Source organism: Streptomyces sp. NPDC043996, assembly GCF_056435225.1.
The window spans coordinates 747,048-804,718 of sequence record NZ_JBWKEY010000002.1 but is presented as its reverse complement, the minus strand read 5'-3'; the positions used below and the strand labels follow the sequence as shown (position 1 = coordinate 804,718).

The following is a 57,671-nucleotide window of genomic DNA, read 5'->3' as shown; positions in this document are numbered from 1 at the left end:
GCGCCGTCCGCGGCGGTGGTGAGGCGGTAGCCGCCGCCCGGGGCGGCGACGACGTCGATCCGGGCGCCCCGGGGGTGGCCGCAGCGGCGCTCGCAGCCCGACCAGTACAGGGGCAGGCCGTGGTGGGGCAGTGCGGTGAGGGCGTCCGTGGCGTCCGCCCGCACGTCCGCGAGGGACTTGGCGCAGCCGGGGCGGCCGACGCAGGCGCCCACGCGCAGCCAGGGCGAATCGGGTTCGGTGACCAGGCCGGTGGCGGCGAGCAGGGCGAGGCGCTCCGCCGCCCGCACGGCGCTCACGCCCGGCGCGGGCACGACGACACCGCGCCACGGGGTCAGACGCAGCTCACCGGCGGCGGCGACCTGGGTCACCGCACGCCACTGGGCGGCGGTCAGGCGCCCGAGGGGCACGTGCGCGGACAGCGCGCCGCCGACCACGCCCGGCAGTGGTCCCGCCGTACGCGAGGCGTCCCGTGCCCGCGCCCGGTGGCCGATGCCCGCCGCCGTCAGCGCGCGGCCGACAAGAGCGGTCAACTCCTCGTCGGTGAGCGCGAGTTCGTCCACGCGCCAGGCCCGCGCCCCGCTCGCCCGCGCCGCGTCGAGGAACGCCTCGGCGGCCGCGAGCGCGGCCCGGGGCGCGTCCTCGCCGGACACGTGCAGCGCCGCTCCCGACGTGCCGAGGCCGAGCTCCGCGCCGCCGTCGGCGACCGCCCGCAGCGTCACGTCGGCGTCGAGCCCGGCGACATCGCCCCGGCCGTCGTCGAGCGCGAACAGGAACCGGCCCGAGAGGGCCCGCGCCGACGCCCGCGCGCACAGCAGCGCGTCCAGCGCCGACAGCCAGGGCCGCACGTCGAGCAGCCCCCGCCCGTCGAGGCCCGACAGGGGCGATGCCACGACGTTGCGCACCCGCTCGTGCCCGCGCGAGGGCAGCAGCCCGGCCGCGTCGAGCGACGCGGCGAGCTCCGCGCCGCAGCCGCCGTTCCCGTCTCCGCCGCCGTTCCCGGCGTTTACGTCGTTTCCGCTGTTTCCGGTGCTTGTGTCGTTTCCGGTGTTTCCGTCGCGAAGTCCCCGCAGCTGCACATTGCCGCGCGAGGTCAGATGCAGTTCCCCGTCGCCCAGGCGCAGCGCCGCGTCCGCGAGCGCCTCCGCCTGCCGCACGGTCAGGACACCGCCGGGAATCCGGACGCGGGCCAGCGCCCCGTCGTCCGCCGCGTGCAGCCGCAGCGACCCCGGGCACGCGTCACCGCGATCCCGCACGGCCGCTGTGGCCTGGGGCGATGAGCGAGGGGAAGCCGAGGACATGGCGGCGAGCATACCTATGATCACACCGCGACCACGCTCCCCCTGGGCACGCGACCCTTACTATGCTCCCCAGTGGATCATCCCGATCCGCCATCGCCACGACGGCGACAGGGGAGGAAGCCCGGTGCGATTCCGGCGCGGTCCCGCCACTGTGAACCCGACCCCAGGGGCCGGGTGAGTCAGGAACTCCCTTCCCCACGCCCGGCCCTGCCCGGACGGGGGGAGAACTCACTCCGACCACCGCCCGGGGCGCGGACCCCGAGGAAGGCCTGACGCCGCATGATCCTCCTGCTGTCGACGTCCGACACCGACCTGCTCAGCGCGCGCGCTGCCACCGGTCCGGTGCCCTACCGCTTCGCCAACCCCGCCCGGCTCGCCCTCGACGAGCTGCCCGCGCTCCTCGACGGCGCCGACCTCGTCGTCGTACGCCTCCTCGGCGGCCTGCGCGCCTGGCAGGACGGCCTCGACCTGCTCCTCGCCGACGGCCGCCCCGTGGTCGTCCTCACCGGCGAACAGGCCCCCGACGCCCAGCTGATGGCCGCCTCCACCGTCCCCGTCGGCATCGCCGCCGAGGCCCACGCCTATCTCGCCCACGGCGGCCCTGGCAACCTGGAGCAGCTCGCCCGCTTCCTCTCCGACACCGTCCTGCTCACCGGCCACGGCTTCGACGCCCCCGCCGCCGCCCCGACCTGGGGCCCGCTGGAGCGCACCCCCCGCGACGGCGTCGAGGGACCGACCGTCGCCGTGCTCTACTACCGAGCCCACCACATGAGCGGCAACACCGCCTTCGTCGGGGCCCTGTGCGACGCCGTGGAGGACGCGGGCGGCCGCCCCCTGCCCCTGTACGTCGCGTCCCTGCGCGCCCCCGAGCCCGAGCTGATCGACGAGTTGCGCGCCGCCGACGCCATCGTCACCACCGTCCTCGCGGCGGGCGGCACCAAGCCCGCCGAGGCGTCCGCGGGCGGCGACGACGAGTCCTGGGACGCGGGCGCGCTCACCTCCCTGGACGTGCCGATCCTCCAGGCGCTGTGCCTGACCGGATCGCGCGCCGCGTGGGAGGAGAACGACGAGGGCGTGTCCCCGCTGGACGCCGCGAGCCAGATCGCCGTGCCCGAGTTCGACGGCCGCCTGATCACCGTGCCCTTCTCCTTCAAGGAGATCGACGCCGACGGCCTGCCCGCCTACGTCGCCGACCCCGAGCGCGCCGCCCGCGTCGCCGGGATCGCCGTGCGCCACGCCCGCCTCAAGCACATCCCGGCCGCCGACAAGCGCCTCGCGCTCGTCCTGTCCGCCTACCCCACCAAGCACTCCCGCATCGGCAACGCGGTCGGCCTGGACACGCCCGCCAGCGCCGTGGCCCTGCTGCGCCGCCTGCGCGAGGAGGGCTACGACTTCGGCGACGGCGCCGAGGTGCCGGGGCTCGCCTCCGGCGACGGCGACGAACTGATCCGCGCGCTGATCGAGGCGGGCGGCCACGACCAGGACTGGCTCACCGAGGAGCAGCTGGCCCGCAACCCGGTGCGCATCCCCGCCGCCGACTACCGCCGCTGGTACGCCACGCTCCCCGAGGAGCTGCGCGAGGGCGTCGAGCAGCACTGGGGCCCGCCGCCCGGCGAGATGTTCGTCGACCGCAGCCGCAACCCCGAGGGCGACATCGTCCTCGCCGCCCTGCGCTTCGGCAATCTCCTCATCGTCATCCAGCCGCCGCGCGGCTTCGGCGAGAACCCGATCGCGATCTACCACGACCCGGACCTGCCGCCCTCGCACCACTACCTGGCCGCCTACCGCTGGATCGCCGCCCGCGCCGAGGACGGCGGCTTCGGCGCCGACGCCATGATCCACCTCGGCAAGCACGGCAACCTGGAGTGGCTGCCCGGCAAGAACGCGGGCCTCTCGGCCGCCTGCGGCCCCGACGCCGCCCTCGGCGACCTGCCCCTCATCTACCCCTTCCTGGTCAACGACCCGGGCGAGGGCACCCAGGCCAAGCGCCGCGTCCACGCCACGCTCATCGACCACCTGGTCCCGCCGATGGCCCGCGCCGACTCCTACGGCGACATCGCGCGCCTGGAGCAGCTTCTGGACGAATACGCCCAGATCTCCTCGATGGACCCGGCGAAGCTCCCGGCGATCCGCGCCCAGATCTGGACCCTCATCCAGGCCGCCAAGCTCGACCACGACCTCGGCCTCGCCGACCGGCCCGACGACGACGGCTTCGACGACTTCCTGCTGCACGTCGACGGCTGGCTCTGCGAGGTCAAGGACGCCCAGATCCGCGACGGCCTGCACGTCCTCGGCAACCCGCCCACCGGCGGCGACCACGTCAACCTGGTCCTCGCCATCCTGCGCGCCCGCCAGATCTGGGGCGGCGCCGCGGCGCTGCCAGGGCTGCGCGAGGCGCTCGGCCTGGACGAGTCCGCCGCGACCCGCACCAGCGCCGACGCGGCCGAGGAACAGGCCCGCGCCCTGGTCCAGGCCATGGAGGACGCGGGCTGGGACCCGGCCGCCGTGCCCACCGAGCACGGCGAACAGGTCGCCGCCATCCTGGAGTTCGCCGCCCGCGAGGTCGTGCCCCGGCTCGCCGCGACCACCGCCGAACTCGACCACACCGTGCACGCCCTCGCCGGCGGCTTCGTGCCCGCAGGACCCTCGGGGTCCCCGCTCCGCGGCCTGGTCAACGTCCTGCCGACCGGCCGGAACTTCTACTCCGTCGACCCCAAGGCCGTCCCCTCGCGCCTGGCGTGGGAGACAGGGCAGGCCCTCGCGGACTCCCTCCTGGAGCGCTACCGCGCGGACAACGGCGAGTGGCCCACCTCGGTCGGCCTCTCCCTGTGGGGCACCAGCGCCATGCGCACCGCGGGCGACGACGTCGCCGAGGCCCTCGCCCTGCTCGGCGTCCGCCCCGTCTGGGACGACGCGTCGCGCCGCGTGACCGGCCTGGAGGCCATCCCGCACGACGAGCTCGGCCGCCCCCGCATCGACGTGACCCTGCGCATCTCGGGCTTCTTCCGCGACGCGTTCCCGCACACCATCGGCCTGCTCGACGACGCGGTGCGGCTCGCGGCCGCGCTCGACGAACCGGCCGACGTCAACCACGTGCGCGCCCACGTCCAGGCGGACCTCGCGGACCACGGCGACGAGCGCCGCGCCACCACCCGCATCTTCGGCTCGCGCCCCGGCACCTACGGCGCGGGTCTGCTCCAGCTCATCGACTCCCGCGACTGGCGCACCGACGCCGACCTCGCCGAGGTCTACACGGTCTGGGGCGGCTACGCCTACGGCCGCGAACTCGAGGGGCGACCGGCCCGCGAGGACATGGAGACGGCGTACAAGCGCATCGCGGTCGCGGCGAAGAACACCGACACCCGCGAGCACGACATCGCCGACTCCGACGACTACTTCCAGTACCACGGCGGCATGGTCGCCACCGTGCGCGCCCTGCGCGGCACCGCCCCCGAGGCGTACATCGGCGACTCGACGCGCCCCGAGACGGTCCGCACCCGCACCCTCGTCGAGGAGACCTCCCGCGTCTTCCGCGCCCGCGTGGTCAACCCCAAGTGGATCGAGGCGATGCGCCGCCACGGCTACAAGGGCGCCTTCGAACTCGCCGCGACCGTGGACTACCTGTTCGGCTACGACGCCACCACCGGCGTGGTCGCCGACTGGATGTACGACAAGCTCACCGAGACCTACGTCCTGGACCCGGCCAACCGCGAGTTCCTCCAGGAGGCCAACCCCTGGGCCCTGCACGGCATCGCCGAGCGGCTCCTGGAGGCGGAGTCGCGCGGCATGTGGGAGAAGCCCGACCCGGCCGTCCTGGAACAGCTGCGGCAGGTCTACCTGGAGACGGAGGGCAACCTCGAGGGCGACGGCTGACCGCCCCGCCCCGGCGGGCGCTCGCCGTGCCCCGGCGAGCGCCCCCCGGCCAGGGCCGCCGCGTCAGACGGCGCGCGGCCGCGACTCGTACAGCCGCGTGTAATAGCGCCCCGCCGCCTCCAGGCCCGCCGGGTCGTCGCCCGCGGCGGTCACCCGCTCGATGGCGTCGCGCTGCTCTTCGGGGCCCGTGAACAGGCGCTGCGGGTAGAGGTGCGCGGGGTCCGTCGTCGTGTCCAGACCGTGGGCGGCGAGGCTCTCGGCGATGCGGTCGTAGGGGACCGTGCGCAGGACGAACGCGCTGACCCACAGGGGCAGCCGGGCGTGTGCCAGGAGCGCGTCGAAGGTGCGGTACGAGACGTAGCCGATGCCCCCGGTGACGGTGAGCAGGCCGACGCGGCCCATCGCGCGGGCGAGGGCCGGGCTGGGCGGGACGCGCTCCAGGTTCTCGGCGTACGCCTCGTCGAGCAGCCCGACCGCCAGGGCGTACGCGGTGGCCTGCGCGGCGGTGTCCACGCCGACGGTCCACACCGCGTCCGGGCGGCGGCGCGCGGCGAAGAACTCCTTGTCCCGGTCGATGAGCTCGCTCACCGTGAGCCGCGCCGTGTCCTCGCCCGTGTAGTGCGTGTACAGGTCGGTCAGGGTGAGGTCGTGGTTGAGCAGGGCCGCGTTGATGCCGTACGAGCAGCACAGGTCGAGCACCGCGACGCGCTCGCCCTCCGGTCCGGGCGGCCCGCTCCGCTCGCGGTCGGCGAGCGCCCGCCGGAAGACGCCCTGGGCGTGTTGCGGGATCTCGTACGCGAACGGGGCCAGACGGCGGAAATAGGCCCTCGGGTCGGGCTGGTCGTAGATGTCGTCGAAGCGCGTCTTGCCCGCCATCTCCCTCATCGCGGGACCTTGGCCGTCGGGTGTCCTGCGTGCGCGCATGAGCTGCCTCCGTGGAGTGGGATCGGGTGTGCGGCAGTGGAAGCTCTACCCGACGGCTTTCCTGGGCCGATAGACCGCGCGGCGGTTCCCGGCCACGCTGACTCATTAGGCTGTGCCGGTGTTCACCTCCCAGGGCCCCTCGCTCCGCGAACTCGCCGCGCAGGCGCTGTCCTCCACCGAGCGCGGCTATGACCTGCTGGCTCCCAAGTTCGACCGCACGCCGTTCCGCACGCCCGACCGGGTCCTGGACGCGACCGCCGCCGCCCTGCGGCCACTTGGCCCGTTCCCCATGGGTCTCGATGTGTGCTGTGGCACCGGTGCGGGCGTCGAGACGCTGCTGCCGCTGTGCCGGGAGCGGGTGACGGGCGTCGACTTCAGCGCCGGGATGCTGAGCGTGGCGGCAGCGACCGTCGCCGCGGCGACGACGGGGCCCGCGGTGGACTGGGTGCGGGCCGACGCCCGCGCGCTGCCGTTCACCGACGCGTTCGACCTGGCCGTCAGCTTCGGGGCCTTCGGGCACTTCCTGCCCGCCGAGCGGCCCGGACTCTTCGCCCAGGTGCACCGGGCGCTGCGCCCCGGCGGCCTGTTCGCCTTTCCCCTCGGCGCACCACAGCCACTCACGTCACCATGGTACTGGGCCATGCTCGGCTTCGACGGGGCGATGCGGGTGCGCAACGCGCTGTGGCGGCCGCCCTTCGTCATGTACTACCGCACGTTTCCGCTGGCCGGAGTGCGGGCCGACCTGGAGCGCGCCGGATTCGCGGTGGAGCTTGTGCCGCTCGGGGAGTTCGGGCGCCGGGGCGACGGCAGCCCGCGCTGCCGCCTCGTGCTCGCGCGCAAGGCCTGACCGCCTCAGGTCCGGACGCCGCCGAAGGCCCTGCGGTACGCCTGCGGGCTGACCCCGGCGATCCGCTTGAAACGGTCGCGGAACGCCGTGGGGGAGCCGAAGCCGACCTGCGCGGCGATGCGCTCCACCGGGTGCTCGGTGGTCTCCAGGAGGTGCTGGGCCCTGCGCACCCGGGCCCGGTGCAGCCACTGCAGCGGTGTCGTGCCGGTCTGCTCGCGAAAGCGCCGCAGCAGGGTGCGGGTGCTCAGGCCCGCGTGCCCGGCGATGTCGTCCAGGGTGAGGTCCCGGGCCGCGTTCTCCTGGAGCCAGCCGAGGAGGGGTTCGAGCGCGGAGCCGCGCGGTGTCGCCGGGGGCAGGCTCGCGATGAACTGGGCCTGGCCGCCCTCGCGTTCCAGCGGGACGACGGAGGCGCGCGCGGCCTCGGCGGCGACCGCGGAGCCGTAGTCGCGGCGGATCATGTGCAGACACAGGTCGAGCCCGGCGGCGGCGCCCGCCGAGGTGAGGATCTGGCCGTTGTCCACGTACAGGACGTCGGGGTCGACGTCCACGTCCGGGTAGGCGGCGGCGAGCTCGGCCGTCGCGTACCAGTGCGTGGTGGCCCGCAGGCCCTTGAGCAGGCCCGCCTGGGCGAGCACGAACGTGCCCACGCAGATCGAGGCGATCCGCGTGCCCGCGTCCGCCGCGTCGCACAAAGCCGCCAGGACGTCCTCGCGCACCGGCGCCAGCGGGTCGTGGACGCCCGGCACGATCACCGTGTCCGCGTCCCGCAGGACGGTCAGGTCGTGGTGCGCCCGCAGCGCGAACGCGCCCGCGCTCACCTCGGGCTCGGCGGCGCACACCCGCACCCGGTAGCCGTCGAGGCCGCCGGGCAGCTGGGTGCGGGCGAAGGCGTCGACGGGCGTCGCCAGGTCGGAGGGGATGACGTCGTCCAGGGCGATGACCGCGACCGTGTGCATGACGGCAACGTACGACATCGGCGCCAGGCCCGGTGGCGATATCCCGTTGGAAGCTGTCATTCGTGCCACTGTCGGCGCGTGCGGGGCGCTCACTAGCCTCGGCCAGGGGCCCGGCGGGAGCGGTGCCGCCGCCCGGGCCCCGGCGACGCCCCACCACCCATGGAAACGGAACCCGCATGCACGCGCAGGCAGTCCTCTTCGACGGCTTCGACCCCCTCGACCTCATCGGTCCCCTGGAAATCCTGTACGCGGGAGGCGCCGCCAGCGGTGGCGCGGTCACGGTGGAGCTGGTCTCGGTGGACGGCGCGCGCGAGGTGCGCAGCGGCCTGGAGACGGTCACGCTCAGGGCCACCGGCGCCCTCGACCCCGCCCGCGCCGACCTGGTCCTGGTGCCCGGCGCCGCGGGCGCCACCGAGCAGGGCGACCCCGGCGACGACAGCATCCCCTCGCGGCTGCGGCGCGCCCTGGACGGCGAGCTGCCGCGGCTGCTCGGCGCCGCCCTCGACCGCGAGGGCGTGACCGTGGCCACCGTCTGCGGCGGCTCCCTGCTCCTGGCCATGGCGGGCCTCATCGAGGGGCGCCACGCCACCGGGCACCACCAGGCCCTGCCGGGCATGGCGGACCTGGGCGTGCGCACGGTCGCCGCGCGCGTCGTCGACGACGGTGACCTGGTGACGGGGGCCGGGGTCACCTCCGGCCTCGACCTCGGCCTGCACCTGCTGGAGCGGGAGACGGGGCCGCGCGTGGCGCACGCCGTGGAGGAGCTGTTCGCGTACGAGCGCCGCGGGGTCGTGTGGCGGGCGGCCGGCGCCGAAGCCGTCGCGGTCTGAGCGGCCGGTCCCCACGATGACGAAACTCTTCCTGGTCCTGCACGTGCTCGCCGCGATCATCGCAGTCGGCCCCGTCACCGTCGCCGCCAGCATGTTCCCGAAGGTCCTGCGCGAGGCCCTGGCCGAGCCCGGCGCCGTCCGGCCGGTGACGACGCTGCGCACGCTGCACCGCATCAGCCGGGTCTACGGCGGCCTCGGCATCGCGGTGGTGGCCTTCGGCTTCGCCACCGCGAGCAGCATGGACGTCCTCGGCAGCCCCTGGCTGATCACGTCGATCGCCCTGACGTTCGCGGCCGCCGCGGTGCTGATCGTGCTCGTCCTGCCCCGCCAGGAGACGGCCCTTGAGGCGGTGGGCGGCGCGGAGCCGGAGCGGTCCGGTGGCGCCGACGAAGGCGGCGCGGACGGTGGCGCCGACGGCGGCGTCTCCGTGACGGTCGACGCGCGCACCAGCGCCCAGCTCGCCATGTTCACCGGCGTCTTCAACGTCCTGTGGGCGGTCGTCACCATCCTGATGATCGTCAGGCCGGGCTCCACGACCGGAGCCTGAGCGGGGCCCCGCGCCCGGCCGGGGTCAGGCCAGGAACGGCGCCCGCTCGGCGGTGACCGGGTGGGCGAAGCCGACGCCCGCCGCCCAGCGGGCCACCTCGCTCACCGCCAGATCGCTCAGGCGGCACCACTCGTTGCCCTGCGACCCGGCGAGGTGCGGGGTGAGCAGCACGTTCTCGCAGTCCCACAAGGGGTGCCCGGGCGGCAGGACCTCGGGCTCGGTGACGTCGAGGACCGCCCGGATACGCCCCGCCGTCACGGCCTCGGTGAGCGCGTCCTGGTCGACGACGCCGCCGCGCGCGGTGTTGATGAGCACCGCGTCCCGCCGCATGGCGGCCAGGAGTTCACGGCTGACGAGCCCGCGCGTGGCGGGCAGCAGCGGCGTGTGCACGCTCACGGTGTCGCTGTCCGTGAAGAGGTCCTGGAGGCCGACGGCCCGCACGCCGAGCGCGGCCGCCTCCCGCGCGTCCACGTACGGATCGTGCAGCAGCACCTCCATGTCGTACGGGCGCAGGCGCTCGATGACGCATCTGCCGATGTGCGATGCGGACAGGATGCCCACGGTGCGGCCGTAGTTGCCGATCGCGCGGGGCGTGCGCATCGGGTCCTCGCGGCGCCGCTCGGCGGTGAAGGCGCGGGCCCGCTCGAGGACCCGCTTGCCGGTGAGCAGGATCATGGCGACCGTGTACTCGGCCACCGGCAGGGCGTTGGCGGCGGCCGCCGATGACACCGCGACGCCGCGCCGCCAGCACGCGTCCGTGATGTGCTCCCGCACGGACCCCGCGGTGTGCACGACCGCCCGCAGGCGGGGCGCGGCGGCGAGCACGGACGCGTCGAGCGGTGGGCAGCCCCACCCGGTGACCAGGAGCTCGACCCGGGCGAGCACCGCGCGGGCCCGCGCGGTGGTGAAGTCGTCGAGCGGCAGCGGATGTTCGAGGGCGCACACGTCGTCGAGCGCGGCCAGGGCCTCCTCGTCGAGGACGGCGGCCGCGGCGTCGGGGGACATGGCGAGCGCGGCGCGGGGGCGGGAGCGGTGGCGGGGCGAGAGGGCCATGCGGGGCTTCTGCTCCTTAGGGCACGTCAGGGCACGTCGGTGGGCTGCCCTGTGTGGGCTTCCATGTATAGGCCGCGGGGCGGGGGCCGCACAGGGGGAGGCCGGACAGCCTCACCCGTCCGTGGCGGGCACGCGGAGCGTCACCCGGTAGCCGCCCTGCGGCGTGGGGCCCGAGGCGAACGTGCCGTGCAGGAGCTCCGCGCGCTCGCGCAGGCCGATGAGGCCCTGGTGGGAGCCGGGCAGGGGCAGCGAGGGGCGGGTCGGCGGGGTGTTGGTGACACTCACGCCGAACGCGTCGCCTTCGTCCCAGAGGTGGACGGTGGCGCGGGCGCCGGGCGCGTGCTTGCGCACGTTGGTGAGGGCTTCCTGGACGGTGCGGTAGACGGTGCGCTGGGCGGGGGTCGCGATGTCGGGCGGGAGCGCGCCGGTCAGCTCCGCGTCGATGCCGCTGGAGGCGACCAGGGCCCGGAGGTCGGCGAGGGTGGGCTGCGGGGTGAGCTCGGTGGCCCGGCCGCCGGAGGCGCGAAGGAGCGTGACCATGTGCCGCAGTTCGTCGAGGGTGGCCACGCTCAGGGAGCGGATCGTGCGGGCGGCCTCGCGTGAGTCCGCGTCCGCGGCGGCGACCTGCCAGGCGCCCGCCCGCACCGCGATCAGGGAGACCTGGTGCGAGACGACGTCGTGCATCTCGCGGGCGAGCTGGGCGCGCTCCTGGGCGAGGGCGGCCTGCGCGTGCAGCGCCCGCTCGTGCTCGCGCGCCTCGCCGATCTCGGCGAGGCGGCGCGAGAGGTCCCTGCGGGCCTGCGTCAGCTGGCCGAGGAGCACGGGGGCGACGGCTGTCGCAAGCGTGTAGACGAAGTAGATCAGCGTCCACGTCTGGTCCTCGGCCGCGATGTCGGTCAGCGGCCAGGGCAGCGTCATCGCCAGGGCGGCGAGGACCGCGCACCCCCCGAGCACCCTGCGGTCACGGGTCCGGTCGGCCAGCGTGAACAGGGCGGTGACCGGGGCGACCAGGACGTCCATGGTCAGCGTGGCCGGAACCGTGAGCAGGAACACCGCGAGCGGGAAGCGGCGGCGCAGCACGAGCGCGGCGCAGGCGAGGGCGGCGAAGGCGAGGACGAGCGGAGAGGTGTCGTTGAGGTTGAGGCCGATGTCGACAGCCGCGCAGAGCACGACGAGCACGTCCGCGAGCCAGGGCCGCGCGCGCCACGGCCGCGGCCGCCGGGGTGCGTGATGCGCGGCCGCGCCCCCGGTGGCGGCGGGGTCCGCCGCGGTGGCGCGCGGGGCCTGTGCCGGGTCCTGACCGCCGTCGTCCGCGGCCGGTCCCGTCCGGGTGCCCGGTCCCGGAGCCGCGCTCACCGCGTCTCCCTCGGCCCGGCACCCACGTCGTCCGCCGCCCCCGGACCTCCCGGGTCCAGGAGCCCGGCGCGCTCAGCCAGCAGGGCCGCCTGGACGCGGCTGCCGACCCTCAGCTTGGTGAGGATGGCGCTCACGTGGTCCTTGACGGTGCCCGCGCTCAGGTGCAGCCGGGTGCCGATGTCGGCGTTGGTGAGGCCCTCGGCGATCAGCACGAGCACGTCCCGCTCGCGGCCGGTGAGACGGCCCACGCGGGCGGTGTCCTCGGAGGCCGCGCCGCCGCCGGGCCCCGGGTGGGCCCGCAGCATGGAGCGGGACGCCTTGGGGGACATCACCACGCCGCCCGCGGCGAGGGTGCGCACGAGCTGGGCGAGCTGGTCGGGCTCGGTGTCCTTGAGCAGGAACCCGGCGGCACCGGAGCGCAGCGCGGTCACGATGTACTCGTCGGTGTCGAACGTGGTCAGCATCGCCACGACCGGCGGCTTCGGCAGCGACCGCAGCTCCCGCAGCACGGTGAGCCCGTCGACGTCGGGCATGCGGATGTCGAGCAGGACGACGTCCGGGTCCTCGCCGCGGACGGTGTCCACGGCGTCGGCACCGGCGGCCGTCGCGACGACGCGCAGATCACCGGCCGCGTTCAGGATCATCTCGAACCCCGAGCGCACCAGGGCCTCGTCGTCCACCACCACTACCCGGATCACGCCTGTCCCGCCTCGCCGTCGTCGTCCCGCGGCGCTGCCGCCCGCGAGGGGGACCGCCCTCGTGATCGCCGTGATCGTCCCCCTACGACTGTAGGCCGCGCGCCCCGCCCGCCGCGCCGGGGCGGCCTCGGACAGCAGCCACCCGGCGTGGCGGTTCCAGCCGCTCGGGGGGAGACACGGGACATGCGGCGGGGCGGCGGTGGCCGACTGCCGGATACGCCGCGGCGCGCCCGCCGCCGAGGCTGAGCCGCATGACACAGAACGCAGTGGCCACGGCGCCCGCACCGGCTGCGGCGCCGGTGGGCGGCGCGCGGTCGACCGGCCGGCTCATCGGCGTCGACCTCGCCCGCGGCCTCGCCGTCTTCGGCATGTACGCCGCCCACGTGGGCCCCGACCCGGCCACCACGGGCGGGGCGCTCGGCTTCCTGATGGAGCTCGCCCACGGCAGGTCGTCCGCGCTGTTCGCGTTCCTCGCGGGCTTCTCCCTCGCCCTGATGACCGGCCGCCGCGTGCCGAAGACCGGCCGCGCCGGGCGCCAGGCCGTCGCCAAGGTCGTGATCCGCGCGGTCGTCCTGCTCGCGCTCGGCACGGCGCTCACCATGAGCGGCACGCCGGTCGAGGTGATCCTCGCCTTCTACGGCCTGTACTTCCTGCTCGCGCTGCCGCTGTACCGCCTCTCCGCGCGCACGCTCGCCGAGATCGCCGTGGTCGCGGCCCTCGTCCTGCCGCAGCTGCTGTTCCTGCTGCTGCGGGCGGTGTACTACGACGGCGCCCTCGGCGGCGGCTCCACCGGCCCCCTGGCCTGGCCCCGCACGGCGGACGGCCCCGTCTCGCTGCTGCTTACCGGCTCCTACCCGGCCCTGTCCTGGCTGCCGTTCGTCATCGCGGGCATGGCCGTGGCGCGGCTCGACCTGGCCGACGCGGCCGTGCGCGTCCGGCTCGCCGTCACCGGCGTCGGTCTGGCCGTGCTCGGCTACGGCGGGTCCTGGCTGGCGCTGCACCACCTGCCGGGCGTCGCGCACGCGCTGGGCGGCGCGGGCTGGCCGGACGGGAACGGGATGCGCACGGCGTGGTGGTCCGACGTCGCGGGCTGGCCCGAGAAGGACACCTGGGGCTGGCTGTTCGTGGCCTCGCCGCACAGCGAGACGACCCTCTCGATCGTGGCGAACACGGGCGTGGCCATCGCCGTCCTCGCCCTGTGCCTGATCGCCGTCGACGCGCTGCCCCGGCTCCGGCGCCTGGCCACTCCCGTGATCGCCGTCGGCACGATGTCCCTGACCGCGTACGTGCTGCACATCCTCGCCATCCGCTTCCTCGGCGTGGAGGAGCTGCCGGGGCCGACGGCGTACACGCTGCTCGGCTTCGTCGTGGGCGTCACCGCGTTCGCGGCGCTCTGGTCGCGGCTCTTCCGCCGCGGCCCGCTGGAGTGGCTCCTGTGGCGCGCGACCAAAGTCGCGGACCGCGTCCCCTGAGGGCCCTTTTGACCCCCGCCGACCGGCGGGGGTCGCTCCCGCCGTTCGGCGCCCCGGGTTCAGACCCCGGCGGGATGCCTCCGACACCCTCCGACGGGGAGGGTGTAAGGACCACGGACATCTCGGGCGAGGCGCCATCTACGGCACCAACCACACCACCCGCGGAACGACACGAAACGAAGGGTCAGGGGACAGCCCCCTCATGAAGATCACCTTCCTGCTCTACAACGCGTACGGCATCGGCGGCACCATCCGGGCGACGGCCAACCTCGCCTCCGCGCTCGCCGAGCGCCACGAGGTCGAGATCGTCTCGTACTACCGCACCGCCGACCGCCCGAGCCTGCCCTTCGGCCCCGGTGTCACCCTGCGCTCCCTGGTCGACCTGCGCCCCGGCTCCCGCCACCCCGACGGCCGCGACTCCTACCAGGCCACGCCCGGCACGGTGTGCCCGCACGACCTGATGTACAAGGGCAAGACGCCGCCCAGCAGGCTCGGCGAGGAGCGGCTCGCCGACCTGCTGCGCCGCACGGACGCGGACGTCGTCGTCGCCACCCGCCCCTACCTGGTGTGCTTCCTCGCCGAGCACGGCCGCGCCGACTATCTGCGCGTTGGCCAGGAACACGTCACACACGACTTCCACGGCGAGGGCCTGCGCCGCGACCAGGACGCCGCCGTCGCGCGCCTCGACGCGTTCGTGACCGTCTCGCACGGCGACGAACGCGCCTACCGGCAGGCGCTCCCGGACGTCGCCACCCGCCTCACCCACATCCCCAACTGCTGCCCCGCCCCCGACGCGGAGGCCTCGTCGGGCGACACCAGGACGATCGTCGCCGCGGGCCGGCTCGTCCCCGTGAAGCGCTACGACCGGCTGATCCGGGCCTACGCCAGGGTCGCCGAACAGCACCCGGACTGGACCCTGCGGATCTACGGCCGCGGCCGCGAGAAGGACAAGCTGCGCCGCCTCGTCGCCGACCTCGCCCTGCACGACCGCGTGCTGCTGCTCGACGCGCACAGCCCCATCGACACCGAGTGGGCCAAGGGCGCCATCGCGGCGGTCTCCAGCGCCACCGAGTCCTTCGGCATGACCATCGTGGAGGCCATGCGCCTGGGCGTGCCGGTGGTGAGCACGGACTGCGACTTCGGGCCGCGCGAGATCATCACGCACGGCCAGGACGGCCTGCTCGTCCCCGCGGGCGGCTCGGACGAGGACGTCGAGAAGGGCCTCGCTGACGCGCTGTGCCGTCTCATCGAGAACGACGCCGAGCGCTTCCGGATGGGCCAGGCCGCGATCCAGTCGGCCCGCCGCTTCCTGCCGGACCACACGGCCGCCCAGTTCGAGGCCCTGCTCGACGACCTCAAGCCGGGCGTCACCGGCGGCCGCAAGGCCCGCGCCCGGCGCGCCGCGCCCGCCCGCACCCCGCGCCAGCGCCTCGGCGCGCTCAGCGAGCGGCTCGGCGTGGCCGCCTGGCTCGGCAAGGCGCTGCCGCCCGTCGCCGTGGGCTGCCGCGTGGCCGCCGACGGCTCGCTCTACTTCCGGGTGCCGACAGCCGAACTCGCCCACGGGGACTGGCAGTTGGTGCTCAGGCCGCGCATGGACACCGACGACGAGGAGGTGCCGCTGCCGTTCCGGGTCACCGCCGACGACGGCCGTTACGTCAAGCTCATGCTGCACCGCAGCGGCCGCCCCATGGCCGAGGGCTACTGGAACGTCCATCTGCGGCAGGGGCGCAAGGGCCGCCGCCACCGCCGGGTGCGGGCGGGCCTGGTGGAGACCGGCCGCCTGCTCGCCGCCGTGCCCCCGCACCCCTCTGGCGCGGGCTTCGCGACCGCCGTCCCCTACCGCACCAAGGACGGCTACCTCTCCCTGCGCACCTGGAGCCGGACGGGCCACGCCGAGCTGGAGTCCCTGGCCGTGGACGGCGACGCGATCGCGCTGACCGGCACGGTCCGCGGCGAGGGGGTCCACGGCCACCACTACCGCCTCACGGCACGGCTGCGCGGCGGCGAGGCCGCGCTGTCCGCCCGCTGCCAGATCGACGCGGCGGGCTGCTTCGCCACCGCGCTCCCGCTCGCGGACCTGGCCGAGGGCCACCCCGGCGGCGACGCGGTGTGGGAGCTCCGCCTGGACCCGTACGACACGGACGGCGACAGCATCCCCGTCGCGCGGCTGCGCGGCGACATCGTGGACCGGCGCCGCACCGACGTCTTCCCGAGCGCGCGCACCGCCGACGGCGGCATCGAGCTGCGCCCCCACCTCACCGTCGACAACAACCTCGCGGTGCGGGCGGCGCCGAAGGCGCTGGCGGCGGCGCCGGAGCGCGTCGTATGATCGTCGGCGTACCGCATCGGGTGGCGGCCTCCGTGATCAGCAAGGCCTGACCGGCCCTGAACTGTGAGGACCGCGCATGTCCGCCCTTGAGGTACGCCCCTTCCGCCGCGCCGACCGCGACCAGCTCACCGAGCTCGTGAACGCCCACGTGGCCGCCGTCGTGCCCGGTGTCTCCGTCTCCGTGAACACCGTGCTCGGCCAGCTGGAGCGCCAGCCGGACGAATTCATCACCGACCCCTGGGTGGCCGAGCGGGTCACGCTCGTGGCCGAGCAGCGGTCGTTCGTGGTGGCCGCCGCGCATCTGCTGCGCTACCGCGACGACGACGAGGTCGGCGCCGACTTCCGCGGCGCCGGCGTGATCGACTGGTTCGTGGCGCACCCGCCCGCGTCCTTCTGGCCCGACGCGGATGCCGCCGCCGACCTGCTGATGAGCGCCTGTCTGGCCCAGCTGACCCGCTGGCGCGTCCGGGTGCGGCAGGCCGACGGCGCCCTGCCCGCCCCCGCCGTCTACGGACTGCCCCGGGCCTGGCCGCACGTGCGCGCCGCCTATGAGCGCGCCGGGTTCCGGCACACCGGCGACACGGAGGTGATCCTCATCGCCGCCGTCGCGGACCTGGCGAGCCCGAAGGCCCCGGTCCCCGGGCTCGCCGTCCGCCGCACCCTCGGTGAGTGCGGCACCCGCTTCACGGCGCACCTGGACGGCCGCGACCTCGGCTTCATCGAGGTCGACACCGCGCTCGGCCGCCCCGAACGCCAGGCCCGCGACGGCTCCCTGGCGGACGTCGGCAACTTCCACGTCGAGCCGGGCCCCGGCGGCGGTGGCCTCGATGGCATCGACGGGCTCAGCGGGCGCACCGGGCTCGATGGCTGGCTCCTCGGCGAGGCCGCGCGCTGGCTGCGCCTGGCCGGGGCCGACCGGCTGCTCGCCTATGAGTCGGCCGATGACGCGGCCGCCCTCGCCCGGATGACGGACCTTGGCTTCACGGAGCTGGTGCGCACCGACCGGGGCTGGAGCCACCGGGCCTGACGCGCGCCCGCGCGGCGCGGCCTCAGCCGAACTGCACCGACCGCTTGGAGAGCCCGAGCCAGGTGCCCTCGATGACGCTGCGCTGCGCGCGCACGTCGTCCACCGCCGTGCCGAGCGTGACCGCGAGCGGCACGAAGTGCTCCTCGCGGGGGTGGGCGTAGCGGGCGCCGGGCGCCTTGTGCGCGAAGTCGAGCAGGGCGTCCACGTCGCCCGCCGCCAGGGCCCGCCCGCCCCAGTCGTCGAACTCGGCGAGGACGGCGGGCACCTGGTTGTCGGGGTTGATGGCCCGCAGGTTGTGCGTGAAGTGCCCGCTGCCGACGATCAGGACGCCCTCGTCGCGCAGCGGCGCCAGCTTGCGGCCGATGTCCATCAGCTTGCGCGGGTCCAGGGTCGGCAGGGAGACCTGGAGGACCGGGACGTCCGCGTCCGGGTACATCTCGCGCAGCGGTACGTACGCGCCGTGGTCCAGGCCCCGGTCGGGCAGGTCCTGCACCGGCGTGCCAGGCCCGCGCAGCAGCTTGCGGACCTTCTCGGCGAGCTCGGGGGCGCCCGGGGCGGCGTACCGCACGGAGTAGTAGTGCTCGGGGAAGCCCCAGAAGTCGTAGACGAGGGGGACCACGGTGGTCGCGCCGAGGGCGAGCGGGGCCTCCTCCCAGTGCGCGGAGACCATCAGGATCGCCGTCGGCCGGGGCAGGTCCGCGCCCCAGCGGGCCAGCTGGTCCGGCCAGACGGCGTCCTCGGCGAGGGTGGGGGCACCGTGGCTCAGGAACAGGGACGGCATGCGCTCGGGGGGTGCGGTGGTCATGGTCGCTCCTTGCGGGTGCGGCGCGCGCCGGGCGCGGACGGGGCGGGCGCGAACAGGTGGGTTCAAATTTGAACCACACCTCGAAGGTAGTTGATGATTTGAATTTGAACAACAGGGCGTACGCTGGCCCCATGCCCGACACACGATGGCTCGACGACGACGAGATGGCCGCCTGGCAGGCCTTCCTGACCGCGGGCGCGCTCCTCAACCGGCGGATCGAGGAACAGCTGAAGGACGAGTCGGGCCTGTCCCACCTGCAGTACGAGGTGCTGGTGCGGCTGTCCGCGGCCGCGGGCGGCGAGCTGCGCATGACCGAGCTCGCGGCGGTGGTCCTGACCAGCAAGAGCGGGCTCACGTACCAGGTCACGCAGCTGGAGAAGGCGGGTCTGGTGCGGCGGCGCTCCTGCGCCGCCGACGTGCGCGGCGTCTACGCCGTCCTGACCGACGAGGGCCGCGCGCGCCTGGCGGCGGCGGCCCCTGGCCACGTCGATGTGGTCCGGGCCCACCTGATCGACGTACTCGACCGCGAGCAGCTCGCGGCCCTGAAGGAGGGCCTGGGCGAGGTCGCGCGGCGGCTCGCCGGAGCGTGAGCGCGCCCGGCGCGGCCCTACTCCACCGCGATCCCGTAGTCCGGAAGGAGCTGCTCCAAGCCGCCGGTGTACCCCTTCCCGCCCAGGACGAAGTCCCAGTCGCCGCTCGCCCGGCGGCGGAAGGAGCCGAGGACCAGGGCGGTCTCGCGCGGGCGGCCTTCGGAGACCTCAAGGCGGCCGAGCTCGGCGAGGCGCGGGTCGAGGAGGCGGATGCGGGCGTCGGTGAAGCCCGACAGGTCCGCGTGCGGATCGGCCTCGGGGTCGATCGCGGCCACCAGGGCGAGCCGGTCCGCCGCCGCGGGCAGGGCGTCGAAGCAGACGAGCAGCGCGGCCCGGTCGGGCGCGGTGGCGGGCTGCGCCCGGACCGCGCCGTCGGGCGTGCGGGGGTTGTTGAAGAACACGAAGTGCTCGTCGCTCAGGACGCGGTCGCCGGAGCACACCAGGGCGCAGACGTCGAGCGCGACGGAGCCGGACCAGGACAGGCCGAGGACGCTGTAGTCGGCCGGTTCGGGAGCGGGCCGCGGGGGAGCGGCGGCGGGCGCGCCCCGGCCGTCGCCGAGGCGGCCGCGGAGCCCGTGCCGGTGCAGCAGGTCCACGAGCTCGGGGCCCGAGACGAGCTCCAGGGGCTTGCCGCTGGCGAACGTGTACGAGCCGGGCCCGAACCCGGACGTGGTGACCAGGACGCCCTTGTTGGCGCCCCGGTCCTGGACCGTGCCGTACAGGTCGCGCACGGCCGTGGGGGGAACCGTGTTGCGGTAGCGCTTGACCTGCACGACGATCCGGCCGCCGCGGATCGGCGTGGGATCGGTGGCGTCGACGTCCACGCCGCCGTCGTTGGAGCGCTCCGTCATCACCGCCCGCATGCCCATGGCGCGGAAGAGGTCGGCGACGAGCGACTCGAAGGCGATCGGGTCCATGGCGTGCAGATCGGGCTCCTCGCCCGCGCCCGCGGCGCCGCCGTCCCCGCCGGTGGTGCCGCCGTCCGCGCCCGGCGCGCCGCCGTGGCCGCCATGGGTGACGACGTGGGCGCCGACGTCCTCGGGGCGCTGCGCCGGGCGCACGGCGGTCAGCTGGTCCGGCCGCGCCGCGAGGCGTCCGCGCAGCCCGTCGGTCAGGCAGCTCACCGCGTCCACCTGCTCCAGGCGCAGGTCGAGGAACGCGGCGCGCGGGGCGAGGACGGTGACCAGGAAGATCTGGCCGCGCCTGCCCGTCGCCGGGTCGTGGTCGTCCACGAAGCCGTTCAGGGACACCGAACGCAGCGCCTCGTGCTCGTCCGCCGCGAAGAGGTCGCGCAGGACGAGCAGCGCGCACTGCGCGATGACGTCGCGGTACAGCGCCCGGCGCTGGGTGACCGGGCGCGCGGTCTCCTTGTCCTCGTCGGTGCTGGGCAGATACCGCACGGACCGTGCCCGCGGGACGACGTCGTGGCCCGGCAGCTCCCAGTCGATGACCAGGCGCCGCGCCGCCCGGTCGTAGGCCGCGGTGACCTGGCGCGGAAAGCCCTCGGGCCAGACGCCGGAGGCGTACAGCGCGGCGGAGAAGTACTCCACCACGGCCTCCGCGTCGCCGCGCCTGACGCCCGCCACGACCTCGGCGACCCCCGCGTTGTGGGCGCGGACCTCCGCCAGCTGGCCGTCGGCCCACCGCCGGTAGCGCCCCTGGAGCTCCGCGAGCTGCCGCCCGCGCCGCTCCTCCGCGTCCCGCGCCGCGTACCAGTCGCGCTCGTACCGGGCGTGGGCCTCGGCCTGCGCCTGGGCCCTGCCGCGCGCCGTCCAGCCTCCTTGCGCCTGGTAGTGCCGCTGGTCGGGCAGGGGTACCGGCACCGCGAGCGCCCCCGGCGCGAACGGCTCCACGACCTCGGGGCGCAGCAGCTCCGCCGCGCTGAACGCCGGGGCCAGGCACCCGGCGGCGAGCAGCCCCGTCAGCGCCTCGACCCGGGCCTCGAGCTCCTCGGTCCGGCGGCGGGCCTCCGCCTGGCGGTAGGCGCGGTAGTCCCGGTCCTGCTGGCGTTGGTGCGCGCGAGCTTGCCGTTCCCGCTCCCTGCGCGCTCTGGCCTCGGCCTCCAACTGGCGCTGGTGCTGACGCTGCACCTCGGCCCAGACTCCGACCAGACCGCTAGAGCGACGACTCATGTACTGCACGCCCTCCCCAGGACTTCCGCCTCGCGCCGACCGCGATCGCCCCCTCGACCAGCGGTGATAGAACGACTTTAACCACCCGTCGGCGCCTGGCCCACCTGCGGGCCAGGGGTGGCGCGAGGCCTTCGGCGGTCGCGGGGAGCGCCCGCCGTTCGAACGGTGACGTGGCGTCAGCGACACTGAGGGCGGGCCGGGTTCACGTCGTGGGCGGACGGGTGTCCGCCGCCGAGGGGCCCGGCCGCCGCGGTCCGGTCAGACCAGCGCGTCGCGCTCGGCCCGCGCCTGCTCGTCCTGGTCGGCCAAGTGCCAGTGCAGGTCGCGGACGCCGGGCTCCAGGGAGAGCCGGGTCACCAGGTGCTCCATGTCGGCGCCCGGGGCGCCGTCGAGGGTGACGGCGGCTTCGAGCGCCGTGGTGCCCTCGTCCTCGCCGCGGCGGATGCGCAGCCCGTCGAGGCGCGGGGCGGTGCTGCTCAGGAGCTGGATGAGCAGCGCGCGGACATGGGCCTCGTCGCGGCGGTCGCAGGTGACGTGGAAGGTGACCTGGGTGGTGGCGTCGGCGTTCCCCCGCGGGGCGCGGTCGATCAGGCGGCTGGTGGGCCGCAGGACCAGGTGGACGACGACGACCGCGGCCGCGCCGAGCAGCGCGAGGGCCAGGCGCCCGGACGCGGCCAGGACGCCCGCGGCCGCCGAACACCACAGCGTGGCGGCCGTGTTGAGGCCGCTGATCGAGGCGCCCTCGCGCATGATGACGCCGCCGCCGAGGAAGCCGACGCCGGAGACGACGTAGGAGGCGACGCGGGTGGGGCTGGTGGGGTCGGCCATCGCCTCGCTGTAGAGCACGAACAGGGTGGCCCCCGCGGCGACGAGCGCGTTGGTGCGCAGGCCCGCCATGCGGGCGCGCCACTGGCGTTCCACGCCGATGAGGGCGCCGCAGCCGACGCCCGTCCCCAGGCGGACGGCGAAGTCGAGTGTGGTCAGGGTCTGCATGGCGGCACCTCCCGGTGGCGCGGTCGTACGTGTCGTCGGGACGTGCCCATAGTTGCATAGTTGCGCAACTATGCACAAAGGAGTGGATGCCGAGGGTGCCCGTCCGTGGCGGGGGTGAGTGCTTATTTGCGTATCGACGCAAAGAGGCGCACACTTCCGGAGGCGCCCCGGCCGTGACCGGACCGGGGCTCGCCCTTCCCTGCTCGCGTCGCGGCCCCCGGCCGCCCGGCATCACTGAAGGAGGCGGCCATGAGCGCGGAACCTCCCAGTAGCGACCGCCGCCTCCGCGGCGGCTTCTGATCCCGCTTGCCATTCCCTAACGCACACTGAGGCCCGCGCGGCACCCCCACGCGGCCGTGCCCGCCCTGCGGTCGCGGCCCGGGGTCCGCTGTGCCCACAGTGTGGTCGGAGGTTGTTGTGATGACGTTCCGGACCCCTGGCGGCGCCCCCCGCGCCCCGCTCGCCTCCCGGTTCGCAGGGCGCCTTTCCCGTATGACTTGGGTGGACGTGGCCGTCGCCGCGGCCGTCCTGGTGCTGCTCTACCTCGTCCTGCGGGTCGGCCAGGGCACCACCGTCCGCTTCTCCGCCGAGCGGTCGGTGGCCGTGGACACCGACCCGGCGCGGCTGCCCTACGACGCCGCGCGCTCGCTGCTCCGCATGTTCGTGGCGCTCGCCGCCTCGACCGTCTTCACCTTCGTGTACGCCTACGCGGCCGCCAAGAGCCGCCGCCTCGAGCGCATCCTCATCCCCGCCCTCGACATCCTGCAGTCCGTGCCCGTGCTCGGCTTCCTGACGGTCGCGGTGACCGGGTTCCTCGCGCTGTTCCCCGGCTCGATGCTCGGCCTGGAGTGCGCGTCGATCTTCGCGATCTTCACCTCGCAGGCGTGGAACATGACGTTCGGCTTCTACCAGTCCCTCACCTCGCTGCCCCGTGAACTCGACGAGCTCTCACGGTCGTTCCGCTTCACCAAGTGGATGCGGTTCTGGAAGGTCGAGGTCCCGGCCGGGATGATCGGCCTGGTCTGGAACGGCATGATGAGCTTCGGCGGCGGCTGGTTCTTCCTCGTCGCGTCCGAGGCCATCAGCGTCAACAACAAGGAGTACGCGCTGCCCGGCGTCGGCTCCTACGCGGGCGCCGCCGTCACCGACGGCGACCTCGGCAAGGTCGGCTTGGCCATCCTCACCATGGCCGTCATGGTCATCGGCGTGAACTTCCTGTTCTGGCGGCCGCTGACCGCCTGGGCCGAGCGGTTCAAGAACGAGCAGTCCGAGGCGAGCGAGGTGCAGCGCTCCTTCGTGCTCGACCTCCTGCGCCGCTCCCACTGGCCCCGCCTGCTCGGCGCCGCCCTGCGCCCGGTGGGCCGCGCCCTCGGCCGGGCCGCCCGCGTCCTCGGCACCGACGACCGGCCGCTGTCCCACGACCCGGTGCGGCGCCGCACCGGCGACATCGCCTTCGCCCTCGTAGCGGGCGGCCTCATCGTGTGGGGCCTGGCCGACCTCGGCGGCTATCTGCACGACCGCACCGGGCTCGGCGTGTTCGGCGAGCCGCTGCTGCTCGGCCTCGCCACCCTCGCCCGCGTCGTCGTGCTCGTCGCCGCCGCCACCGTCGTCTGGGTGCCCATCGGGGTACGGATCGGCCTCTCGCCGCGCCTGACCCGGATCGCCCAGCCCGTCGTCCAGGTCCTGGCGTCCTTCCCCGCCAACTTCCTCTTCCCGCTGGCCGTCTGGTTCTTCCTGAAGACCGGCCTGTCCATCGACGTCGGCGGCATCCTCCTGATGGCGCTCGGCGCCCAGTGGTACATCCTCTTCAACACCATCGCCGGGGCCATGTCGATCCCCACTGACCTGCGCGAGGCCATGGACGACCTCGGCGTGCGCGGCTGGCAGCGCTGGCAGCGGCTGATCCTGCCGGGGGTCTTCCCCGCGTACGTCACCGGCGGCATCACCGCGTCCGGCGGCGCCTGGAACGCCTCCATCGTCTCCGAGGTCGTCACCTTCGGCGGCACCACGCTCACCGCCACCGGGCTCGGCGCGTACATCGCGCGGGCCACCGCCGACGGGGACTTCCCGCACCTCATCGCGGGCGTCGCCGTGATGAGCCTGTACGTCGTGGCGCTCAACCGCCTTGTGTGGCGCCGCCTGTACCGCCTGGCCGACCACCGCTACGCGCTCTGACCGCCGCCCCCGCACACCCACAGACCTCCGCTTCCCACGGCCCTCCGGAGAGGGAAGCGCCCCGAAGAACTGGAGCCCCCCTCATGGCACTCAAGGCCCTGCGCGCCCTGCGCCCCACCGCCCCCACCCCGCCCGCCGCCCGGCCCCCGCGCGCCGCCGACGGCGAGGTCCTCATCGAGGCCGCGGGACTCACCAAGTCGTACGCGGGCGCCGACGGCGAACTGCCCGTCCTCGCGGGCATCGACCTCCAGATCCGCGCCGGGGAGATCGTCGCGCTGCTCGGCAAGTCCGGCTCGGGCAAGTCCACGCTGCTGCGCTGCCTGGCCGGGCTCGTCCCGGCGAGCTCCGGCTCCGTCGCCTACCGCGGCGAGCCGCTCACCGGCGCCAACCCGGGCACCGCCATGGTGTTCCAGACCTTCGCGCTGCTGCCCTGGCTGACGGTGCAGCAGAACGTCGAACTCGGCCTGGAGGCGCGCGGCGTGCCCGCCGCCGACCGGGCCCGCGCCGCCGTCCAGGCCATCGACCTGATCGGCCTCGACGGCTTCGAGTCCGCGTATCCGAAGGAGCTGTCGGGCGGCATGCGCCAGCGCGTCGGCTTCGCCCGCGCCCTCGTCGTCGAGCCGGACGTGCTGATGATGGACGAGCCGTTCTCCGCGCTCGACGTCCTCACCGCCGAGAACCTGCGCGGCGAGCTGATGGAGCTGTGGGAGTCCGGGCAGTTCCCCACCCGGGCCGTGGTCCTCGTGACCCACAACATCGAGGAGGCCGTCCTGATGGCCGACCGCGTCGTCATCCTCGGCTCCCGCCCCTACGGCACCCTCCGCGAAACCATCGAGGTGGGCCTGGAGCGGCCGCGCGACCGCAACGCGCCCGCGTTCGAGGAGCTCATCGACCGGGTCTACCGCGTCATGACCGGCCGCGCCCGCGAGACCCGCATCCCCGGCCGCACCGAGGCCCCCGGCCTCGACAAGCGGACCGTCGCCAACGCCCCGCTGCCCGCGGCCACCGTCGACGGCCTGTCAGGGCTCGCGGAGCTGGTCGCCCACCGCGGCGGCCGCTGCGACCTCGCCGACCTCGCCGACGACCTCGGCCTCGACGTGGACGACCTGCTGCCCCAGGTCGACGCCCTGGACCTGCTCGGCTTCGCCGGAGTCGACGGCGACGACCTGGTCCTGACCGAGACGGGCGCCGCGTTCGCCGGGGCGGACGTGCAGGCCTCCAAGCCGCTGTTCGCCCGCGCCGCCCTGGAAGTCCCGCTGGTGAAGCTGATCGCGGGCAGCCTGCGCCGCCGCCCCGAGGGCACGGTCCGCGCCGGGTTCTTCCGCGATCTGCTCGCCCACCACTTCACGAGCGAGCAGGTGGAACGCCAACTGGAGACGGCCACCGACTGGGGCCGGTACGGGGAGCTGTACGCGTACGACGCCGACCCCGAGGAGTACCGTCTGGACGCGGACAGCGCGCCCCCGGCCGCTTCCTAGTGCCCGGCCGCCGGGCGCCGTCGTGGCGTCCGGACCGCGCGGGCGGCCGTCTTCGGGGTGCGGGCCGGGGCTTCTTCGGCGACCGCGGGGGGCTCGGCGCCGGGGGCGGGCCGCGCGCCGTCCGCGGCGGTGGCGGCCGCCGCCAGGGCCGCCTCCTCCAGCAGGCCCCGCACCTCCGCGGCGCGGTAGTAGATCCGCGTCCCCTCGCGGCGCGGCACCACGAGACCGGCCGCGCGCAGCTTCGCCAGGTGCTGGGACGTCGCGGCCACATGGGCGCCGAGCAGTTCGGCCAGCGCGCTGACCGGGAGCTCCCGCTGGCTGAGCGCCCACAGCAGGCGGTAGCGGGAGGGGTCGGCCACGGCCTTGAGCACGGTCACGGCGCGGTCCGCGGCCTCGGCGTCCCACGACAGTTCTTGCGCGTCCATGCAAATAGGGTACCCGGGCGGGGGGACGGCGCCGAAGGTTCGTGAGGGGTCCCGAAGGGGCCCGGTCTCGCCGCGCGCCCCTGACGCGGCGTCGCCCCGCGGGCCGTCAGCCCCGCCGTCCCGAAGCCGTCGAGCCCCGGACCACCAGCTCCGGCAGGAACACGAACTCGCTGTGCGGGGCGGGGGTGCCGCCCACCTCCTCCAGGAGGGTGCGCACGGCCGCCTGGCCCATGGCCTGGACGGGCTGGCGGACGGTCGTCAGCGGGGGGTCGGTGAAGGCGATGAGCGGGGAGTCGTCGAAGCCGACCACCGAGACGTCGCCCGGCACGTCCAGGCCCTGGTGACGCGCGGCCCGGATGGCGCCGAGGGCCATCATGTCGCTGGCGCAGACGATGCCGGTGCAGCCGCGGGCGATGAGCGCGGCGGCCGCGGCCTGCCCGCCCTCCAGGGTGTACAGGGAGTGCTCGACGAGCTTCTCGGCCTCCTCGGGGCCGAGGCCGAAGCGCTCGCGCATCCCCGCGTGGAAGCCCTCGATCTTCCGGACCACCGGCACGAAGCGCCTGGGGCCCACCGCGAGGCCGACGCGGGTGTGGCCGAGCGAGGCCAGGTGCCGCACGGCCAGCTGGACCGCCGCCCGGTCGTCGGTGGAGACGAAGGGCGCGTCGACGCCGGGCGCGAAGCCGTTGACCAGGACATGGGGGACGCCCTGGGCGCGCAGCGCCGCGTAGCGCCCCATGTCGGCGGTGGTGTCGGCGTGCAGGCCCGAGACGAAGATGATCCCGGCGACGCCCCGGTCCACCAGCATCTCGGTGAGCTCGTCCTCCGTGGAGCCGCCCGGGGTCTGGGTGGCGAGCACCGGCGTATACCCCTGGCGGGTCAGGGCCTGCCCGATGACCTGGGCGAGCGCGGGGAAGATGGGGTTGTCCAGCTCGGGCGTGATCAGGCCGACCAGGCCCGCGCTGCCGCGTCGGCGCAGCCGGACGGGCCGTTCGTAGCCGAGCACGTCGAGCGCGGCGAGGACGGCCTCGCGGGTGGCCGCGGCCACCCCGGGCTTGCCGTTGAGCACACGGCTGACGGTGGCTTCGCTGACCCCTGCCTGAGCTGCGATGTCGACGAGCCGTGCGGTCATGCACGGGACTGTACCGGCCGGGCCGCCTCTTGCCCATCGCTTGCGCAAGCTTGCGGCAAGCCCTGCCGGGCGGTGCCCGCAACCCGCAGGACACACGGCGGTAACGATCGTCATCTCTTGCAGAAAATCGCCGCAAGGTCTTTCGAGACGTTTTCAAGCCTGTTACGTTCCTGCCAACCCGGCGCCGCGTCGAGTGCGGCCCTCAGGAGGCACCCCTTTCGTCTCCCCTCATTCCGGGATCGTTCCGGACCCTTCCGGGCCCAGTTGAAGGAGTTCACATGCGGCGTGGCATAGCGGCCACCGCACTGGTCGCCGCCCTGACGATGACGGCGGCGGCGTGCGGCGGCGACGACGGCGACGGCGGCAAGAAGAGCGGCGGCAAGCTGTCCGGAACCGTCACGTTCTGGGACACCTCGAACGACGCCGAGAAGGCCACGTACGAGAAGCTCGCCAAGGGCTTCGAGGACCTGCACCCCGGGGTGAAGGTCAACTACGTGAACGTGCCGTTCGGCGAGGCCAACGCCAAGTTCAAGAACGCCGCGGGCGGCAACTCCGGTGCCCCCGACGTGATGCGCACCGAGGTCGCCTGGGTCGCCGACTTCGCCAACCTCGGCTACCTGGCCCCGCTGGAGGGCACCCCCGCCCTCGACAAGCCGGGCGACTTCCTGCCGCAGGCCGCCGCCAGCACCAAGTTCAAGGGCAAGACCTACGCGGCCCCGCAGACCATCGACACCCTCGCGCTCTTCTACAACAAGAAGATGCTCAGGGACGCGGGCGTCGAGGTCCCCAAGACCTTCGCCGACGTGAAGTCCGCCGCCAAGAAGATCAAGTCGAAGTCCGGCAAGACCGGTCTCTACCTGCGCGGCGACGACCCCTACTTCTACCTGCCCTACCTCTACGGCGAGGGCGGTGACCTCCTCGACACCAAGAAGAAGGAGGTCACCGTCGACGACGCCGAGGGCGGCAAGGCCTTCGAGGTCATGAAGGACCTCGTCGACTCCAAGGCCGCCGTCACCGACGCGAGCGACGGCTACAACAACCAGCTGAACGCCTTCAAGGACGGCGACGTCGCCATGGCGCTCGACGGTCCCTGGTCCATCGAAGGCGCCCTGCAGGGCAAGCAGTTCAAGGACGACAAGGCCAACCTCGGCGTCGCCCCCGTGCCCGGCGGCAGCGCCCGGCAGGCCTCGCCGCAGGGCGGCTGGAACCTCGCCGCGTACGCCGGTTCCAAGAACCTCGACGCCAGCTACGAGTTCATCAAGTACATGAGCTCGGCGAAGGTGCAGCAGCAGACCACCGAGAAGCTCAGCCTGCTGCCCACCCGCTCTTCCGTCTACGCGGCGAAGTCCGTCAAGGGCAACCAGATGGTGCAGTTCTTCAAGCCGGCCGTCGACAAGTCCGTGCAGCGGCCCTGGATCCCCGAGGCCAACTCGCTGTTCGAGCCCATCCGCCTGGAGATGCAGAAGGTGCTCAGCGGCAAGACCTCGCCCGACGACGGCGCCGGGAACATCGGCGACGCCTACCGCAAGCTCCTCAAGGACTACAAGTAGCGATGGCTGTCGAGAGCGGCCCCCGGGCCGCCGCGGCCGCGGACGCCAAGCGCGTCCGCGGCCGCGGCCCCCGCGCGGACAAGAACCCCGGACGCCTGCGCAGGGCGCTGAGCACGCACTGGTACGCCTGGGCCATGGTCGCCCCCGTGGTCGCCGTCATCGGCGTCATCGTCGGCTACCCGCTGCTCCGCGGCGTCTATCTGTCGACGACGAACGCCAACGAGGCCAACGTCGAGCGCACCATCGGCGTCAACCACATCCCGGCGACGTACGAATCGGTCGGCCTGGACAACTACAAGACGATCCTCGACGACGGCGTCTTCTGGGACCGCCTCACCTGGACCGTGGTGTGGACGGTGTCCTGCGTCGCCCTGTCGTTCGCGCTCGGCCTGGTCCTCGCCAACCTGCTCAACCGCAAGCTCAAGGGCCGCTCCCTCTACCGGATGGCGCTCATCCTGCCCTGGGCGGTGCCCGCCTTCGTCTCCGTCTTCACCTGGCGGCTGCTCTTCAACGAGAAGAACGGCGTCCTCAACAAGGTCCTCGAAGGCGGCGGCTTCGACGCCGTCCCGTGGCTCAACGACCCCACCTGGGCGAAGCTCTCGGTGATCGCCGTCAACGTCTGGCTCGGCGTGCCGTTCATGCTCGTCGCCATGCTCGGCGGCCTCCAGTCCATCCCCGGCGAGCTCTACGAGGCCGCCGAGATGGACGGCGCGAACGCCTGGCAGCGCTTCCGCCACATCACCCTGCCCGGCCTCAGGCCCGTCGCCACGACCGTGGTCCTGATCAGCGCCATCTGGACCTTCAACATGTTCCCGGTGATCTTCCTGCTCACCCGGGGCGGCCCGGGCGACGCCACCGAGATCCTGGTGACGTACGCCTACCGCCTGTCCTTCGTCGTCAGCCCCCGCGACTTCGCCGGGTCCGCTGCCTGGGGCGTGCTCATCCTGCTGCTCCTGACGCTCTTCGCGGTGGTCTACCGCCGCGCGCTCCGCAAGCAAGGAGACGTGTGGTGACCCTGCGCAACAGCAAGCCGCGGCCGCGCGGCGAGCGCGGACCGCTCGCCTCCGTCGCCCTGCACACCACCCTGCTGATCGCCAGCCTCATCGCGGTCCTGCCGCCGCTGTGGCTGGTCGTCACCTCCTTCAAGCCGCAGAGCGAGGCGTTCTCCACGGCCCTGGTGAAGGACTTCACGTTCGGCAACTACGACCACGTCCTGAACGACACCAAGTTCCTCGACTGGGTCGGCAACTCCCTGTTCGTCGTCGGCCTGACCACGGTCATCGGCGTGTTCATCTCCGCGACCACCGGGTACGCGGTCAGCCGGTTCAAGTTCCCCGGCATGCGACCCCTGATGTGGCTGCTGCTCATCACGCAGATGTTCCCGGTCGCCGTGCTCATCGTGCCGCTGTACAACCTGCTCGCGCGCCTGGAACTCCTCAACCAGCCCATGGGCCTGGTCCTCACCTATCTGACGATCGCCGTGCCGTTCAGCGCGTGGATGATGAAGGGGTACTTCGACACCATCCCGGTGGAGATCGACGAGGCGGGCCGCGTCGACGGACTCAACCCGTTCGGCACCTTCTGGCGGCTCATCCTGCCCCTGGCCAAGCCCGGCCTCGCCGTCACCGGCTTCTACAGCTTCATCACCGGCTGGGCCGAGGTCGCCTACGCCTCCGCGTTCATGACGGGCGAGGAGAACCTCACCCTCGCGGGCGGCCTGCAGACCTTCGTCAACCAGTACACCAGCGACTGGGGCTCGCTCACGGCCGCCGCCGTGATCGTGGCCGTGCCCGCCGCCGTCATCTTCGGCCTGGTGCAGCGCCACCTCGTCTCCGGCCTGACCGCCGGTGCCACGAAGTCCTGACCCCCGCCCCGCCCCTTCGCCTCCACCTCACAGGGAAGACATGACCCAGCATCTCGCTGCCTCTGCCGCCCCCGCCTCCGGTACGCGCACGGACTGGTGGCGCGGCGCGGTGATCTACCAGGTCTATCCGCGCAGCTTCGCCGACGGCGACGGCGACGGCATGGGCGACCTGGCGGGCATCCGCGCCCGCCTGCCGTATCTGAAAGACCTCGGCGTCGACGCCGTCTGGCTCAGCCCGTTCTACGCGTCGCCGCAGGCCGACGCGGGCTACGACGTCGCCGACTACCGCGCCATCGACCCCGTGTTCGGCACCCTCCACGACGCCGACGCCGTGATCCGCGACGCGCACGGCCTCGGCCTGCGCGTCATCGTCGATCTCGTGCCGAACCACTCCTCCGACCGGCACGACTGGTTCCAGCGCGCCCTGCGCGAGGGCCCGGGGTCGCCGCTGCGGGAGCGCTACCACTTCCGTACCGGCAAGGGCGAGCACGGCGAACTGCCGCCCAACGACTGGGAGTCCATCTTCGGCGGACCCGCCTGGACCCGCACCGACGACGGCGCCTGGTACCTCCACCTGTTCGCCCCCGAGCAGCCCGACTTCAACTGGGACCACCCCGCCGTACGCGACGAGTTCCGCTCCATCCTGCGGTTCTGGCTCGACATGGGCGTCGACGGCTTCCGCGTCGACGTCGCGCACGGCCTGGTCAAGGCCCCGGGGCTGCCCGACATCGGCCGCGCCGACCAGCTGAAGCTGCTCGGCAACGACCGCATGCCGTTCTTCGACCAGGACGGCGTGCACGAGATCTACCGCAGCTGGCGGCGCATCCTCGCCGAGTACGGCGACGAGCGCGTCCTCGTCGCCGAGGCCTGGACGCCCACCGTCGAGCGCACCGCCCTGTACGTGCGGCCCGACGAAATGCACCAGGCCTTCAACTTCCAGTACCTGGGCACCCACTGGGACGCCGCCGAGCTGCGCGCCGTCATCGACTCCTCGCTCGCCGCGATGCGCCCCGTCGCCGCCCCCGCCACCTGGGTGCTCTCCAACCACGACGTCACCCGGCACGCCACGCGCTTCGCCAACCCCGCCGGGCTCGGCACCCAGCTGCGCACCCCCGGCGACCGCGCGCTCGGCCTGCGCCGCGCCCGCGCCGCCAGCCTCCTGATGCTGGCCCTTCCCGGCTCCGCCTACCTCTACCAGGGCGAGGAGCTCGGCCTGCCCGACGTCACCGACCTGCCCGACGAGGCCCGCCAGGACCCCTCCTTCCACCGGGCCCAGGGCCAGGACGGCTTCCGCGACGGCTGCCGGGTGCCGATCCCCTGGACCAAGGACGGCTCCTCGTACGGCTTCGGCGACGGCGGCAGCTGGCTGCCGCAGCCCGAGGGCTGGGGCGAGCTGAGCGTGCAGGCGCAGACCGGCGACCCCGCATCGACCCTGGAGCTGTACCGCGAGGCCCTGCGCGTGCGCCGCACGCGCCCCGAGCTCGGAGCGGGCGACGCGATCGAGTGGCTCGACGCGCCCGAGGGCGTCCTCGCCTTCGGCCGCCCCGGGTTCGTGTGCACCGCGAACACCACCGGCGCGCCCGTGCGCCTGGCCGCCCCCGGCCGACTGCTCCTGGCCAGCGGCGACATCGAGGCGGCTGGCGCCGACGTCGAGCTGCCGGCGGACACCACCGCCTGGTGGGCGGTGTGACCCACGCCCCGCCGCGGGACGCCGACCGAGGCGCCCCGCGGCTCGCGGACATCGCCGCGCAGGCCGAGGTCAGCGAGGCCACCGCGAGCCGGGTGCTCAACGGCAAGGCGGGGGTGGCCGCCGCCACCCGGCGGCGCGTCCTCGCCGCGCTCGACGTCCTCGGCTATGAGCGTCCCGTGCGCCTGAAGCGCCGCAGCGCGGGCCTGGTGGGCCTGGTGATCCCCGAGCTCACCAACCCGATCTTCCCGGCGTTCGCGCAGGTCGTCGAGCAGGTACTCGCCGGGCACGGCTACACGCCGATGCTCTGCACCCAGCTGCCCGGCGGCGCCACCGAGGACGAGCTGGTCGAGCAGCTGGAGGCGCGCGGCGTCAGCGGCATCGTGTTCCTCTCCGGGCTGCACGCCGACACCACGGCCGACCCCGGGCGCTATCTCGAACTCGCGGGCCGCGGCGTGCCGTTCGTCCTCATCAACGGCTACAACCCGCACCTGCCCGTCTCCTTCGTCTCGCCCGACGACCGGGCCGCGGTGCGGATGGCGGTGCGCCACCTCGCCGACCTCGGCCACGAACGGATCGGCCTCGCCATCGGACCGAGCAGGTACGTGCCCTCGCGGCGCAAGGCGGAGGGGTTCGCGGCGGCGCTGCACGAGCGCTTCGGCCTGGCCCGGGAGGAGGCCGAAGCGCTTGTGCGCAACACGCTGTTCACCGTCGAGGGCGGGCACGCCGCCGCCAGCGCGCTGCTCGACGCCGGCTGCACGGCGGTGGTGTGCGGCAGCGACATGATGGCGCTCGGCGCGGTCCGCGCGGCCCGCCAGCGCGGCCTCTCGGTGCCCGGTGACGTATCGGTGGTCGGCTTCGACGACTCACCGCTGATCGCGTTCACCGACCCGCCGCTGACCACGGTCCGCCAGCCGGTGCAGGCGATGGCGTCGGCGGCCGTGGGCGCCCTCCTGGAGGAGATCGACGGAAACCCCGTGCAGCGCACGGAGTTCGTCTTCCAGCCCGAGCTCGTCGTGCGCGGCTCCACGGCGGCGCCGCCGCGCGCGTGAGGGATGTCAGCCGTGTGACGTGAGTGTGTCCGAAGGGTTGACCGGGGTTGTTGAGCGCCGTACGGTCACGGCGCAAACAGCGTTGCAAGTTTTCTGCAACAACATTCAACTCCTCGGGAGGCCCCGTGACATCCCCACGCAGCGGTGCGCGCAGCGGACGGACAGGCGCCGCGGCGGCGGCCCTGCTGATGGCCGTCGGCGGCGGCGTGGTCCTCACGGGCCCGCCCGCGCAGGCCGCGCCGCCCGGAGCCAAGGACGTCACGGCCGTCCTCTTCGAGTGGAAGTTCACCGCCGTGGCCAAGGAGTGCGCAAGCCGCCTGGGCCCGGACGGCTACGGCTACGTCCAGGTGTCGCCGCCGCAGGAGCACATCCAGGGCCCCCAGTGGTGGACCTCGTACCAGCCCGTCAGCTACAAGATCGGTGGACGGCTCGGTGACCGGACCGCGTTCACGAACATGGTGAACACCTGCCACAAGGCGGGCGTGAAGGTCGTCGTCGACACCGTCATCAACCACATGGCGGCCGGTGACGGCACCGGAACCGCCGGCTCGGCGTATACGAAGTACGGCTACCCGGGTATCTACTCGCGCCCCGACTTCGACAACTGCACCTCGGCGATCGGGGATTACCGCAACCGCTTCGACGTCCAGGAGTGCGAGCTCGTCGGCCTCGCCGACCTCGACACCGGCGAGGAGTACGTGCGCGGCCGCATCGCCGCGTACCTGAACGACCTGCTGAAGCTCGGTGTGGACGGCTTCCGCGTGGACGCGGCCAAGCACATGGCCGCCGACGACCTGAAGAACATCAAGGCGCGGCTCACCGACCCGAACGCGTACTGGAAGCAGGAGGCCATCTTCGGCGCGGGGGAGGCCGTCTCGCCGAACGAGTACCTGGGCAACGGCGACGTCCAGGAGTTCCGCTACGCCCGCGACCTCAAGCGGGTCTTCCAGAGCGAGAAGCTCGCCTATCTGAAGAACTACGGCGAGGGCTGGGCCTACATGCCCTCCGACAAGTCCGCGGTGTTCGTCGCCAACCACGACACCGAGCGCGGCGGCGACACCCTCACCTACAAGGACGGCGCCGACCACACGCTGGCGCACGTGTTCATGCTCGCCTGGCCCTACGGCTCCCCGGACGTCCACTCGGGCTACGAGTTCACCGACCGCGACGCCGGTCCGCCCGGCGGCGGCCAGGTGAACGCCTGCTACACCGAAGGCTGGAAGTGCCAGCACGCCTGGCCGGAGGTCCGGTCCATGGTCAAGCTGCGCAGCACCGCGCGGGGCACCGGCGTGACCAACTGGTGGGACGACGGCGACGACGCGATCGCCTTCGGCCGTGGCGACAAGGCGTACGTCGTCCTCAACCACGAGGCGGCGGCGCTGAACCGCACCTTCCAGACCTCGCTCCCCGCGGGCGGCTACTGCGACGTGCAGAGCGGCCGGAACGTCACCGTCGACGGCTCGGGCCGGTTCACCGCGTCCGTCGCCCCGAACACCGCCCTGGCCCTGCACACCGGGGCGAGGAGCTGCTGATGTCCCGCTTCCCGCTGGCGGCCTCCCTGACGCTCGCCCTGCTCGCGGCCGCCGTCCCCCTGTCGTCCGGGGCGTCGGCGGCGCCCGGCGACGCGGCCCTTGACCTCACGAAGTCCCGGGCACAGTGGATAGATCGTTCTACTCTGGCGTGGGACATCTCCGGCCAGGACGCCGAGGTCTTGTACGCCCGCGACGGCGGCCTCACCACGGACGGCGGCGAGGTGCGCGGCCCGGCCCGCCGCATCCGCCTCGATCCCGTCCCCGGCGGCCTCAACCCCGCGCAGCGCGCGGCGTACCCGCAGCTGAAGGAGTACGCCGCCTACCGCGTCGACCCGCGCGACCAGGGCCGTGTCCGCACCGCGCTGACCGGCCAGCTCGCGGCGGTCGCGCGCGCCGCCGACGGCAGCGTGCGCGCCGCGAGCGGCGTGCAGACCCAGGGCGTCCTCGACGACCTCTACGGCCGCGCCGCCGCCAAGGCGCGCCTCGGCCCGGTGTTCCGCGACGGCCGCCCGACGCTCGCCGTCTGGGCGCCGACCGCGCACGACGTACGGCTCGAACTCGGCGGCCGCACCGTGCCGATGCGCCGCAACCAGGCCACCGGCGTGTGGTCGGCGGCCGGGGAGCGCGACTGGCGGGGCAAGGCGTACCGGTACGTGGTCAAGGTGTGGGCGCCCAGCGTCCAGAAGGTCGTCACGAACAAGGTCACCGATCCGTACGCGACCGCCCTGACCACCGACTCGCGGCGGAGCCTCGTCGTCGACCTGCGCGACCCCGCGCTCGCGCCCAAGGGCTGGAAGACCTTGCGCAAGCCGTCAGCTGTCCCGCTGCGCGACGCCCGCGTCCAGGAGCTGCACATCCGCGACTTCTCCATCGCGGACCGCACCGCCCGACACCCGGGCCAGTACCGGGCGTTCACCGACACCCGCTCCGCGGGCATGCGGCACCTGCGCGCGCTGGCCGACGCCGGGACGTCGTACGTCCATCTGCTGCCCGCCTTCGACTTCGGCACCGTCCCCGAGCGCCGCGCCGACCAGGCGCGTCCCGGCTGCGACCTGCCGTCCGCGCCGCCCGACTCCGAGGCGCAGCAGGAGTGCGTTGGCGAGACCGCCGCGAAGGACGGCTACAACTGGGGCTACGACCCGCTGCACTACACCGTCCCCGAGGGCTCCTACGCCAGCGACCCCGAGGGCACCCGGCGCACCGTCGAGTTCCGCGAGATGGTCCAGGGCCTTGCCCGCGCGGGCCTGCGCACCGTCATGGACGTCGTCTACAACCACACGGTGGCCGCGGGTCAGGACGACAAGTCGGTCCTCGACCGGATCGTGCCGGGCTACTACCAGCGCCTGCTCGCCGACGGGTCCGTGGCCACGTCCACGTGCTGCGCGAACACCGCGCCCGAGAACACCATGATGGGCAAGCTCGTCGTCGACTCGGTCGTCACCTGGGCCCGCGCCTACAAGGTCGACGGCTTCCGCTTCGACCTCATGGGCCACCACCCCAAGGCGAACATCCTGGCCGTCCGCGAGGCGCTTGACGCCCTGACCCCGGCCGCGGACGGCGTCGACGGCAAGAAGGTCATCCTGTATGGAGAGGGCTGGAACTTCGGCGAGGTCGCCGACGACGCCCGCTTCGTCCAGGCCACGCAGCGGAACATGGCGGGCACGGGCGTCGCCACGTTCTCCGACCGGGCGCGCGACGCGGTGCGCGGCGGCGGCCCCTTCGACGCGGACCCGCGCGCGCAGGGCTTCGCGAGCGGCCTGTACACCGACCCCAACTCCGCGCCCGGACAAGGCGACCGCGCGCAGCAGCGGGCCCGCCTCCTGCGCTACCAGGACCTCATCAAGGTCGGCCTCACCGGGAACCTGGCGGGTTACTCCTTCACGGACTCCTCGGGCCGCCGGGTCACGGGCGCGGACGTCGACTACAACGGCGCCCCCGCGGGCTACGCGGCCGCCCCCGGCGACGCGCTCGCCTACGTCGACGCCCACGACAACGAGACGCTGTACGACGCCCTCGCCTTCAAGCTCCCGGCGGCCACGTCCACAGCCGACCGGGCCCGGGCGCAGGTCCTCGCCATGGCGACCGCCACGCTCTCCCAGGGCCCCGAGCTCTCCCAGGCGGGCAGCGACCTGCTCCGTTCCAAGTCGCTCGACCGGAACTCCTACGACAGCGGCGACTGGTTCAACGCCCTCCACTGGGACTGCCGTAAGGGCAACGGCTTCGGCCGGGGCCTGCCCCCGGCCGCCGACAACAAGGACAAGTGGCCCTACGCCAAGCCCCTGCTGTCCGACCGTGCCCTCGTCCCCGGCTGCGCGGACATCAGGGGCGCGGCGGGCGCGTACCGGGACCTGCTGACGGTGCGCGCCACCGAGCCCGCGTTCTCCCTCGCGACGAGCGAGCGGGTCCAGGCGCGCCTTTCCTTCCCGCTGTCCGGCACCCCGGGCGAGACCCCCGGCGTGATCACGATGCGCGTCGATGACCTCGTGGTGGTCTTCAACGCCACCCCGAGCGCACAGGCGCAGCGCGTCGCGGACCTGGAGCGCACCCCCTACCGCCTGCACCCCGTCCAGGCCCGTGGCGCGGACGACGTGGTCAGGTCGGCGTCCTACGCCCGCGGCTCCGGCACCTTCCACGTGCCCGCCCGCACGGTGGCCGTCTTCCGGCGCGGCTGAGGACGCCGGGAGGGGCGCGCGGGGGAAAGGAGCGCGCCAACGTCGGCCGCCCGGGGCGTCGGAAATACCCCCCTGGGTATGCGATCCCTACCGCCGGGAAACCGCTGGGATACCGCTGGGAAGGAGGCGCTGTCGTGTACTTCGTCGACACCCTGGAGTTCACGGGCCTGGGCAACCGCGGCTACCTCGCCGGAGGCGCCCACGCGGCCGTCGCGGTGGACCCGCAGCGCGACATCGACCGGGTCATCGCGGCCGCCGCCCGGCGCGGCGTGCGGATCGCGTACGTGGCCGAGACCCACGTCCACAACGACTACGTCAGCGGCGGCCTTCAGCTCGCCCGCGTCTGCGGCGCCGCCTACCTGGTACCCGCGGGCGCCGCGGTGTCCTTCGCGCGGACCCCGGTCGCCGACGGCGACACCGCGGCCGTGGACGAGGACCTGGCCCTGCGGGCGGTCGCGACCCCCGGGCACACCCCGCACCACACGGCGTACGTCCTGGAGGAACGCGGCCGGGCGGTGGCGGCGTTCACCGGCGGGTCCCTGCTCATCGGCACGGTGGGGCGGCCCGACCTGGTCGAGCCCCGGCTCACCGAGCGGCTCGCCCGCGCCCAGCACGCCTCCGCGCGCCGCCTCGCCGAGGGCCTCGACGACGCCGTCGCGCTGCTGCCCACCCACGGCTTCGGCAGCTTCTGCGCGTCGGGGCGGGCCACCGCGGGAACGGCCACGATCGGCTCCGAGCGCACCCGCAACGACGCGCTCACCCAGGACGTGGACGCCTTCGTCGCCGCCCTGCTCGCCGGGCTCGACGACGTGCCCGCGTACTACGCCCACATGGGGCCCGCCAACGCCGCCGGGCCCGCGCCCGTCGACCTGACCCCGCCGCGCGCCACCGACGCCGCCGGGATCGCCGCCCGGCTCGCGGCCGGGGAGTGGGTCGTGGACCTGCGCGGGCGCGTCGCCTTCGCCGCCGGGCACGTCGCGGGGTCGTTCAACTTCGAGGGCGACGGGCAGCTCGCTACTTATCTCGCCTGGCTGATCCCCTGGGGCAAGCCCGTCACGCTCCTTGCCGAGACGCCGGGTCGCATCGCCGCCGCGCAACGGGAGTTGACCCGCGTGGGCATCGACCGCCCGGCCGCCGCGGCGACCGGTGACCCGCGCGCCTGGATCGGCGCGGGCGAGCGGCTCGCCGCCTTCCCGCACGGCTCGTTCACCGCGCTCGCGGCCGCGCTCGCCGACGCGCGCGCACACCACGGCGAGCCGGTCGTCCTGGACGTCCGCCGCGCCGCCGAACGCGCGGACGCGTTCATCGAGGGCTCGGTCCACGTCCCCGTCCACGAACTCCCCGGCCGCCTCGGCGACGTGCCCCCGGGCCCGGCCTGGGTGCACTGCGCCAGCGGCCTGCGCGCGACGATCGCCGCGTCGCTCCTGGACGCGGCGGGGCGCCAAGTGGTCCTGGTCGACGACGCGTTCGAGGCGGCTCAGGCGGCGGGTCTGCGGGTGGTGAGGGGCGGTGGCGGGCGGTGAGCACGCTGGTGGTCGCCCTGTGCGCGGGGGCCGTGGTCGGGCTCGCCCTCGGCGCGCTCGGGGGCGGCGGCAGCATGCTCGCCGTGCCCGCGCTGCTGTACGGCCTCGGCTTCACCCCGGCCGCCGCGACCACCGCCGGGCTCCTGATCGTCGCCGCCACGTCCGCCACCGCGCTGTACGCCCACGCCCGTGCGGGCCGGGTGCGATGGCGCGCGGGCGCCCTGTTCGCCGCCGCCGGAATCCCGACCGCCGCCGTGGCGGGGGCCGTGGCGGGGCGGCTTCCGCAGGCGGCCCTGACGGGGTCGTTCGCCGCCGTCGCCGCGCTCGCGGGGACCCGGATGCTGCGCCCGCCCGCGCCGCCCCGCGCCGAGCCCGCCGCCGTGCGCCCGGTCCGGGCGGCCGCCGCCGGTGCGGGGCTCGGCGCGCTCACCGGACTGCTCGGCGTGGGCGGGGGATTCCTCGTGGTGCCCGCGCTTGTGACCGTGCTCGCCTTCGGGATGCGGGCCGCGACCGGCACCAGCCTCCTCGTCATCACCGCGAACTCCCTCGCCTCCCTCGCCACCCGGGGCGGCACCGTGGGCGGCCTCGACTGGGCGGTCATCGCGCCGTTCACCGGCGCGGCGATCCTCGGCGCCTGGGACGGCCAACGCCTCGCCGCCCGCCTCTCCGGCGACACCCTGCGACGCGCGTTCGCGGGGGTGCTCCTGGCGGTGGCGGCGGCCATGGTCACGGACACGGCGACGCGACTGCTGTGACCGGTGCGGCACGCCGGGGGCGGGTGCCGTTCTGTGCGCTCGTGGGGCCTTGTCGCACCGGTGGCGCGTTCTGCGCGCGTCAGCCGCTCGCCGTCACGCCAGCGACAGGAACAGCTTCTCCAGGCGGGCCCGCATCTGGTCGCGGTCGGGCCCCTCCTGGTGTTCGGGGGCGGTGAGGCAGTGCTGGAGGCCCGTGGCGATGACGGCGAATCCGGCGCGGTCAAGCGCGCGGGACGCGGCGGCGATCTGGGTGACGACGTCCTCGCAGTCGCGGCCCTCCTCGATCATCCTGATCACGCCGGCGATCTGGCCCTGCGCCCGGCGCAGCCGGTTCACGACCGCCTTGAGCTCGTCCGCCGCCATCGTCAGTTCCACCCGACGCTCCTCGCTGTCACGCGCCCGCCGCCGCCCCGCCCCTGCGGGTACGGTAGCGAAGGGCGTGCCCAGCAGTGAGAGACACAGGAGAACCACCATGACCCACCCCGACGCGTCCGCCGCCGAGCTCAGCCCGGAGCAGGCGCGCTCCCGCCTGGACGAGCTGACGGTGATCGACGTCCGCGGGCCCGGCGAGTACGCCGGGGGACACCTGCCCGGCGCCCACAACATCCCCCTGGACCGCATCGCCGCCGCGGTGCCCGCCCTGCGGACCGCGGCCGCCCGCGGCGAGTTGCTCATGGTGTGCGCGTCCGGCGTCCGCTCGGCGACCGCGCGGGCCACCCTCGCCGAGCACGGCATCGCCGCCGCCAGCCTCACCGGCGGCACCACGCAGTGGTCCCGCCTCGGCTACGAGGTGCGGAGCGTCCAGGGCGCCCGGCGGGTGTGGGCGATGGAGCGCCAAGTCCGCTTCGCCGCGGGGGCGCTGGTGCTCACGGGCCTCGCCGCGGGGCTGCGCTGGCCGCGGGCCCGCTGGCTGTCGGCGGGCATCGCGGGCGGGCTCGTCTTCTCGGCCGCCACCGACACCTGCGGCATGGCCCGCGCCCTGTCCCTGCTCCCGCACAACCGGAACGGCGGCGAGGGCGGTGCGGCGGACCTGGAGCGCACGCTCGCCTCGCTCGTCGGCTGAGGTCCCCTCGGCACCGCGCCGGAGCGACGCCTACGGCGCGGTGCCGAAATCCCGTACGTAGCGCCGCTGCCACGGCGTCTCCACGGCCCGGCGGTGATAGTGCTCGCGGACATAGGCGACGGCATCGCCGGGCGGGACGCCGTCGAGGACGGCGAGGCAGGCGAGGGCGGTCCCGGTCCGGCCGACGCCGCCACCGCAGGCGACCTCCACGCGCTCGACGGTGGCCCGCGCCCAGGCCTCGGCGAGCAGTTGCCGCGCGAGCTCGCGGTCGGCGGGCAGCCGGAAGTCCGGCCAGCGCAGCCAGCGCGCCTCCCACGCCACCTCGGGCGCGGGCTTGCCCAGCAGGTAGACGGCGAACGTCGGCGCGGGCCCCACCGGCAGGGGCCGACGCAGCCCCCGGCCCCGCACGAGCCGCCCCGACGGCAGCCTCAGCACACCAGCGTCACCAGTTCTCCATGTCTCGTTCACCACCGCACCCTATGGCCAGAGAAGAGCCGCTCGTGGCCCCTCCGTCCGGGGAAAGCGCGTACCTGACCGGAATACGGGGTTTGCGCACCGGAATTCGAATTCCGGGGGAGGGTGACCGGACAGTGAAGGAACATGGTGGAATCTGAGGGCCGATAATCATCGGCTTCTAACGGAATCTTGACTTCGGATGGGCATAGTGCCGCACATGACGAACAACGTTCCCGTCTGCCCCTACTGCGGTCGGGTGGAGTGCATCTGTCCGTCGGCCCGGGCGAAGCCCGCGCCGACGCTCGTGGCGAGCGTGCTCGCCCACCTCCCCGATGGCCAACTCCCCGGCGCCGCGCGGGCCGAGAGGCCGGGAGCCGCCGCCCCGCCCTCCTAGGCCCGGGCGCGGTCCCCGGTGACGTGAGGGCGGCATGACGGATGCCCGGGCCCTCGCGGTGTTTTCGCGTGCCCGCGGGGCGGCGTCGCCGGGCCCGCGGACGGTGCGTCAGGGGCGCGCCGGGCTGCCCTGGTTGCCGGCGGCCGCCGCGTCGGCCGCACCGCCGTGCGCCGGGCCCACACCCGTTCCCGTCCCCGTACCCATGCCGAACATGGCGGAGACGATGTGCTCCGCGTGCTCGGTCAGGTAGAAGTGGTCACCGGGGAGCACCTCCGCGGAGAACGCGCCACGGCTGGCCTCCCGCCAGGAGTCCACGCCCTCGGGAGACACCTCGTAGTCCTGGTCCCCGGTGAACACGCCGATGGGGCAGCTCAGTCGGGCGTTCAGGTCGGGGCGGTAGGTCTCGATGAGGCGGTAGTCCGCGCGTATCGCGGGCAGCACCAGGGAGCGGAGGTCGGGGTCCTTCAGGAGCTCCGGCTCGGTGCCGCCGAGCCGCTGGATCTCCTTGACGAACTCCTCCTCCGGCAGCTCGTGCATCGTCCCGGGGTGCTGGTGGCGCGGGCCGGGGCGCCCGGAGACGTACACCCGCTTGGGCGGCAGACCCGGCAGGGCCTCGAGTCGCAGCGCCGTCTCCCAGGCGAGCGCGGCCCCCATGCTGTGCCCGAAGAAGACGAGTTCGCGGTCGGAGCGGACGCCCGTGCGCAGGACCTTCGCGACGGCGTCGGCCAGCTCGGTCATGGTGGCGACGGGCTGCTCCGCGAGCCGGTCCTGGCGGCCCGGGTACTGCACGGCGAGCAACTCCACGTCCAGCGGCAGGAGCTGGGCCCAGGGGAAGAAGAAGGAGGCGCTGCCGCCCGCGTGCGGGAAGCACACCAGGGTGGTCCGCGCCCCCGCCCGCGGCTGCGGGCGCCGCAGCCAACGGGCCGAGGGCGAGGTGACCCGGGCGCGGTTGGTCGTCGGGTTCGGTTTGATGGTCATCAACACTCCGTCAGAACGGGAAGGCGGTCCGGCCGCGTTTCGCGGGTCGTTCCCGTGACGCAACCAGAACGCGGGCGGAAGCCGCAACCCGGATGCGCGCGGACCGCCGCACCGGCACCGCTACCCCGCGAGGAGTCGATGTATCCGCAGGTCCTCGGCGCCGCTCGCGCGCCGCGCGCGTTTGTCCGGTCGCCCGGACGCGGGCCCGCGGGCGAGACGCCCATCGGCGAGACGAAACGGTGCGTCTGCTCTAGGGCGTGTGGCGCGGCCCGTAGCGGGCGCGGGGCGCCCGGCCGCGAGACCGGCCGCCGGCGTCACTCGTCGTGGCGCACGGCCCCGTCCTCGTCCATCGACGGATGGAGTTTCATCGGGTCCGTCGTCTCCAGGTCCGAGGGGCGTGCGGGCTCGGGCCCGTCCGGGCCGAGCCGGACCATGCGCTCCACGCGGCAGATCCGGAAGCACTGACCGCGTACGAGGACCTCGTTGGCGCGGCCCGCCGCCTTGAACTCCCGGGCCGCGCGGGCGAACGCGGCGCGCTCGGCGTCGTCGAGGCCGTACAGGAGCGGCCAGAACTCGGTCAGGCCGTGGACGAGGAGGCGGCGCGCGTCGTGCGGCGTCGGCATCAGCGCGCCGCGCGGCCGCCAGCGCTCGCCGCGCCGCTCCGCCACGCCGAAGCTGACCGGAAGGAGCACCACGTCCGGGTAGTCGCGCACGGCCCGCTCCGCGTCCGCGCGGAACGCCGGGGGACAGTCGTCGCCCACGGAGCGGAAGCCGCGCAGGGCGAGGCGCAGCGCCCCCGCCATGACGCCGCTGTCCCGGCCCTCGGCGAGGGCGAAGCCCGCGTCCTGCGACGGCGGCGATGGGCGCTGGTCCCACGACGGGACGGCGGGCTCGGGGTCGGTGGGGCGCGGCGGTTCGAGCCCGGAGTCGCCGACGCGCGCGAACTCCTCGCCGCGCACGACGCGGTAGCGGGTGCCGAGCACCGTCACCTCGTTCACCCGCTCCCGCTCCAGGCGGGCCACCGCCGCCAGCAGCGCCCGGCGCTGGACGCGGCCGTCGGCCTCGTCCTTGGCCTTGAACCACAGCAGGGAGTTGAGGCCGTCGCGGGCCTGCTGGGGCGTGCCGTCCACCACGTCGTTGAGCAGCCGCCAGTGCGTCTCGTCCCCGGGTTCCCGGGCGGCGACCCCGAACACCGGTCCGCGCACCGCGAGGTGCGGGTACAGGTACGAGGCGTCGAGGGCGTCGGCCTCGCTCACCCACGCGGCGGGGTCGTCACGGCGTACCAGCTCGCTGTGCAGCGCGTCGATCTGCCGCTTCCAGTCGTCAGACATGGACGCCATTGTTCCGTCGCGGCGCCCGGCGGGATGGCCGCTTCACGCGGGAGCATGATGAATCGGCCGATCGCTTGGCAGCCGGGCGGCCGTGCCCTATAGGGGAGTTCGGGCCCGGCCGCCGTCGCGCGGCTGGCGCGCGCGGGGCGCTGTGCGCGGGATCTCGCGCAGCGCGTTCGTCGCGCAGTGCACCTCGCCGAGGCTCAGATGGGCCCAGGAGAAGTTCTCCACCCAGCGCACCCGCACGCCGCGCGCCGCCAGGGCGCGTTCGGCGCTGTCCCGGAACAGGTCGCGCCCGTCGAGCACCGGGCCGTGCGGGACCGGAGCGGCGTAGTCGCGTGCGGACAGGGACAGGCCGTTGGCGAGCGCCGGGGAGAACGCGATGTGGCGGCGCGGACGGCCGGGGCCGACGTCGGCGCGGGCGTACAGGACGGGCAGCCGCACCAGTTCGCCGGGCCGCAGCCCCGTCTCGCGAAGGAGCACCCGCAGCTGCCCGTCGACGTGCCGGGCCGCGTCGGCGTTGTCGCCCGTGGCCCGCTCGTGGCGCAGGAACTCCGCCACGGTCGGCTTGTCCGGCGCGACCGTGCCCGCGAAGAGGCGCTGGCCGCCCTCGCCCGCGTCGCGCGCCCGGCGCAGCAGGTCAAGGGCGAGGCGCGGGTCGGACACGGCGAGCGTCCAGCCGCGCGCGTTGTCGGCCCGTACGACGTGGACGGTCTCGTCGGCGTGCCCGGCGACGAGCCACGACGTGTCAAGGACGACCGGCTCCTGCTGGCGCTGGGCGCGCAGCATGCGGACGAACGACGGGTCGGGGTGGCGCCGCGGCGTCGCGCCGTACACGATCCGGCCCTGGGGGTGGCCCGGGTAGGGCGGCAGGGACTCGATGTTGCCGGTGAAGTTGAGGAGTTCGTCGACGCCGGGGCCGCGCCGGGTCGTGTACTGCTGGACGACGCCGACGCCGGGCCCGCGCAGGTCGCGGAAGAGCAGCCGCCCGGACCTGCGCAGGCTCTCGCGCTCACCGTCGCCGGACTTCCAGTAGTTGGGGGAGCGCAGCAGGACGCGCAGGGTGTGCCGGCCGCCGTCGGCGGTGGGCCTGCTGACGTAGCCGGGCTCGACGATGTCCTGGCGCCAGATGTCGCGCCACCACCGCGCGGTGCCCGCCTGGAACCGCAGGGCGCGGTCGGGGAGTCCGGCGGCGCGGGTCGCCGCGCGCAGGGACTCGGCGAACTGCCGCCACTGGCCCGGCGGGCGCGTGTGGACCGGCACCTCGGCGGGCTGTCCGCTGCCGGGGGCGCCGGGGCCCGGCGCGGCGGCGAAGACGTGCTCGGCGCGCTGGAGGTCGTGCTGGAGCAGTACCGGCGCCATCCGCAGGGTCAGCGTCGCGGCCGGGCGCCCGGAGCCCGGCACGGCGAGCGACAGGTCGACGCGGCCGTCCCACCGCCGGGTGTCGCGCACGACGTCGCGCCCCTCCACGGCGAGCCGCACCCCCTGGCGCACCTCGCGCCCGGTGAGCCGTCCGGCGCCGCCGAGCGGCACGAACCGGCCGTCGCGCTCCACGAACACGCGGACGTGACGGCGCTGCGCGACCGGCACCGAAACGCGCCCGCCCGCGTCCGCGCCCTGAAGGCGCGTGGGCCGCACCCGCACCGGCGTCAGGTCCTTGAGGTCGGCGGGCCCGTTCACGGCCTCGTCCGCGGCGTCGTGGCAGGCCGCGAGCCGCCGGTCCACGGCCAGGTCGAGGCGGTCGAGGTCGCCGGGGCGCAGTCGGCAGCGGCGCGTGTCGTCGTCGATGTTGGGCAGGAGCACGGTCCCTTCGGGCGCCTCAAGGACGGGCCCGGGCCCGGGCGTGGCCCCCGCCCGCCCCGGAGTGAGCAGCGCCGCCACGATCACGGCGCACCCCGCCGCGCCGTACGCGGCGCGCCTGGCCCTGCGGCGCCCCGGCCGCGTCGGCGGCGGCCCGCCGCCCGGGGCGCCCCCGGTCCCGTACCCGCCCCGCACGTACCCGCCCATCACGGGCCCCTTCCGTCGCCCGCCACCGCGCGGAAGCGGGATCACGTCCCTGGACGCACTCCACTCTTCCCGCGCGCCCTGCGCGGCGCGTCGTGCGCCCGAGTGACGTGGCCCTGCATCCTTCGGCGCAGCCCGCGAAGGACCGCCTCCCCCCACGGTCCGGGGCCGCCCGCGCCGAACGGTGTGGTGCGGCCCGTCAGGGCGCGGGGCGGCGGAACAGGCCCGTCCACAGGAAGGACTCCCCGAAGTGCGGGGACTCGGGCGGCTCGTCGCGCATCCGGCGCAGCTCGACCTCGGTGAGGTCGGAGAGGATCCAGCGCAGCGACTCGGCGGAGTAGGCGAGACCGCCCTGGAGCCCCGCCGTCCGGTAGAAGTCGGCGTCGGGCAGCTCCGAGCCCATGCCGCCCGCCGCGAAGCAGGTCAACAGGAGATGGCCGCCGGGCGCGAGCACGCGGTCGAGGAGCGCGAGGTAGCTGACGCGCCGGTGCGGCGGCAGATGGTGGAAGCAGCCCGAGTCGCAGACCAGGTCGTAGGGGCCGCTCAGGGCGTCGGGGCCGAGGGCGAAGGCGTCACCGAGGTGGAAGCGGATGTCGGCACCGGCCTCCCGGGCCCGTTCGCGCGCCCAGGCGACGGCGGTCGGCGACAGGTCGACGGCGTCCACGGCGAAGCCGTGCGCGGCCAGGTGCAGGGCGTTGCGGCCGGGGCCGCAGCCGAGGTCGAGGGCGCGGCCCGGCCGGAGCAGACCGGAGTCGAGGTGCGCGGCCAGGCTTTCGTCGGGCTTGGCCACGAAGAACGGCACCGGCCTGGACCGGTCGGCGTAGAACCCGTCCCACCAGCTGGCCCCGCCCTCGGACCAGCGGTCCGCCTCCGGCGCGAACAGGCCGTCCAGCAGCCTCAGCACGTCCTCGACACCGCGTATGTTCCGCTCGACGCCACGGGCCGCGCCGTGCACGTCGTCCGGTGTGTTCCGGTTCATCCAAGCCCCTTTCACGATGCCCGTGGACCGTACCGTCACAGCCCGTGAAAGCCCAGGTCAGGAAGGGTTCTTCGGGCTCTTGTGCGGGCTCGTGCGGGGCGCTCGGCGGGCGCGGTGGGCGGCGGTCCGGGGCGGGGCCCGGGGGCCGGTGAGGGCCCCGCCGAGGGGCGTCACGGGCCCTTTTCCGCAGGCTTGGGAGCGACTTCTCTCAGCGGTTCACCGGCGCCGCGCGCGGGCGGCCCCGCCCGGCGCTCACGGCGGTCCCACAGGCTCAGGAGCGGGGTGGCCATCAGCGTCGTGACGAGCGCGACGACCACCAGCATGGAGAACATGCGGGGCGAGACGATGCCCGCCGCGAGGCCGACGTTGATGGCGATGAGCTGCATCAGGCCCCGCGCGTTCATCAGCGTGCCGACGCGCAGCGCCACGCCACGCTCCTCGCCGAGCGCCCGCGCGGTCAGCCAGCACGCGCCGAACTTCCCCACGATGGCGGCCGCCACGCACCCCGCCGTGAGGAGCAGCAGCGCGGAACCGGTGAGCAGCCCGAAGTCGGTGTTGAGTCCGGAGTACGTGAAGAACAGCGGCAGGAAGACGAGCTGGCCGACCGGCGCGATCGAGCCCACCGCCCGGTCCACGGCGGCGGAGCGCGGGAAGACCACGCCGAGGCTGAACGCCCCGAAGACGGCGTACAGGCCGATCGTGTCCGTGTACCAGGCGGCAAGGAACAGCGTGAGGACGGTGACGAGGAGCACCCCTTCGGGGGCGAGCCCGTCCAGGCGGCGCGCGATCGGCTCCCGGGCGCGCAGCAGCAGGGCCAGCAGGAGGGCGAGGCCGAGCGTGCCGAGCACGGCCTTCGCGAACGGGCCCGCGCTGTCCTGGGACAGGCTCAGGACGCCCGCGAGCAGCACCCACGCCACGGCGTCGTCCAGGGCCCCCGCGGCCAGCGAGATGGAGCCGAACCGGGTGCCGGTCAGGCCGCGTTCGGTGATGATCCGCGCCAGCATCGGGAACGCCGTGATGGCGAGCGTGACGCCGACGAACAGGCACGCCACCGGCAGCGAGGCCCCGTCGGGCAGGATGTCGACGGCGTCGTGCGCGGCCCATGTGAGCCCGGTGCCGAGCGCGAGGGGCACGACCATGCCCGCCACCGAGATCGCCCCGGCCGCCCGGGCCACCGGGCGGATGCGGTCGGCGCGCAGCTCGTACCCGGCCTGGAACATGAAGATGACCAGGCCGATCTGACCGGCGATGAACAGGACGGGCCGCAGCGCGTCCGGGAACAGCTCGTCCTGGACGCCCGGTGCGAGCGCGCCGAGGGCCGAGGGGCCGAGCAGCACCCCGGCGACCATCTCGCCGACGACGGGCGGCTGTCCCAGACGGCGCAGGCACAGGGCGGTGATCCGGCAGGTCACGAGGATCACCACGACGGCGAGGAAGAAGGTGGGGCCGAGTTCGGTGGTGGACATGGTCCGCGCCCTTCGGCTCGGGGGCTCAGCCGGTCCGGCTCAGTCGGGGAGGTGGTGGGGGCAGCTGGGGGAGCGCGGCTCCTGGCGCGGCGGGTGCGGGCCGTCCTCGGTGCCGGGGGAGCGCGGGCGGCCTTCGGTGTCGTGCGTCGCGAAGTACGTCGCGGCGAGCCGGTGGCGGCGCGCGTCGAGCACCATCCACGCGCCGAGGGCGAGTTGGACCGGTGCCCGCCACACGTCCTCGCAGCGGTCCCGCGCCCGCAGGAACGCGCGGGCGCCGAGCGCGGCGGGCCGCGACAGGGGCCGCTCGCGGCGCACCAGGAGGCAGGGCGCGCGGTTGGGGAGCGGCCGGGTGTGCGCGGCCGTCGAGTCGAGCGTGAAGCGCCGCAGGACCTCGCGCGTGGCCGCGCGCATCACCAGCGGCGCCAGGCGCCAGGCGGGGCACGGCCGGTTGGCGGCGACGCCGAACGGGATGTGGTGCGCGTCCTTGGCGCCGTGCCGCTCCCAGCGGTCGGGGTCGAACGCGTCCGGGTCCTCGTACCCGGTGGCGTGGTAGGCGGGATAGCTGAAGCAGAGCACGGACCCGGCGGGGATCGAAGGGCCCGCGTCGAGCGTGATGTCGGCGGTGGTGACGCGGTGGGCCACGCCGAAGAGCGGATAGAGCCGGAACGTCTCGTCGATGACGCGGTCCAGATAGCGGTCGTCGCCGGGCGCCCGCGCGAGGCGCTCCTGGACGGCGCGGTGCTGGGCGAGGGCGAGCAGCACGTGTGCCATGGCCTCGGACAGCTGCACGACGGCCGTGTTGAAGAAGGTGCCCTGGAGGTAGTACGCCTGCTCGCGCGGGCTCAGGCGGGTCGGCAGCGCGTGCGGCACGGCACCGGCGGCGACGCGGCGTTCCAGGTACCGGGTCAGGCGGTGGCGGCGGCGCATGTGCCGGAGGCGGGTGCACTTGAGGGCGCTCACCACGTCGTCGGCGTGGTCGGTGATGAGCCGTCGCACCCCCGGCGGGCACGGCTCGTGGAAGACGCGCTCGTGGAAGAACTCCGCCCACACGGGCATCATCAGGTCCCGCAGCCGGACGAACCCGGCGCGCCCGGTGAGCCGTTCGTCCAGGACGGCCGAGGTGCAGCGGGCGGCGGCGCGCGACAGGTCGGCCGCGGGTCCCGCGAGGACGGCCAGCGTGGTGCGGGCGACCTCGTCGTAGCGGGGGCCCGGCTCCAGGTGCTCCTGGTGGACGTCGGCGCCGGGCGCGAGCCAGTACCAGAACAGGTCGGACAGGGCGGCGCCCTTGCTGCGGCCCCGCGCCGCCGGGTGCGCGTACAGCTCCGCGAACCGGTCGGCGCCGATGTGCTCGCCGGGGACGGTCAGGCCCTCGTCCCCGCCGAGCCGCGCGAACAGCCGCGTGCGCAGCGCGATCACGCGGGGCGGCAGCCAGTACGGGGTGGACAGGGCGGCGAGCCCGGCACCGGCGGCGAGCAGGCGCTTGGCCCGTGCGGTACGCGCTTTCACGGCGCCACCGGCCCCGGCCCCGGCGGCCAGGACCGGCCCACCACCAGGTCGGCCGTCAGGTCGCGGGGCTCTCGGCCGCCGCAGAGGGTCAGGACGTGGTCGAACTCCGCGCGCAGGGTCTCCAGGACGTCCCGGACGCCGCTCTCGCCGTCGGCCGCGAGGCCCCACAGGACGGGGCGGCCCACGCCGACGGCGCGCGCGCCGAGCGCCAGGGCGAGGGCGACGTCGGCACCGGTGCGCACGCCGCCGTCGAGCAGCACGGGCACGCGGCCCGCGACGGCCCCCGCGACCCCCGGCAGGGCCCGCAGGGCGCCGGGCGCGGCGTCCAACTGGCGGCCGCCGTGGTTGGACACCCACACGGCGTCCACGCCGTGCTCGACGGCCGCGCTCGCGTCCAGCGGGTGCAGGACGCCCTTGAGCACGAGCGGCAGCGCGGTGAGGTCGCGAAGGCGCCGCAGGTGCTCCCAGGTGAACTCCGGGGACATGGCGATGGTCCGGGTCCGGCCCGGGGGCGCGCCCGGCAGGTCGCGCATGTTCTCCGGGGCGAGGCCCGGGGGCAGTTCGTGGAAGGCGTTGCGCTCGTCGCGCGTGCGCCGCCCGAAGACCGGGGAGTCCGCGGTGACGACCAGCGCGCCGCAGCCCGCCTTCTCCGCGCGGCGCACCAGGGCCGCGGTGACGTCGTCCTCGGGCTGGAGGTAGAGCTGGAACCAGACGGCGGCGTCGGCGCGTACCGCCCGCGCGGCGGCGGTGACGTCGGCGACGGCCGTCGTGGCGGCCACGCCGGTGACCAGGACGGTGTCGGCACCGGCGGTGGCGCGGGCGGTGGCGCGCTCGCCGTCGGGGTGCGCGAGGCGGTGGAAGGCGGTGGGGGAGACGACGACCGGCAGCGAGGCCAGGGCGCCGGGCAGCGCCACGGCGGTGTCCCGCCGGTCGTTGCCGCGCAGGACCCGGGGCAGCAGGGCGAGTTCGGCGAAGGCGCGGGCGTTGTCGGCGAGCGCGGTCTCGGTGCCCGCGCCCCCGGCGAAGTAGTCGTAGTGGACGGGGTCGAGCGCGGCGCGGGCGCGGTCGTGGAGGTCGGCGGGGCCCGCCATCACGGGCGGTCCGCGCCGGAGAGCGGCAGGCGCCCGCGCAGGAACGCGAGGAGCGGCGCGCGGTGGACCTCCTCGCTGTCCCACTCGTTCTCCAGGTTCTCGGTGAGGTGGTGCTCGGCCTGGAGTTCCCCGGCGCGGAAGGCGCGCACCACCGGGTGCAGATAGCGGCCGTCGAGGCCGGTGGCCTCGCGCTGCCCGACGCGGCCCACCGCGACGTCGAACGGGTCGACGCGGTCGTGGCCCTCGCCGTACTCCAGGGTGATGGTGAAGTACTGCTCGACGCGCCCGAAGTCCCCCTGGGCGACGGCGCGGTGGAGGTAGTCGACGGGCACCTCCTCGCAGTAGCGCAGGCCGCCGTCGCCGTCGTCCAGGAGGGCGTCGCCGAGGACCGCGAACTGCTGCCACAGCGCGGAGCTGCGGTTGACGCGCGCGATCACGGCATCGGCCGCGGCGCCCGCGGCGGGCGGCAGCTTCCGGTGGGGCCAGTCGACGCCGTGGTAGCGGCGTTCCAGGACGTGGTGCAGCGCCCGGACGCCGTAGCGGAAGCCGTGGATGAATCCGCTGGTTGATTTCTTGAAGTCCCGTACCTGTGTGACCGTGCCCGCGAAGTACAGATCGGGCACGTTGACGGATTCCCATGCGTCGGTCTGAGCCGGAAACCGCTCATTGATCGTCAGTTCCGGGCGGCATTCCGGGGCGAAAAGGGACGCGTCGAAGCGGAAGCCGGTGGCGAGAATGACGCGATCGTACGGTATCTCCTTGACCACTTCCCGCACCCGGGCGAAGCTCACCGCGACCAGATAGGTCCCTTCCTGCTGCCTGCGTATCGACAGGATCTCGCCGTCGAGGAGCGCGTTCTGTGATTTGAGCTGGTAGGTGTCGAGGAAATTGTTGTTGACCGCGCGCAGATGCCCCACGAAGTGCGTGCGCCACGCCATCCGCAGCGACCCTGGGCCTGCCAGATGGATGACGGCGGCCGTCTCGATCAGATTGTCGGCCGTCTCGAAGCCGGAATTGCCGCGGCCGATGATCAGCACGCGCTGGTCGGTGAAGTCGGCGGGGTCGACGGACACCTCGCCGTAGGTCTCTGCGGTCTCGGCGCCCTCGATGTCCGGCAGGTGGGGGCGGGACACACCGGTGGCCATGATCAGGCGGCGGGCGCGCAGGACGGTGCCGTCGGCGGCGCGGACGGTGAAGTTGCCGGTGCCCGCCGGGGGTCCGGGCCTGGTGATCTCGGTGACGTGGGTGTCGTAGCGCACCGCGAGGCGATGGGTGGCGGCGAAGTCGGCGAGGTAGCGGACCAGGTCGTCGGCGGCCGGGAAGTAGCGCGGGGTGTAGCCGGTGAACAGCGGGGCTCCCTCGTAGGAGAGCAGCGAGTTCCAGTCGGTGCGCAGCCGGAGCTCGGGGTCGTCCCAACCGGTGTGGACCTTGTTGATCGAGATGAGTTTCCGGTGTCGCGGGAAACGCGTGAAGAACGTTCCTGGAGCCGGTCCCGACTCGACAATGAGATAGCTGTGGCCGGAGCGGTCAAGGAAATATCCGGCCTGGAGCCCCGCGGGTCCCGCACCGACAATCAAATAGTCAAGAAGCCCATCATCGGTCACGTCCTGCTCCCGTCTCCGAGGAGCGTCGCGACGTCCCCGGCAGAGAGTCCAACGAGCGGATGCATCACGGTAGTTGACACTTCAAAGGCCGACTATGGCGGGTCGATGTGGCGTGCGTCACAGGCAATTGAGGGTTGTGGGAATTAGGCCGAGCGATACCGTGTGGCTGACCCCGCCGCGCCCGGCGAGAACCGGCCAGTGATCGTGCATCGCTTTTCTTTCCCGCCCTTCCCGCCCTTCCCCGCGTTCCCCGGAACGGATGTGCAGTGGAAAACGGACGCCACGCGATCAACGCGACCGAACCACCCTTTCCGCAGGCCCTGATCGACGCCTTCCGCCGGCACCCCGCCGCCGTCGCCTTCGAGTACCGCTCGCGCGCCGTCACCCGGGGCGAGGTGCTTTCCCTGGTCGCCCGCTGCGCGGCCGGGCTGAGCGCGCTGGGCCTCGGCCCCGGCCACTCCCTGGCGCTCGCCACCGACGTCACGCCCGAGGGCTTCGCCGTGCAGATCGCCGCCCATCTGCTCGGCTGCCGCGTGACCGGCCTGCGCCCGGGCCTGACGCCCCCTCAGCTCGCCTACGTCCTCGCCGCCGACGTCGACGCGGTCGTCACCGACGCGGCCGGGGCCCGCCCCGAACTGCTGCGCGCCGCCGCCGAGCTGCCCGTCCTGAACCTGGAGGCCGACCTGCTCGCGGCGCACCCGCTCGCCGCGCCCCTGCCCGGCGACGGCCTCGTCGCGCACGGCCGCCCCGACGACACCGCCCTGGTCCATCTGACCAGCGGCAGCACCGGCCGCCCCAAGGGCTGCGCGCTCAGCTACCGCGCGCTCACCGCCTTCTGGTCCTGGCAGCCCGCCCGCTGGGACCAGCGCACCGCGCGCCTCGCGGCCGGATACCGCCGCTATCTGCTGTTCGGCACCCTGACGAGCGCCGTCATGTTCGAACACCTGGGGCTCTGCCTGCTCGGCGGCGGCACCGCCGTCATCCCCGCACCCCCGCTGGAGTTCCCCCAGACCGTCGAGCGGTACCGCGCCACCGCCCTCCTGATGACCGTGCCGCGCCTGCACCGCCTGCTCGACGCGCTGCGCTCGGGGAGCGCCCGCGCCACCGCCCTGAGCACCCTGCGGGTCCTGATCGTCGCCGGGTCGCCGCTGGCCCCGCACGTGCTCGCGGAGGCCGTGCGGCGCGTCGGCCCCGCCGTGCACCAGGCGTACGGCCAGACCGAGACCGGCATGCTCACCCTGCTCACGCCCGACGACCTCCGCCACGGCCCCAAGGAGGCCCGCTCCTCCGTCGGCCACCCCTGGGCGCGGACCGAGCTGAGCGTCCGCGACGCCGAGGGCAAGGAGGTCGAGCAGGGCGGCACCGGCGAGATCTGGGCCCGCACGGAGGGCGCCATGACGGGCTACTGGCAGGACCCCGACGAGAGCGCCGAGGTGCTGCGCGGCGACTGGGTGCGCACCCGCGACGTGGGACACCTGGACGCCCACGGCTTCCTGCACCTCACCGGCCGGGCCCGCGACATCGTCATCGTCGACGCGATCGTGCACTACTGCGGCGCCATCGAACGGGCGCTGACCACCCACCCCGACGTCGACCAGGCCTACGTCGTCGGCGCGCCCGACGAGCGCACCGGCGAGGCCGCCCACGCCTTCGTCGTCGCCGCCCCTGGCCGGGCGCCCGAACTGGCCGCCCTGCGCGCCCGCGTCGCGGCGGAACTCGGCGTGAGCGGTCTGCCGAGCACGCTCACCGTGGTCACGGACGTGCCGGTGGCCCCCAGCGGCAAGCCGGACAAGCGGGCCCTCCTGCACAGGGCGCCGCCGCCTGGCCGCTGACACCTCCAGGGGCCAACAGCCGTCAGGCCGCCCGCACCGGCCGGGGGAACGCCCTGCGGTAGTCGCTCGGGGACACCCCGACGTGCTTGAGGAAGTGGTGGCGCAGGTTGTTCGCCGTGCCGAGGCCGCTGCGTTCGCCGATCTGCTCCACCGGCAGGTCCGTCGCCTCCAGCAGGCTCTGGGCCCGCGCCAGGCGCTGGTTGAGGAGCCACTGCAGCGGGGTCGTGCCGGTGGCGGCCCGCAGCTTGCGGTAGAAGGTGCGCGGGCTCATCGCGGCGCGGCGCGCCAGGTCCTCGACCGTGAGCGGCCGGTCCAGGTGCTCGCGCGCCCAGTGCAGCACCGGGCCGAGGCTCGCGTCGTCGGTGTCCGGCACCGACAGGTCGATGAACTGGGCCTGTCCGCCGGGCCGGTGCGCGGGCACCACCATGCGGCGGGCGAGCTGGTTGGCGACGTGCGCCCCGAGGTCGCGGCGCACCAGGTGCAGGCACAGGTCGAGGCCCGCCGTCAGGCCCGCGCTGGTCAGGACGTCCCCCTCGTCGACGTACAGGACCGAGTCGTCGACCTCCACCTTCGGAAAGCGCGCCGCGAGTTGCGCGGTGTGCTGCCAGTGGGCCGTGGCGCGGCGGCCGTCCAGGAGCCCGGCCTCGGCGAGCGCGAAGGCGCCGTTGCACAGCGACACCACGCGCGCGCCCCCGGCATGGGCCCCGCGCAGCGCGTCGACGAGCCCCTCGGGCAGCGGCGCGCCCTCCTCCACGCAGGCGTCGGGCACCGAAGGGACGATGACCGTGTCCACGCCCGCGAGGCCCTCAAGGCCGTAGGGCGTGCGCACGGAGAACCCGAACGGGGACGCGTCCTCGCGCTCGCGCGGCCCGGTCCCGCACAGCCTCAGGTCGTACCAGCGCTCGGCCAGATCCGGCTGCGGCTTGCCGAACACCGTGCACGGGATGCTCAGTTCGTACAGGTCCCAGGACGGGACCCCGATCTCCTCGGTGACGACCACCGCCACGGAACCAGCGCTCATGCCGCGAGCGTACGGCCGCTCCGGGGCGTGGCAGGAATGTGGTGATCGACGTCACCGCTGTCACTGTCCGCGCTCCGGGCCCGCTGCGAGGGTGGTGCTCACGTGATCACCACGGACGAGGCGACGCGCCGCCGACGGCGGACGTACGACCTCCTCCGCGTCCCACGCACGCACAAGGAGCGAGCACAGCATGAGCGCAGAACGTCGCACCCCCGTCACCGTCATCGGCCTGGGCAACATGGGCGCGGCCCTGGCCGCCGCCCTCCTGGCGGGAGGCCACGAGACCACGGTGTGGAACCGCACCCCGCACAAGGCCGAGGCCCTTGCCGCGCGCGGCGCCCGCGTGGCGGCGACGCCCGGCGAAGCGGTGGCGGCGAGCGAGCTGATCATCGCCTGCGTCCTCGACTACGACGCGCTGTACGCCGTCGTCGACCCGGCGGCCGCCGCCCTCGCGGGCCGCACCCTGGTCAACCTCACCACCGGCTCCCCCGAGCAGGCCCGGGAGTTCGCCGCCTGGGCGGCCGAGCGCGGCGTGGACTATCTGGACGGCGCCGTCATGACGACGCCGCCGGGCGTCGGAAGCCCGGACATGATGTTCCTCTACAGCGGTTCGAACGCCGCCTTCGAGACCCACGGGGCGGCCCTGAAGGCGCTGGGCGACCCTTTGTTCCTCGGCGAGGACGCGGGCCGCGCGTCGCTGTACGACGTGGCGCTGCTCGGACTGATGTGGGCGGCCTTCGGCGGCTGGCTCCACGGCACCGCGCTCGTCGGCGCCGACGGGGCCAAGGCCACGGAGTTCGCGCCGCTTGCGCTGCGCTGGCTCGGCGGCGCGGTGAGCGGCTTCATCGAGCGGTACGCGGGCCAGGTCGACGAGGGCCGCTACCCCGGCGACGACGCAACGGTCGACGTGCAGATCGCGGCCATCGACCACCTCATCCACGCGGCGGCGGACCGGGGCGTGGACAACGCGCTGCCCGAGCTGCTCAAGGCCGCCATGGAGCGGGCGAAGGCGGCCGGGCACGGCGCGGACAGCTTCGCCGGCGTCATCGAGGTCATGAAGGCCTGAGGCACCGGGGCATGAAGCCCGGAGGCGCCTGGCTCTGAAGGCATGGGGCGCCTGGCCCGATCGCGCCAAACCCGGCCCGCGCCCGCGGGGGTTCGCCGCCACCGGCGGGCCCTCGCGGGCACGGTGGCGAGGCCCGTATGGGGTGGGCGGCCCCCGTGCGCGGGGGCGGATTACGGCCATTCCGGCGCGCGTGTCTGGACGGCGACTGGGCGTTACCGCAGACTCGTCACGCGTGCTGCCCTGGCGTACCGGGCGCCACGCGAGCGTCACCGCGTACCGCGAAAGCCCATGGCCGACAAAAGCGGCGAATGGCCTGAATTCGCGGGCGAAGGCGGCGACTTGTGGCCACACGTGGGCGAAGAGACCCAGGTCACACCGCCGGAGCGGGGCTAGTAGGTGCGGCCTACATGCATGGCTCGCGTCTCCTACCCGAGGATGAGTCGGCCGACTCCCGACTACGACGGACGTGGGCGCGGACTCCGGCCCGCAGTCTGACTTCCGCGCCTCTTCCTGCCGTCACGATGGAGTGGATCCTGCCGACCCACGCTGTCGTGCGCGTTTAAGCCGACGGTCGGTCCTGCCTTGCACAACCCGACGGGAGTCTCCTTCGCCGTGGCTACGTTCCTCTACAAACTGGGCCGTCTCGCCTTCAGACGGCGCTGGTGGATGGCGCTCATATGGGTGCTGCTGTTCATCGGCGCGGGCGTCGCGGCGTCCTCGGCTCCCAAGGCTCCTGCCGATGTGTTCTCCATGCCCGGCACGGAGTCGCAGAAGGCCTTCGACCTCCTCGAGGAGAAGTTCCCCGAGACGAGCGCCGACGGCGCCACGGCCCGTGTGGTGCTCCGCGCCCCCGACGGCCAGAAGATCACCGACGCCAAGAACAAGGCGAAGGTAGAGAAGATCGTCGACCGCCTCGCCAAGGGCGGTCAGGTCTCCAAGGTCGACGACCCGTTCAAGACGGGCGCGGTCAGCAAGGACTCGACCACCGTCTACGCGACCGTGTCGTACAAGGTCCCCGGGCCCGAGGTGACCGACAAGGTCAAGGACAAGCTCACCGAGACCCTCAAGGACGCCCGCAAGGACGGTCTGAAGGTCGAGGCGGGCGGTGACGCGGTCCCGACCGAGCAGGAGCTCGGCGGCAGCGCCGAGCTGATCGGCATCGGCATCTCCGCCGTGGTCCTGCTCATCACCTTCGGCTCGCTGATCGCCGCGGGCATGCCGATCCTGACCGCGCTCATCGGCGTCGGCATCGGCATCTCCGGCATCACCGCGCTCGCCAGCACCCTCGAGCTGTCCAGCACCACCTCG

Annotated in this window: 44 protein-coding genes, 2 pseudogenes and 1 riboswitch (2 of these 47 cut by a window edge); of the genes and pseudogenes, 24 read left to right on the top strand and 22 right to left on the bottom strand. The window is 74.3% G+C overall.

Going from position 1 to position 57,671, the window contains the following annotated elements:
- Window positions 1–1,310 carry the 5' portion of a cobalamin biosynthesis protein CobG gene (locus AC07A4_RS07500; protein ID WP_478594288.1) on the bottom strand. Its footprint begins 70 nt before the window's first position, so 1,310 of the gene's 1,380 nt are visible here — the first part of the coding sequence; the start codon lies at window positions 1,308–1,310; its stop codon lies off the left edge, out of view.
- A gap of 101 nt (window positions 1,311–1,411) precedes the next feature.
- Window positions 1,412–1,487: riboswitch (cobalamin riboswitch) on the top strand.
- A gap of 90 nt (window positions 1,488–1,577) precedes the next feature.
- Between AC07A4_RS07500 and cobN the strand changes: the two genes are divergently transcribed.
- On the top strand, window positions 1,578–5,171 hold the full coding sequence (gene cobN, locus AC07A4_RS07495; protein WP_478594285.1) for a cobaltochelatase subunit CobN: 3,594 nt from the start codon (window positions 1,578–1,580) through the stop codon (window positions 5,169–5,171).
- Window positions 5,172–5,234: 63 nt separating this feature from the next.
- Here the strand turns inward: cobN and AC07A4_RS07490 are convergent, their stop codons facing one another.
- Window positions 5,235–6,095, bottom strand: coding sequence for a hypothetical protein (locus tag AC07A4_RS07490; RefSeq protein WP_478594283.1), 861 nt, complete (start codon window positions 6,093–6,095; stop codon window positions 5,235–5,237).
- Between the two features lie 118 nt (window positions 6,096–6,213).
- Here AC07A4_RS07490 and AC07A4_RS07485 point away from each other — a divergent pair, with 118 nt between their 5' ends.
- Window positions 6,214–6,942, top strand: a complete 729-nt coding sequence (locus AC07A4_RS07485) for a class I SAM-dependent methyltransferase (protein ID WP_478594280.1) — start codon at window positions 6,214–6,216, stop codon at window positions 6,940–6,942.
- A gap of 5 nt (window positions 6,943–6,947) precedes the next feature.
- Here the strand turns inward: AC07A4_RS07485 and AC07A4_RS07480 are convergent, their stop codons facing one another.
- Window positions 6,948–7,898 carry a GlxA family transcriptional regulator gene (locus AC07A4_RS07480; RefSeq protein WP_478594277.1) on the bottom strand — a complete coding sequence of 317 codons (951 nt, stop codon included), beginning with the start codon at window positions 7,896–7,898 and terminating at the stop codon, window positions 6,948–6,950.
- A 176-nt stretch (window positions 7,899–8,074) separates the two neighbouring features.
- Between AC07A4_RS07480 and AC07A4_RS07475 the strand changes: the two genes are divergently transcribed.
- Window positions 8,075–8,728: a DJ-1/PfpI family protein gene (locus AC07A4_RS07475; RefSeq protein WP_478594274.1), complete on the top strand. Its 654-nt coding sequence runs from the start codon at window positions 8,075–8,077 to the stop codon at window positions 8,726–8,728.
- Window positions 8,729–8,744: 16 nt separating this feature from the next.
- Window positions 8,745–9,275, top strand: a complete 531-nt coding sequence (locus tag AC07A4_RS07470; RefSeq protein ID WP_478594271.1) for a hypothetical protein — start codon at window positions 8,745–8,747, stop codon at window positions 9,273–9,275.
- A 24-nt stretch (window positions 9,276–9,299) separates the two neighbouring features.
- Here AC07A4_RS07470 and AC07A4_RS07465 read toward each other — a convergent pair whose 3' ends face one another.
- The 3 genes from AC07A4_RS07465 to AC07A4_RS07455 form a co-directional block, all read right to left on the bottom strand.
- Window positions 9,300–10,328 carry a hydroxyacid dehydrogenase gene (locus AC07A4_RS07465; RefSeq protein ID WP_478594268.1) on the bottom strand — a complete coding sequence of 343 codons (1,029 nt, stop codon included), beginning with the start codon at window positions 10,326–10,328 and terminating at the stop codon, window positions 9,300–9,302.
- A gap of 111 nt (window positions 10,329–10,439) precedes the next feature.
- Complete coding sequence (locus AC07A4_RS07460; RefSeq protein WP_478594397.1) at window positions 10,440–11,507, bottom strand: sensor histidine kinase; 1,068 nt, start codon at window positions 11,505–11,507, stop codon at window positions 10,440–10,442.
- Between the two features lie 173 nt (window positions 11,508–11,680).
- Window positions 11,681–12,382 carry a response regulator gene (locus AC07A4_RS07455; RefSeq protein ID WP_478594265.1) on the bottom strand — a complete coding sequence of 234 codons (702 nt, stop codon included), beginning with the start codon at window positions 12,380–12,382 and terminating at the stop codon, window positions 11,681–11,683.
- A gap of 251 nt (window positions 12,383–12,633) precedes the next feature.
- Here AC07A4_RS07455 and AC07A4_RS07450 point away from each other — a divergent pair, with 251 nt between their 5' ends.
- From AC07A4_RS07450 to AC07A4_RS07440, 3 genes are all read left to right on the top strand, one after another.
- Window positions 12,634–13,854: a DUF418 domain-containing protein gene (locus AC07A4_RS07450; protein WP_478594263.1), complete on the top strand. Its 1,221-nt coding sequence runs from the start codon at window positions 12,634–12,636 to the stop codon at window positions 13,852–13,854.
- A gap of 202 nt (window positions 13,855–14,056) precedes the next feature.
- On the top strand, window positions 14,057–16,183 hold the full coding sequence (locus tag AC07A4_RS07445) for a glycosyltransferase family 4 protein (RefSeq protein ID WP_478594260.1): 2,127 nt from the start codon (window positions 14,057–14,059) through the stop codon (window positions 16,181–16,183).
- 76 nt (window positions 16,184–16,259) lie between these two features.
- Complete coding sequence (locus AC07A4_RS07440) at window positions 16,260–17,210, top strand: N-acetyltransferase (protein ID WP_478594257.1); 951 nt, start codon at window positions 16,260–16,262, stop codon at window positions 17,208–17,210.
- A 22-nt stretch (window positions 17,211–17,232) separates the two neighbouring features.
- Here the strand turns inward: AC07A4_RS07440 and AC07A4_RS07435 are convergent, their stop codons facing one another.
- A complete protein-coding gene (locus AC07A4_RS07435) occupies window positions 17,233–18,015 on the bottom strand; it encodes a dioxygenase family protein (RefSeq protein ID WP_478594255.1) in 783 nt (260 codons plus the stop codon).
- A gap of 131 nt (window positions 18,016–18,146) precedes the next feature.
- Between AC07A4_RS07435 and AC07A4_RS07430 the strand changes: the two genes are divergently transcribed.
- On the top strand, window positions 18,147–18,605 hold the full coding sequence (locus AC07A4_RS07430) for a MarR family winged helix-turn-helix transcriptional regulator (RefSeq protein WP_478594253.1): 459 nt from the start codon (window positions 18,147–18,149) through the stop codon (window positions 18,603–18,605).
- Between the two features lie 17 nt (window positions 18,606–18,622).
- Here AC07A4_RS07430 and AC07A4_RS07425 read toward each other — a convergent pair whose 3' ends face one another.
- Together AC07A4_RS07425 and AC07A4_RS07420 are read right to left on the bottom strand one after the other, a co-directional pair.
- Window positions 18,623–20,737, bottom strand: a complete 2,115-nt coding sequence (locus AC07A4_RS07425) for a restriction endonuclease (RefSeq protein WP_478594250.1) — start codon at window positions 20,735–20,737, stop codon at window positions 18,623–18,625.
- 258 nt (window positions 20,738–20,995) lie between these two features.
- Entirely contained in the window at window positions 20,996–21,730 is a 735-nt protein-coding gene (locus AC07A4_RS07420; protein WP_478594248.1) for an MgtC/SapB family protein, read from the bottom strand.
- Between the two features lie 492 nt (window positions 21,731–22,222).
- Here AC07A4_RS07420 and AC07A4_RS07415 point away from each other — a divergent pair, with 492 nt between their 5' ends.
- Together AC07A4_RS07415 and AC07A4_RS07410 are read left to right on the top strand one after the other, a co-directional pair.
- The gene (locus AC07A4_RS07415) at window positions 22,223–23,905 is read left to right on the top strand and encodes an ABC transporter permease (protein WP_478594245.1); all 1,683 of its coding nucleotides are present in this window, start codon (window positions 22,223–22,225) and stop codon (window positions 23,903–23,905) included.
- An 83-nt stretch (window positions 23,906–23,988) separates the two neighbouring features.
- Window positions 23,989–25,383: an ABC transporter ATP-binding protein gene (locus AC07A4_RS07410; protein ID WP_478594243.1), complete on the top strand. Its 1,395-nt coding sequence runs from the start codon at window positions 23,989–23,991 to the stop codon at window positions 25,381–25,383.
- On the opposite strand, the gene AC07A4_RS07405 is transcribed toward AC07A4_RS07410, so the two are convergent.
- Window positions 25,380–25,808: an ArsR/SmtB family transcription factor gene (locus tag AC07A4_RS07405; RefSeq protein WP_478594241.1), complete on the bottom strand. Its 429-nt coding sequence runs from the start codon at window positions 25,806–25,808 to the stop codon at window positions 25,380–25,382. The two genes, AC07A4_RS07410 and AC07A4_RS07405, sit on opposite strands and share 4 nt — an antisense overlap.
- Window positions 25,809–25,914: 106 nt before the next feature.
- A complete protein-coding gene (locus AC07A4_RS07400) occupies window positions 25,915–26,937 on the bottom strand; it encodes a LacI family DNA-binding transcriptional regulator (RefSeq protein WP_478594238.1) in 1,023 nt (340 codons plus the stop codon).
- A gap of 278 nt (window positions 26,938–27,215) precedes the next feature.
- Between AC07A4_RS07400 and AC07A4_RS07395 the strand changes: the two genes are divergently transcribed.
- From AC07A4_RS07395 to AC07A4_RS07355, 9 genes and pseudogenes are all read left to right on the top strand, one after another.
- Complete coding sequence (locus AC07A4_RS07395; protein ID WP_478594235.1) at window positions 27,216–28,487, top strand: extracellular solute-binding protein; 1,272 nt, start codon at window positions 27,216–27,218, stop codon at window positions 28,485–28,487.
- Between the two features lie 2 nt (window positions 28,488–28,489).
- Window positions 28,490–29,500: a carbohydrate ABC transporter permease gene (locus AC07A4_RS07390; protein WP_478594233.1), complete on the top strand. Its 1,011-nt coding sequence runs from the start codon at window positions 28,490–28,492 to the stop codon at window positions 29,498–29,500.
- Complete coding sequence (locus tag AC07A4_RS07385; RefSeq protein ID WP_478594231.1) at window positions 29,497–30,351, top strand: sugar ABC transporter permease; 855 nt, start codon at window positions 29,497–29,499, stop codon at window positions 30,349–30,351. Before AC07A4_RS07390 ends, AC07A4_RS07385 begins: the two co-directional genes overlap by 4 nt.
- Before the next feature lie 40 nt (window positions 30,352–30,391).
- A complete protein-coding gene (locus tag AC07A4_RS07380) occupies window positions 30,392–32,041 on the top strand; it encodes a glycoside hydrolase family 13 protein (RefSeq protein WP_478594229.1) in 1,650 nt (549 codons plus the stop codon).
- Entirely contained in the window at window positions 32,029–33,090 is a 1,062-nt protein-coding gene (locus tag AC07A4_RS07375) for a LacI family DNA-binding transcriptional regulator (protein ID WP_478594226.1), read from the top strand. The genes AC07A4_RS07380 and AC07A4_RS07375 overlap by 13 nt, the downstream gene beginning before the upstream one ends.
- Window positions 33,091–33,278: 188 nt before the next feature.
- Window positions 33,279–34,619: pseudogene (locus AC07A4_RS07370) on the top strand (alpha-amylase); the annotation flags it as partial.
- Window positions 34,601–37,294 (top strand): annotated as a pseudogene (pulA, locus tag AC07A4_RS07365) (pullulanase-type alpha-1,6-glucosidase); the annotation flags it as partial. The pseudogenes AC07A4_RS07370 and pulA, both read left to right, overlap by 19 nt.
- A gap of 134 nt (window positions 37,295–37,428) precedes the next feature.
- Window positions 37,429–38,817, top strand: a complete 1,389-nt coding sequence (locus AC07A4_RS07360) for a rhodanese-like domain-containing protein (RefSeq protein WP_478594223.1) — start codon at window positions 37,429–37,431, stop codon at window positions 38,815–38,817.
- A complete protein-coding gene (locus tag AC07A4_RS07355) occupies window positions 38,814–39,572 on the top strand; it encodes a sulfite exporter TauE/SafE family protein (RefSeq protein ID WP_478594220.1) in 759 nt (252 codons plus the stop codon). Before AC07A4_RS07360 ends, AC07A4_RS07355 begins: the two co-directional genes overlap by 4 nt.
- A gap of 93 nt (window positions 39,573–39,665) precedes the next feature.
- On the opposite strand, the gene AC07A4_RS07350 is transcribed toward AC07A4_RS07355, so the two are convergent.
- Window positions 39,666–39,947 (bottom strand): metal-sensitive transcriptional regulator, encoded by a 282-nt coding sequence (locus AC07A4_RS07350; RefSeq protein WP_478594217.1) that lies wholly within the window; start codon window positions 39,945–39,947, stop codon window positions 39,666–39,668.
- A 97-nt stretch (window positions 39,948–40,044) separates the two neighbouring features.
- Here AC07A4_RS07350 and AC07A4_RS07345 point away from each other — a divergent pair, with 97 nt between their 5' ends.
- Window positions 40,045–40,635: a rhodanese-like domain-containing protein gene (locus AC07A4_RS07345; RefSeq protein WP_478594214.1), complete on the top strand. Its 591-nt coding sequence runs from the start codon at window positions 40,045–40,047 to the stop codon at window positions 40,633–40,635.
- A 30-nt stretch (window positions 40,636–40,665) separates the two neighbouring features.
- On the opposite strand, the gene AC07A4_RS07340 is transcribed toward AC07A4_RS07345, so the two are convergent.
- Window positions 40,666–41,103 carry a protein-tyrosine phosphatase family protein gene (locus AC07A4_RS07340; RefSeq protein ID WP_478594211.1) on the bottom strand — a complete coding sequence of 146 codons (438 nt, stop codon included), beginning with the start codon at window positions 41,101–41,103 and terminating at the stop codon, window positions 40,666–40,668.
- A gap of 205 nt (window positions 41,104–41,308) precedes the next feature.
- On the opposite strand from AC07A4_RS07340, the gene AC07A4_RS07335 reads away from it, so the two are divergent.
- A complete protein-coding gene (locus AC07A4_RS07335; RefSeq protein ID WP_478594208.1) occupies window positions 41,309–41,485 on the top strand; it encodes a hypothetical protein in 177 nt (58 codons plus the stop codon).
- 108 nt (window positions 41,486–41,593) lie between these two features.
- Here AC07A4_RS07335 and AC07A4_RS07330 read toward each other — a convergent pair whose 3' ends face one another.
- The 8 genes from AC07A4_RS07330 to AC07A4_RS07295 all read right to left on the bottom strand — a co-directional run bounded on the left by AC07A4_RS07330 (window position 41,594) and on the right by AC07A4_RS07295 (window position 52,444).
- Window positions 41,594–42,463 (bottom strand): thioesterase II family protein, encoded by an 870-nt coding sequence (locus tag AC07A4_RS07330; protein WP_478594206.1) that lies wholly within the window; start codon window positions 42,461–42,463, stop codon window positions 41,594–41,596.
- A gap of 314 nt (window positions 42,464–42,777) precedes the next feature.
- On the bottom strand, window positions 42,778–43,794 hold the full coding sequence (locus AC07A4_RS07325) for a DUF5954 family protein (RefSeq protein ID WP_478594203.1): 1,017 nt from the start codon (window positions 43,792–43,794) through the stop codon (window positions 42,778–42,780).
- A 96-nt stretch (window positions 43,795–43,890) separates the two neighbouring features.
- Window positions 43,891–45,801: a protein-arginine deiminase family protein gene (locus AC07A4_RS07320; RefSeq protein WP_478594201.1), complete on the bottom strand. Its 1,911-nt coding sequence runs from the start codon at window positions 45,799–45,801 to the stop codon at window positions 43,891–43,893.
- Between the two features lie 196 nt (window positions 45,802–45,997).
- Window positions 45,998–46,777 (bottom strand): class I SAM-dependent methyltransferase, encoded by a 780-nt coding sequence (locus AC07A4_RS07315; RefSeq protein WP_478594199.1) that lies wholly within the window; start codon window positions 46,775–46,777, stop codon window positions 45,998–46,000.
- A 170-nt stretch (window positions 46,778–46,947) separates the two neighbouring features.
- Window positions 46,948–48,243 carry a cation:proton antiporter gene (locus AC07A4_RS07310; RefSeq protein WP_478594196.1) on the bottom strand — a complete coding sequence of 432 codons (1,296 nt, stop codon included), beginning with the start codon at window positions 48,241–48,243 and terminating at the stop codon, window positions 46,948–46,950.
- Window positions 48,244–48,282: 39 nt separating this feature from the next.
- Window positions 48,283–49,749, bottom strand: coding sequence for a cytochrome P450 (locus AC07A4_RS07305; protein WP_478594193.1), 1,467 nt, complete (start codon window positions 49,747–49,749; stop codon window positions 48,283–48,285).
- Window positions 49,746–50,840, bottom strand: a complete 1,095-nt coding sequence (locus tag AC07A4_RS07300) for an alpha-hydroxy acid oxidase (protein ID WP_478594191.1) — start codon at window positions 50,838–50,840, stop codon at window positions 49,746–49,748. Before AC07A4_RS07300 ends, AC07A4_RS07305 begins: the two co-directional genes overlap by 4 nt.
- Entirely contained in the window at window positions 50,840–52,444 is a 1,605-nt protein-coding gene (locus AC07A4_RS07295; RefSeq protein WP_478594189.1) for an NAD(P)-binding domain-containing protein, read from the bottom strand. The genes AC07A4_RS07300 and AC07A4_RS07295 overlap by 1 nt, the downstream gene beginning before the upstream one ends.
- A gap of 266 nt (window positions 52,445–52,710) precedes the next feature.
- Here AC07A4_RS07295 and AC07A4_RS07290 point away from each other — a divergent pair, with 266 nt between their 5' ends.
- Window positions 52,711–54,276, top strand: coding sequence for a class I adenylate-forming enzyme family protein (locus tag AC07A4_RS07290; protein WP_478594186.1), 1,566 nt, complete (start codon window positions 52,711–52,713; stop codon window positions 54,274–54,276).
- Between the two features lie 22 nt (window positions 54,277–54,298).
- On the opposite strand, the gene AC07A4_RS07285 is transcribed toward AC07A4_RS07290, so the two are convergent.
- Window positions 54,299–55,276, bottom strand: a complete 978-nt coding sequence (locus AC07A4_RS07285) for a GlxA family transcriptional regulator (RefSeq protein WP_478594394.1) — start codon at window positions 55,274–55,276, stop codon at window positions 54,299–54,301.
- A 211-nt stretch (window positions 55,277–55,487) separates the two neighbouring features.
- On the opposite strand from AC07A4_RS07285, the gene AC07A4_RS07280 reads away from it, so the two are divergent.
- Window positions 55,488–56,363, top strand: coding sequence for an NAD(P)-dependent oxidoreductase (locus tag AC07A4_RS07280; protein ID WP_478594183.1), 876 nt, complete (start codon window positions 55,488–55,490; stop codon window positions 56,361–56,363).
- Between the two features lie 612 nt (window positions 56,364–56,975).
- Window positions 56,976–57,671: the start of an MMPL family transporter gene (locus AC07A4_RS07275; RefSeq protein WP_478594180.1), read on the top strand. Its footprint extends 1,527 nt past the window's final position; 696 of the gene's 2,223 nt are visible here — the first part of the coding sequence; the start codon lies at window positions 56,976–56,978; its stop codon lies beyond the right edge, outside the window.

Excerpts from the sequence above, each read along its gene's own strand:
- cobN (WP_478594285.1), top strand. The coding sequence starts at position 1,578 with ATGATCCTCCTGCTGTCGACGTCCGACACCGACCTGCTCAGCGCGCGC.
- AC07A4_RS07490 (WP_478594283.1), bottom strand. The coding sequence starts at position 6,095 with ATGCGCGCACGCAGGACACCCGACGGCCAAGGTCCCGCGATGAGGGAG.
- AC07A4_RS07480 (WP_478594277.1), bottom strand. The coding sequence starts at position 7,898 with ATGCACACGGTCGCGGTCATCGCCCTGGACGACGTCATCCCCTCCGAC.
- AC07A4_RS07475 (WP_478594274.1), top strand. The coding sequence starts at position 8,075 with ATGCACGCGCAGGCAGTCCTCTTCGACGGCTTCGACCCCCTCGACCTC.
- AC07A4_RS07470 (WP_478594271.1), top strand. The coding sequence starts at position 8,745 with ATGACGAAACTCTTCCTGGTCCTGCACGTGCTCGCCGCGATCATCGCA.
- AC07A4_RS07465 (WP_478594268.1), bottom strand. The coding sequence starts at position 10,328 with ATGGCCCTCTCGCCCCGCCACCGCTCCCGCCCCCGCGCCGCGCTCGCC.
- AC07A4_RS07450 (WP_478594263.1), top strand. The coding sequence starts at position 12,634 with ATGACACAGAACGCAGTGGCCACGGCGCCCGCACCGGCTGCGGCGCCG.
- AC07A4_RS07445 (WP_478594260.1), top strand. The coding sequence starts at position 14,057 with ATGAAGATCACCTTCCTGCTCTACAACGCGTACGGCATCGGCGGCACC.
- AC07A4_RS07440 (WP_478594257.1), top strand. The coding sequence starts at position 16,260 with ATGTCCGCCCTTGAGGTACGCCCCTTCCGCCGCGCCGACCGCGACCAG.
- AC07A4_RS07435 (WP_478594255.1), bottom strand. The coding sequence starts at position 18,015 with ATGACCACCGCACCCCCCGAGCGCATGCCGTCCCTGTTCCTGAGCCAC.
- AC07A4_RS07430 (WP_478594253.1), top strand. The coding sequence starts at position 18,147 with ATGCCCGACACACGATGGCTCGACGACGACGAGATGGCCGCCTGGCAG.
- AC07A4_RS07425 (WP_478594250.1), bottom strand. The coding sequence starts at position 20,737 with ATGAGTCGTCGCTCTAGCGGTCTGGTCGGAGTCTGGGCCGAGGTGCAG.
- AC07A4_RS07420 (WP_478594248.1), bottom strand. The coding sequence starts at position 21,730 with ATGCAGACCCTGACCACACTCGACTTCGCCGTCCGCCTGGGGACGGGC.
- AC07A4_RS07415 (WP_478594245.1), top strand. The coding sequence starts at position 22,223 with ATGACTTGGGTGGACGTGGCCGTCGCCGCGGCCGTCCTGGTGCTGCTC.
- AC07A4_RS07410 (WP_478594243.1), top strand. The coding sequence starts at position 23,989 with ATGGCACTCAAGGCCCTGCGCGCCCTGCGCCCCACCGCCCCCACCCCG.
- AC07A4_RS07405 (WP_478594241.1), bottom strand. The coding sequence starts at position 25,808 with ATGGACGCGCAAGAACTGTCGTGGGACGCCGAGGCCGCGGACCGCGCC.
- AC07A4_RS07400 (WP_478594238.1), bottom strand. The coding sequence starts at position 26,937 with ATGACCGCACGGCTCGTCGACATCGCAGCTCAGGCAGGGGTCAGCGAA.
- AC07A4_RS07395 (WP_478594235.1), top strand. The coding sequence starts at position 27,216 with ATGCGGCGTGGCATAGCGGCCACCGCACTGGTCGCCGCCCTGACGATG.
- AC07A4_RS07390 (WP_478594233.1), top strand. The coding sequence starts at position 28,490 with ATGGCTGTCGAGAGCGGCCCCCGGGCCGCCGCGGCCGCGGACGCCAAG.
- AC07A4_RS07380 (WP_478594229.1), top strand. The coding sequence starts at position 30,392 with ATGACCCAGCATCTCGCTGCCTCTGCCGCCCCCGCCTCCGGTACGCGC.
- AC07A4_RS07345 (WP_478594214.1), top strand. The coding sequence starts at position 40,045 with ATGACCCACCCCGACGCGTCCGCCGCCGAGCTCAGCCCGGAGCAGGCG.
- AC07A4_RS07335 (WP_478594208.1), top strand. The coding sequence starts at position 41,309 with ATGACGAACAACGTTCCCGTCTGCCCCTACTGCGGTCGGGTGGAGTGC.
- AC07A4_RS07330 (WP_478594206.1), bottom strand. The coding sequence starts at position 42,463 with ATGACCATCAAACCGAACCCGACGACCAACCGCGCCCGGGTCACCTCG.
- AC07A4_RS07325 (WP_478594203.1), bottom strand. The coding sequence starts at position 43,794 with ATGTCTGACGACTGGAAGCGGCAGATCGACGCGCTGCACAGCGAGCTG.
- AC07A4_RS07320 (WP_478594201.1), bottom strand. The coding sequence starts at position 45,801 with ATGGGCGGGTACGTGCGGGGCGGGTACGGGACCGGGGGCGCCCCGGGC.
- AC07A4_RS07315 (WP_478594199.1), bottom strand. The coding sequence starts at position 46,777 with ATGAACCGGAACACACCGGACGACGTGCACGGCGCGGCCCGTGGCGTC.
- AC07A4_RS07310 (WP_478594196.1), bottom strand. The coding sequence starts at position 48,243 with ATGTCCACCACCGAACTCGGCCCCACCTTCTTCCTCGCCGTCGTGGTG.
- AC07A4_RS07300 (WP_478594191.1), bottom strand. The coding sequence starts at position 50,840 with ATGGCGGGCCCCGCCGACCTCCACGACCGCGCCCGCGCCGCGCTCGAC.
- AC07A4_RS07280 (WP_478594183.1), top strand. The coding sequence starts at position 55,488 with ATGAGCGCAGAACGTCGCACCCCCGTCACCGTCATCGGCCTGGGCAAC.